This window comes from Nostoc sp. LPT, assembly GCF_017115165.1.
GTDB lineage: Bacteria > Cyanobacteriota > Cyanobacteriia > Cyanobacteriales > Nostocaceae > Nostoc.
In genome coordinates this window covers 173015-230685 of the sequence record NZ_JABXKF010000032.1, presented here as the reverse complement: position 1 = coordinate 230685, position 57671 = coordinate 173015, and the positions used below count along the sequence as shown (strand labels likewise).

Genomic DNA, 57671 nt, shown 5'->3' with positions numbered 1-57671 from the left:
TTTGAATTGTCAGGTTAAATGCGTCGGCTACGGCTCCCAGTACATCGGCTGTCACTTCCGCTTGGACTGTTAAATCGCCTCTAGCAGCTCCTTCCACATCATCCAAGAGCCGAATCACCTGACGTTGCAGATTTTCTTTGGCTTCCTCTTGTTCATCGGCTTTGCGTTGGGCTTCACCTGTGGTTGTGAAAATTACCCGCGCCATTTCATTAAAGCCAGTGGCTAAATGCCCCAATTCATCTTCGGAAAACACTGTGGCTTGAGCATTCAAATTTCCTTGACGTACAGCCTCAAACTGAGCTTGCAGATCATCAGTTGTGCGCCGAATTTGTTTAAGCGCCAGATTTCCCATGAAGCCTGCGGTGGCAAAACCTGCAATTCCAGCGGCTAGTGACATTGCCCAACCTGTGTTTCTTACTGATTCTCGTTGTTGGGGTGGCGAAAATGTGGTGGCGACAAAGCTAACTGTGGCTACAACCAGCGCTGAGACTATGCCCACACTTCCAGCAATTAGCCATTGTTTTCGTTCGATGGAAGCATTTTCTAATGGTGCTAACCATCCTTGCTCAATGCTGACATTGGGTTCTAATTTCGAGATATCTGTTTGGCTAAAGACTGGAACGGCTTCATGGGAACCAGTCATTGAGAACAGTTCCTCTTCGCGATCGCTAGGAGGTGCATTACTTAAAAAAGCCTCTGCGCTTTGAAGGCGTCCAGTGTCACTAGTTTCTGCTGGAGCAGAATGCATTGCTGCATCACCGAAGTTAGAATCTCCTTCGATCAGGTCAAACCCTGGAATATTGCCTAAATCGTCAAATTCCTCAAAGTCATCTAAAAACTCGATATTGCTCTTAGAATTTTCTCCATTCAGTATATTGCTTGAATCTTCATAAGAGTTTAAACCATCTGAGCCAAAAGCAGACTCAAATGCTTCCATATCAAAATTCTCATCGTCATCAAACTTATTTTGACTGATGAATTCACCTGACTTCAACTGCTTTTCTTTTCGAGGTAAATTGCTATCAAAAGATGAATCCTTCTCCGGCAAATTCGACTGAAAAGCTGATTCTACTTCCAAATCTGTTGGTGCTAACCAACTATGTGCTTCGGTTTCAGATAAGTTATCTTTACTGCCGTATTCCAACTTATTTGTTGTTGGCGCATTTCTTAATTCTTCTGCAACAATCAGTAAAGTTTCGTCTCCAAAAGGAGATTTTTTATATTCTAAATTCCCAATCTTCTCCTCTGGAAACTTTGGCTCACTCAACAATAATTCAGGAGAGTTATTCTCGCTATTACCAGTTTGTAAATTAGAAGATAAATAGTTATTATTGTCAATAGTTGAATTTCCGTGAGGATAATTTATCTCATGATCTGAGAGTTGACTATTTGCTAATGATTCTTCTAGAATTTCTTCTGAGATACCTTCCTGCCAAAAAGCAGGCAACTCTAATTCTCTGTTATCCTCCCAGTTTTTATTTGACTCTTGTTCCTGTGATTCTTCATTGACGGCAAAAGGGTCATCACCAAAAGGTGTAGAATAATCTGATATTTTTTCTGTTCTAATACTATCTTCTGTGGGTATATCAAATGGGCTTTTTGAAGATATATCTTCAACGCCATTTACACTTTCTTGATACTCTCCAAAAAAGTTCAAATCAAGGTTATCGCTGTCAAACTCCTGGTTAGCACCCAAATCTTCTAATTCTGGTTCGCTATATGCCAGTACATCCGATATCTCTGAAGAATTTATTTCCTCTTGATTTTCTGATGGATCGATCTGCCCACCGAATGACTGTAAATATTGATTGATATTGTCAATTCCATTCTTGGCAAAACCAATAATTTCTTGATCGTTAGTCAAGCCTAATACTTGTTGATATTCTTCTTTTGCTACATCGTACTGCTGTAAAACATAGTAGATGTGACCCCGCAACAAATGGGTATTGGGGTCATCTGGTAAATTTTGCACCACTTGGTCAACTAAAGTGGCCGCAACCTCATAATTTCTTTGAACATAGGCGGTCATCGCCTGTTGATATGTTGGCTCGTAATTATCAATACTTGCTGCCATTTCCTCCTCCAATTTCATCCTGCCCACCTAGCACTCCGTACAATTGCCATTTGATCGAGCAGTCGTAGACACTGGTTATTTTTAGCACCTAATGGCCACTCTCCACATAAAAAGGGAGCCATAGTATCTGGAACACTAGTTGGTGGCATAAGATTCTGGACATCCAACCAGTCCATGCCACCGATTTCCTCTACTGCTAAACCGACTATTGTGTCTTGCTCTTCAATAGCAATCACCGAAATTTCAGCCCTATCCGTGTTTAACACACTTGCTTCCCCCAGAAATTGACCCAAATCGGCCACCCAAATAACTCGACCTCGTAAATTTAGAGTACCCAAAAGTAAAGGAGAAGCATTAGGAATCGGGGTGATTCTATCAGGACTTAGTTCTATTACCTCTCGGATGCCAGTTGCTTGTAGCGCAAACTCCTGATGCGAGGGAATGTAAAACCTCAAATGTAACTCACCTTCAGGACTTTCTACTTGTAATTCTGGTCGAAAGTGGTCTTGACCGCTGCCACTTAAAAAGTCCGGTTTGCTGACCATGTTGTTTTTATCCTTATCCTCGCAGCAGTTGTTTGACTGTTCCTACCAACTCGGTTGGTTGAAACGGTTTGGCTATGTAAGCGTCTGCACCCTGCTTCATGCCCCAGTAGCGATCAAATTCTTCACCTTTAGAAGAACACATAACCACTGGGACATTTTGGGTTTTTGGATCGGATTTTAACCGCCGACAAACTTCGTAGCCGTTCATTCGGGGCATGACAATATCTAATACCACTAAATCTGGAGGTGCTATTTGAATTGCCTCTAATGCTTCTAATCCATCACTAGCATGAGTAACTGTTAGGCCAGTAGCTTTCAGGAGGTCTGTAATCATCTCCCTTTGCGCTATACTGTCTTCCACAATCAGAACTGTGCTCATAAGTGTCTATTTGCCTCCTGATTTAGACGTTCCTAATTGGAACATTCCCTGATTCCTCCGCAAGTATTAACTGTATAAATTAATTTTATGTGCTCACTATTTTACCGGAGATTAACGTTTCACTCAGTTAACTGACTCTGTGATAACATCTTTTAACTCATCTTTTAGTAGATCAACAAATCTTTGATCTGTTTATATGCCCCATAGACTAGGGAGATAGGGGAGATGAGGGAGATGAGGGAGAAATAATTAATGCCCAATGCCCAATGCCCAATTTTCACTGGTTGTTGATATATTTCTCTACGAGCATGAGTAACTCAGTGTCTGTAAAGGGTTTTGTCAAATAATCTGTTGCTCCGACCATCCTAGCTTTGACTCTATCTATAAACCCATCTTTCCCAGTAAGCATGATAATCGGCGTGAGCCGAAATGCTGTTGAATGTCGCAGCATGGCGCAAACCTCGTATCCTTCCAATTCCGACATGGCAATATCGCATAAAATTAAATCCGGTTTGAGTTTAAAAACCAGACTCAGTGCCTCTAAGGGATTGGTAAGAGCGATCGCTTCATAACCTTCTGGTTGTAAGATGGAATTTATAGTCTCACCGATGGCGATCGCATCATCAATACATACTATCCGCTTCATCAGTTTTTTCTTCAATTCCCAGCTCTGTGTGTGTATATCTGGGTAGTTAGTATCTGAATATACTAAATGTAGCCAACTTTGTTGCACATAAGGGTATATTGCCTTAGCGACGGTCAAAATGTCTCGGTTGAGATAGCGAGCTAGTTGTCGCAAGGATGTTTTACCATCAGCCCAATGTTGTAGCTTATTCACGGTTGCTTCTGGTAATGAAGATTGTAGTTGAACTTTGTCAGATAGCACTGGCAATTGTTCTGGAGACTGAATGTGTGGATAGAGTTGCTTCCACTGTTGCAGTTGCTTGGTAATTTTTGTCACAAATGGAGCAATCTCAAAAGTGTTTAATTGCGGGGCAAGTGCCACACCCTGATGGAAAATGAAGTTACCTTGACGTAAACTCAGCAGATCAAAGAGAGTTTCATGCACTAAACCGTAAATGATACTACCAGCTATCTTTGGGTTGATGATATTCCGCTCCAAGAGTGCCCAAAGATAGGCATACTCTGGCGCGTCGGTTGGTGGTAGTGAGACAATTTGTTTGTCGGTAAGTCGTATCTCAACTCGATAATGACGTAAATAATCGCTAATTCTGGATAAACTACTCTCGCCTTCTTGGCAATAGATAATTTGACCATTAAGGAAAAAAACGAACCAAGACTGTTGTTTAGGGCGATAAATGTTTGCTCCATCTCCACCCAGTTTATTGTTCCGGTGAGAGCTATAAGCTTCCACCCATAGTTGCCCAGTTCGCTGTCCCAATTCAATCAATTGCAGAATACTGCAAATATCAATTTCATTTAAATTTCCCTGCATTTAGCTAAAAAGTACTCCTTAGTATTGCTGAATTCTAAATCGTGAATTATGACTTCTTCTTTAAGTACTGATTATGGAGTATTGAAAAGATTTTTACTCTGTTCTGATTTTCATTTGGGAATACATTAAACTATAAACCTTCATCTTTCGTAATACACTTTGACAAAGCTAGTGTTAACACGGAAGTCATCATCACTGTCATCAGTACAAAATATAAAGGCGCGACCAGATCGCTTCTATAAATATCAAGACGTAACATCTTGCGTCTATAGTTTTGTCTGTCTTGTTCTCCTAAACCCTCGTTCAGTAAGACAAGTTAACAGAATTATTAAAGGTATATCTCAAAACACGAACTTTAAGTGCATCAATAAAGGACTAACGGTGTGCTGTATTTAGCAGAAGTACAAAAACAGAAAGGTGGTTTACTTAGTGGCGGTGGCAAAACCGAACTGAAACTGCTAGCTTGTCAGCGAACTGACCAGAATTGGAGTACTGTGTCGGAAGAAGTGATTGCGGCTGAGGAGGCAAGCAAATTAAATGATGGTGCTTTGGTACTGGTTGAACTGAATCCGAATCGTCAAGTGCAGCGGATTCAAGAAGCAGGGCGTCCACTCGTCAACATTTTGCAGAATTTTTCCCGCCAGTTGGAGAAATTTAAGCTCAAGGAAGATGAGATCGATCAGTGGAAACAGTCACTAACGTTTCAGGCACAAGAGTTGAACCGCCGTGAAATGGACATGGAGGTACGCTTAGAACAGCTGCAACAATTGGAGGATGAGGTACAACACCTAGAGGAGCAAAAACAGGAAGTTGACACCTCCCGCCAGGAAATTGAACGATTACAAGCAGAAATTGAGCGCAACCGCCAAGAGTTGGAAGGCGCTTGGGAGCATTTACGGGGTGAGCAGCGTCGCCTAGAGGAACGCCAAGCGGATTTTCAACAAGGGACGGTTTTGGATGAGGAGCAAAGTCGAGTAATGAGTGAGTTACTCGATCGCTTGTCTAGTCGTGTTACTCCTACGGGAACAGTTAGAGAACACCTGCATCTAGCCTTTGAATTGGTCGAAAAGCAGCAAGCTACTCTTACCCCACACTGGCAAAAATTAGAGGAGCAGAAAAATGCGATCGCACAACAGCAAGAAGAAGTTGAGCGCTTATCACAAACCCTTAGCGATCGCCAAAATGCATTGCAACAAGGACAAAATTCTCTAGTTCAGCAAACAGCCCAATTACAAATAAATACAGCAGACCTTACCAGCAAGCAAGAGTATGCTCGGCTCGTCAAAGAGCAGTTACGAAACGCCGAAGAGTTATATCAACAGATGCACTCTTTAGCTGCAACATCTGGTGATGTAGTTCTTGGTAAGCAAGCTGATGTGGAGGCTTTGAATAAAATGCCTTTAGAAGAACTACAAAAGATAGTGCAAGACTTGCAGCATAAGTTAGAAATCGACGCTAGCTTTGTTCACGATCAAGAACAAGAACTGAAATATAAACAAGAAGCTATAGAAGAACTCCAAACTAAATTAAATCACGCATCTGACCATGACCATATCAATTTAGAACTGGAACTAACGGATGAAAAAGACCTTTATCAGATGCTAAATTCCAGTTTGGTGGGACAACGCCGCAATATGCTACAGCACCAGAAGTTTCTCAAGCAACATCAAGCTGTACTGCTACGGCGGCAGGGACGTGCTGTTACTGAAGAAGAAAGTAACAACAAAATTAATTTAGAACCGATTCTGTTACAAATTGAAACCCAGCGACAACAATATTCACAGGAAATTCAAAAGCTGGAACGTGAAATTGAGCAGATTCGTTCTGGTGTTGAGCTAAATCAGGGAATGATTGACAATCAAACTCACGATCTGGATGAAAAGCGCCAGGAACTGAAAGCGATCGAGGAAAATTTGCTATCCTTACGAAGAACAACTGCTGAATACTATGGTCGAGTGAATCTTTATCAAGAAGCACTACAACCAATTCAGGATTCTCTAGATGGATTACGGCAAAAGCTGCAAGGAATTGGAGAATCTTTGGATCAATTCCAGGAAACTGGTGATTATCAAGTCCAAGCGATCGCTCAGTTGCGTCATACTCTCCAGAGTTTAATGCCTCAGCCAGTATTACTAGCGTCTTAACAAGTACTTGGGCTTTAGTCTAGCTAACGTCCAAGTACGAACTATGAGCTTAGTTATTACTCTATAAATAAACTAGAGTCTACATTAAAAAACTCTCCCAACTTACGAGCTTGTTCTATATTTATCTTCTCTTGTCCATTTAAAATATTATCAACCAAATCTTCTGTCCCTAAAACTGATACTAAATCATCTCTACTTCTCTCCGATTCTTCTAAAATAAATAACAACATGGACGCAAGATTATTTTGCCGGCTTGGCTGATAATATTCTTGTTCAAACTTTTCAATCAAAGTAATTAATAACTGATAAAGTTTGTCTTCTTCTGGGGTGCGTTGCCGGTGCATTAAATCTTTCACTATCCCTAAAGCTTACTCATTTTCAGCTTTACTCTTTATAAGTTTGGGAAGATAAACTGTTAATAATTCTTTATATTTATCTGGATTAAAAGTAAGGGTCATTTTTCCAGTTCTCCTTATCATATTCTGCATGGTTGAGGATATATTTAATATAAATTAACTGCCCTTCATAATCTATACTAACAATCAAGGGATATTTATTTCCTTTAATATTGAAAACTGTAAAATTACCAACAGCTTCAGCTTTAGGAAAAACCTGCTGTACTTCAACTAAATTTGACCATTTCGCTTTAGTGGCAACTTTATACCAATTGCTTAATACTTCCTGACAATCTGAATGGGTTTCTGCATATTCTCTTAATATTCTGAGACTAATAATGTACATCGTTCCTGATCACAAAAAGCCTTTAAATAACTATTTCAAACAGATCCAGTCGCCTTCTACTTGAGCGATCGCACCACCAGGAAATGGATCGGTTTGCGATCGGTTGGGCGCTATAATTAAAGCCGTTAATTTTTCGATGTGTTCAAAACTGGGCGCATCAGTCAGTATTTGCTGCAATACCTGACGCATCACCCGACGTTGCAACGCCAATGGTGCTTTCTGCAATACCCGACGATTTAACCTCAAGGGAAGAAAAGAAGTAAGAGAATCTTCTTCATGCCCCATGCACCATGCCTCATCCCGCAATTCCTGGGCAGCTTTTTCTAAATATTCCACTTCTGCTTGTAGAAGTTCTGCTGTTTGGGCTAAGGCTGATTCTACTTGGGGATTGAAATTATTTCGCAAATATGGTAGTAATTCTTGGCGAATACGGTTGCGGGGATATTGCAAATCTTGATTGGTGGAATCTTCCCAAATTGGTAATTTAAATTCTTGACAAAATTGCTCTGTTTGTATTCGAGTAATTTCTAAAAGTGGACGTACTAATATAATGCCTGTAGTTAGAGAGCGTTGCCAAGTTAGGGCTTGTAAACCATTAGCACCAGTACCGCGGATTAAATTATAGAGGAGAGTTTCGGCGCGATCGCTGGCGGTGTGTCCTGTAGCTATATATTGATAATTATTTGCCTGAGCGATCGCACTTAAAGCTTGATAGCGCCAATCGCGTGCAGCAGCTTCACTATTTATCGGCTTGTTCGCTGTTTCTAAATAAAAAGATATATCCCAAGTTTTAGCTAAGTTTTCGACGTGGTTAGCGTTAGCTTCGGAGTCAGAACGCCAGCGATGATCGCAGTGAGCGATACCTAAATCCCATCCCCATTTGGATTGTAAATCTAAAAGTAATTTTATTAAACATAAAGAATCTTGTCCGCCGGAGACAGCGACTAATAGCCGTTGGTTGCGCTCAAATAAGTGGCGCGATCGAATTGTGCGATGTATTTTTGCATGTAGGGGAGTCCATACCATTTTGTTTTTTTTCAGCGCACACAGACACATATAATTTTATATTATATCTGTGTATATAAAATTGGGTATTAGTTTTTACCTTCCTTTAGTTGCTGCCGAAGGTCGTCAAGAGGAGAGTTTTCCTGTTTAATATCTAATCGATTATCTTCGATTTCAGGTTCATCAGGGCAAAATTCTAGACATACTCTAATTTTACCTGTTCGCCATTGTTGACCAGGTATTAAAACACAACATTCAAATCCTTCTCCAAATACTCTTGATCCTGACGAGTTACAGTGTTCTGTCCAAATTTTACTAATTTCCTTTAATAACTGAAAAACTATTTGAGTGCGGGGTAAATTTTCAAATGCTTCTTGATAAAAATGCACAACATCATCATCAGGATTTAGAGGCTCCCATTCATTATTCATAATCAATTTCCTGTAACTAAATTTATAGTTCCCAAGAGACTGGAATTAATTGTTTGGATTTGACTTACAGCCATAACTTATTTAACTATCACTGCTAGTTGAGGGAAAGTAATGAAGAGTCCTGAGTACCATTAGCGGTAGCGGTGCGTTGAGCCAGTACTGAGTAGCGATCATCAGCCTGAAGATGGGGCGATAGAGATAATTTACTTAAAATATATAGTGCTAATTAAAACTTAGTATTTATATTCTACTCAAGGGTAGGTTACATTATACATCATAATTTTTTATTGTAATTAGTGCAGAGTAGAGGTAGCGTAAAGTGGACAATTTGACAATCTTTAATACTCAAACTACTTGGCGTATAGTCATAATCTGTCCGCACGCAAGAAGAACGTAAGACACTTAATATATGGTTCAGAATCTCGAAAGAACACGCCAAAGTGCAAGGTTTCCAGAAACTGCACCGGCTGCTAATCCCGTATTTTTTAGAACTTATAGCCGCCGGACAAAGGCGGGACTAAGGGAAACATGGGATGAGGTATGCAATCGCACTATACTCGGCTTAGTCGAGTTGGGAAAGCTAACTCCAGAAGAAGCTCTCACACTGGATAAGATGCAGCGCAACTTGAAAGCTATGCCTAGTGGGCGCTGGCTCTGGGTTGGTGGTACAGACTGGATAACCAAGCCAAAGAACTTTTCCGGGGCATATAATTGCACCTCTACCAATCTCGAAGACTGGAGTGCCTTCGGGTTAATGATGGATCTGGCAATGATGGGCTGTGGTACTGGAGCCGTCCTAGAACCACAATTTATTAACCAGTTGCCCCTCATTCGCAATCAACTGAATGTCACTGTCCAAGGCGAAATTGGCAGCACTCCTGTCCAGCAGCGGCGTGAATATACTGAAACTCATATAGAAGGCAATAACGTCATTATTCACGTTGGAGATAGCCGTGAAGGTTGGGTTGAATCATATCAAGCCCTATTAGAACTCTCTACTGATGAACAATTTTCAGCAGAAGTTGAAGTATTAGTTGATATCAGCGATGTCCGCACATCAGGAGAAACTCTCAACGGCTTTGGAGGAGTTGCTAATCCTGTAAAATTGCCCGGACTTTATCAGCGTTGTGCATCTATTTTGAATAAAGCTGTAGGACGACAATTAAATTCAGTTGAATGCTGTCTATTAATAGATCAAGCTGCTGTCACAATTGTTGCCGGTAATATTAGGCGATCAGCTGGCATGAGGCAAGGTTCTAGCAAAGATAGTTTGTTCGCCGATGCCAAAGATAACTTATGGCAGCAAGATGAAAACGGCAACTGGCGAATTGATCCAGAGCGTGATGCTCTAAGAATGGCAAATCATACCAGAGTTTTTCACCGCAAGCCAACTTTAGAAGAATGTATTGGTGCTGTCGGCAAACAATATTATAGTGGCGAGGGAGCGATTCAGTGGGCTGGTGAAGCCGTAGCGCGATCAAACATTGATTTGCTGCCAACAGAGGCTGTGAAAGTTAACTTTTTGCAAGCTTATGAACAAGGAACAGCAAAACAATGGTTAAAAGAACGTTATCCAAATCTTGATGCTAATGAGCTAGAACATCGTTTAGCTCGTTACGGTTTAAATCCGTGTGGTAATTGATTTTGCCTCACGTTAAAAACCTCGCAAAAACGGGGAAAGCTGAGATGCTAATCCCGTGGTAATCAAAGGAACTAAAAAGCCTTTGACACCGTACAGCGTAGAGAGTGAAACTAGATGACATCGAAAATTGGTGTCTAGAATATAATCTCTCCAAGAGTGCGGGGGCAGATGTAACAAGTCAAAAGTCAAAAGTCAAAAGTCAAAAGCCAATTTGAACTTTGACTTACCCAAAGGGGATATCACATCTGCAAAATGTACGCGGAGCTACTGCAAATAATCAAGCAGTAGAACTAGGGGATAAAAAGCCTCTAGGGTAACAAAGAAAGGAAATCATCGGTAGTAACTTCCACTGCAATTTGTCTGAGGTTCACCTTAATCAAATTGACCCACATAACTACAAAGAACAAGAGGAGGCTTTCACTGCTGGGGCGCTATCTGTAGCAGCACTTTTAAATCACAAATTCTTGGAACCACGCTATCAATATAGCCGTGAATTAGACCCGATTGTGGGAGTTTCTTTTACGGGTTTATTTGATTTTTTTGTCCATGCTTTTGGTGTTGATTGGCTGCGCTGGTGGGAAGCAGGAAGACCTGCAACTGCACAAGGATTAGCTTTCAAGCGTGAGGAAGAGAAATACCTCAGTTATTGGAGAGATATTGTACATCGGGTGGTTTGGGATTACTGCGATCGCCACAATCTCAAGCGCCCAAATCGTTGCACCACAGTCCAACCCAGTGGTACTAAAGCTTTATTAACTAATGCTAGTTCAGGGTGGCATCCTCCCAAAGCCCAAAGATTCATTCGTCGGATTACCTTCGGCAAAAATGACCCAGTAGCCTTAGCTTGTATTGACTATGGTTACAACGTCATTCCCTCTCAATCAGACAAAGATGAACACGGCAATTTGCTTAACGATCCCTTTGATTCACGAGTGAGTGAATGGCTAGTGGAAATTCCTGTTTCTGTGACTTGGGCTGATTTACCAGGAGCTGATAAAATTGATGTTTCTAAGTTTTCAGTCTTAGCCCAATTTGATTTTGTCCTCCAGGTTCAACGTTGGTACGTTACTCACAACACATCAGCTACTTTGGAACTTCGCTCTGATGAAATCGAGACTTTGGGACAGCGCATTTACGAAACCATCCAGAATGATGAAGGATATATTTCAGCGGCTCTTTTAGCACGTTTTGACGATTTGCAATCATTCCCACGTTTGCCATTTGAACCAATCAATAAATCAACTTACGATCGCTTAACTCAAGAGGTGAAAGCGCGGCGCAAAACAGATGATTTCTGTGCAGTACTAAGCCGCTACGATTTAGGCGAAATGACAGAGGCTGGCCCTAGTGGCTGTGATTCTGATAAGTGTATGTTTCCCGATCAGCAACCAAGCTCATAACGCGAAATGATAAGGGAGTAGGGAGTGGGGGAGATGAAGAAGACAAGGGGGAATTATTGAATAAGTCTCTCCCTTGTCTCCCTCCTCTTCTTCGTCTAGCTTGTCTCTTCTCTATGCCCAATGCCCAATGCCCCATACTCAATCCTTTAACACGTTACGATCAATTAAGAAGTAATAATTTTTTACGGCAGTGCCAGGAGTCTTTTTATGTTCATTGATGAATTGTCACCTATATTCAAAGAATTTACTCAGCATCCAGTCTCATTTGTGGGTGGGTTTTTCTCTGGTGTGCTTCGGCTTAATCTTGCAGATGATCCGGTTAAAAGCTGGCTAGATAAACAGACTCGCTCAAATAGTTACACCAGCAGCACTATAACGGATGCACATAATGGTAAAGCCACTGGCCCTCAGCAGATTTCGATTGACTAAAGACTTCAACCATAGATAGTTGAATTTATTACAAAACAGGGAGTCAGTGCTGCCGTCGGTAGCGCTGACTCCTACTTTCTACAATAATTATTTTATTTTATTTTTTGGAAGTCACTTACTGGTTGATTGGTACCCAGAGCATGAGTGCACCCAGCTGGTCTAACGTGGGGCCGATCTTAAAATTGATATCGTACAGTGTACACTCCGCCCTGAAGTTGCTGAGAGGAATCGAGTGTCAATAGTACCGTTATTTGCCCAAAATAGGCGTGAGCAACACGAGCGGATATGCTGCTGTTGAGCGAACCTATAATCAAATTATTGTTTCAGCCATCGCCTTATGCGACAATTGGTGCTTTATAGCGATCAAGTTATCGCAGCAAATCAGCAGGTGGATTGGTATCTGCTTCAACTATTAGGCATGATCGCTGCACGCATTGGCTATATTTCCTCGTCAAGCGATCCAAAACGTCAGTACTTTACGGTAAAACAACAGTACTATCAACAGTATGATCTCGAACTCGCGTTCTACGTTGAACTCGATGTGGCATACAAATCTGACCTTCTCGATCAGTTGTTTGCCTGTGATGCGATTCATTTATCTGGCGGTAATACCTATTACTTCTTATACTGGCTCCAGCAACGCGGTTTAATGGAGCGGCTTCAGCACTATGCTCTCCATCAAGGCGTGTTAATTGGCATTTCGGCTGGGGCAATTATGATGACACCGGAGATAGCCTCGGCGCGGCTGTGTGGTGATCCGCCGTATGCACCGCTTACTACCCACCAGGGATTAGGTCTAGTAGATTTTGCGTTTGTGCCGCATGTGCAGGATACACGAGAGGACTATGCCCGTATGCAGGAATATGCCAACCACCAGCAACGAGTGCTATACGGCTGTCATGATGGGGATGGGATTGTAGTCGCTGGTAAAACGGTTACGTTGGTTGGCAATGTTGTAAGTATGACACCAAAAAATGCATGAGTTATGCTCCACCGGGTGCGTGTTCGGCGAATATCTGATTGATAGGTCGCCTCTACCGAATGTGTTGAATGATGTTGAGACTTTGATTTTGGCTTGAGGGGTTGAGAAGTTAGCCAGTAAACGTTTCATTAATTTAGAATGGGTGGTTTATGAAAAAAGCACTTGTTCAAAACCTTGCCCCTTGTGGGCAAAAAAAATCCTTATTTCCCAAGGCAGGTAGAAACCCCACCCGCAAGTGGCGTGGCTGTATAAAATGTTTGAATTTTGAATGCGTGAATTTTGAATTGATTCATTTCCGCCCTACTGTACTAGTTGGTTGTTCCCCTATTAAGAGATACTAAAGGCAGGTACATAGGCAAGGAAATATGGAATCCCTAACCTCTCGTATGCAGGCGGTACAGTCGCCAATTATTCCTGTGGTTGGGGAACTGATTAAAAACTCTCCTGGAACAATCTCTTTAGGACAAGGTGTTGTTTCTTACAACCCACCACCGGAAGCCAGAGAATTTTTAGGCAAATTCTTAGCCGAACCCGCTAATAATTTATACAAATCAGTTGAGGGAATTCCCCCTTTATTGAAAGCACTTGCAGGAAAATTGCAAGCCTTCAACAGCATTGAAATTAATGGGGAAAACTGCATCGTCGTGACAGCAGGGAGCAATATGGGATTCATGAATGCCATTCTTGCAATCACTAACCCAGGCGACGAAATTATTCTGAATACGCCCTACTATTTCAATCACGAAATGGCGATCGCAATGGCTGGTTGTCGTCCGGTATTAGTGGCGACGGATGAAAATTACCAACTGCACCCAGAAGCGATCGCTCAAGCAATTACTCCCAAAACACGGGCTGTGGTGACAATTTCACCAAATAATCCGACTGGAGTTGTCTATTCACAAGCCGCATTGCGCCAAGTAAATCAAATTTGTGCTACTCGCAGTATTTACCACATCAGCGATGAAGCTTATGAATACTTTACCTATAACGGGGTAAAACACGTTTCCCCTGGCTCATTTGGTAATAGTAGTGAGTACACCATTTCTCTCTATAGCCTTTCCAAAGCATACGGTTTTGCCAGTTGGCGCATTGGCTACATGGTGATTCCCAAACACTTACTTGTCGCTGTTAAAAAAGTCCAGGATACAATTTTGATTTGTCCGCCAGTCATTTCTCAATATGCAGCTTTAGGGGCATTACAGGCAAAAGATGAGTATTTGAAGAGTAATATAGGAGCCATTGCTCAAATACGCCAACTAGTATTAGACTCCCTTAATCGTCTACAAAGCTTATGTAGCATTATCCCCGCCAATGGCGCTTTCTATTTTTTCCTCAAAGTTCATACCCAGATGGATGCTTTTGAGTTAGTCAAAAGACTGATCAAAGAACATAAAGTAGCAGTTATTCCAGGTACAACCTTTGGCATGGATGACGGATGCTACCTACGCGTTGCTTATGGGGCGCTGCAAAAAGAGACCGTAAAAGAAGGTATAGAGAGATTAGTGCAAGGTTTGGAAACTATAGTCAAGATTTAATAGTCATCCAATTCCTGGCTCCTGCCTCCTTCAAAAAGGCGTTAAGCTGTGTTAGCGTACCTCGTCTGTAATCCCAAATATAAAATTCAACAGATGTCAATTATTAATAAGTTAATTGAAATTGAAACTGAGCCAAAAATTAATATTCATAATATTACCCCACAAATTCAAGATTTTATTGCCTCAACATCAATTAAAAATGGACAAGCTTTAGTATTTTCTCGACATACGACAACAGCATTAGCTATCAACGAAAATGAAGTCAGATTATTAGAAGATATAAAAGTGTTCTTGCAAAAATTAGCACCTGAGTCAGATAGCTATTTGCATAATGATTTGCATTTAAGAGATGTTCCAGAAGATGAGCCGATTAATGCTCATTCTCATTTGATGGCAATGATGCTGACCACGAGTGAGATAATTCCCATTGTGGATGGTAAATTAGCTCTGGGAACCTGGCAATCTGTGTTGTTTTTTGAGTTGGATGGCCCGCGAAAAAGAACAGTATTTGTCCAAATTTCTGGCGAATAAAGCAACTTCACACTCCTAGTTATCCCAAAATAACCTAAATCTGAGAAAATTACGAACACGATCAATAAATGTATCAGTTGAATTTATCTACAGTAATTTAAAACCTAAAAGAATGTTTTCTAACATCACCTTCCTTTCCACAAACCAGGACTTTCGTTTTGTCAAAGCCAGACACCATTAAGTTATGAAAAATAGCGATAATTTTGTATTACGTAATACTTGGTACTATGCTTTGCCCAACAATCAAATCAAGCCAGGTATGATGATCAGCCGCATTTTCTTAGGAGAACCGGTGCTGTTAGTTCGTAGCCAGGATGGCAAAGTATCTGCGATGACCGACATTTGTCCTCATCGTGGTGTGCCCTTGAGTTGTGGGAGATTCAATGGGCAGGAAGTTGAATGCTGTTATCACGGTTGGCGCTTTAACTCTGCTGGGCGCTGTACTGCGATACCTTCTCTTGTAGAGGAACAGCAAATGGATTTGAGTCGCTTTGATGTGCAGTCATATACTGTTCGCGAAGCCCAAGGGAATATCTGGATATATATGCCCGATCGCGATAACCCTCAACCAGCTTCTGAGATGGAAATTCCAGTAATTCCAGGGTTTGACGATCGCTCACACCAGTTTGTAGAAGTGGTAAAATTCCCTTGTTTTATAGATCATGCAGTGGTAGGTCTGATGGACCCGGCTCATTCACCTTATGTTCATCGCGCTTGGTGGTGGCGAAATGAACAATTGCATGAGGAAGTAAAGCAATTCGATGCTTCGCCCTACGGCTTTACGATGCGACGACACCGATTACCAGCAAATGGGGGTCGATTGTACTGGCTGATTGGCGGTGGTGTCCCGGAAACGGAGATTTCCTTTCGTTTACCTGGAGTCAGAATTGAAGAAACCACCATTGGTAATAATCGAGTCGTTAATTTGACAGCAGTTACACCGATTTCAGACACAGAAACGGAGGTAACTTTTGCTCTTTACTGGACACTTCCTTGGGTGGGATTTTTCAAGCCACTGCTACATGTGCTGGCGCGGACTTTCATTGGTCAAGACCGAACGGTAGTGGAAAAGCAGCAGATTGGTCTGAAATTTAATCCTGTGCTGCGGCTGATTAAGGATTCAGATATGCAAGCGCAGTGGTACTACCAGTTAAAGCGGGAGTATGCTCGGTCTGTGGCTGAAGGACGAGAATTTGTCAATCCTGTCAAGGGTCAAATACTCCGGTGGCGTGCTTAAAATTGAGATTTACAGCGTTGCTCCCTTTGCGGGATGATTTAGCAACTAAGGCTCATCTCTCCCCCTGCCTCAATACGCTTGAGTTAAGCCTTTTTTTCTCCCCCTGCTTAAGAACAGCCTGCCTTAACAGATAAATTTCCTTAACTGAACTGTATTGCCCCCTGCCTCAAGAGCTTGCCCAAATTAATCCCACTGTTCTGCAACGCCAAATTTACTTCTCTTGCCACGTCGTAGACATCGCCTAAAAACCAAAACTGAGAATTTAGCCTCAAATAGACATTTTAACCCAGTACAAAATATTTCGTTTTGTTAAGAAATACTGAGTGAACTATCGCTCTAGTCAATAGAGGTGGAACAAACAGCAATATTATGCTAAATCCACGGCTGAGAAGATGATCCAGCTATTTGGGAAAGCGTACTTTGTCTGATTTTTTCCTTATTTCCCCAGACTCTTACCTGCATCGACCTTAATTTATGTACACAATACTAAATAGCTATGTATATCCCTAAGTTCTCAGAATTACCGCATTATTCAATTTAGAAGTACGAATTATGGAAGACAAAAAAAGGGCAGAAATAACATTCCAACCCGGTTTTTTGGGACAAGTACTGACTGCTGCTGGAACGGCTATAGCCGCTCCCTCATTACTTAATCAGGCAACTATAGCAAAGGAGGCTAGCCAAAGTAACCCAGATGAGATAAACGTTAAACTTACTGTTAACGGTGAGCAGCAAACCCTCGACCTTGAGCCGCGTGTCACACTCTTAGATGCCCTGCGCGATCGCCTGGGGTTAGTGGGCAGCAAAAAGGGATGCGATCACGGACAATGTGGGGCTTGTACTGTTCTGATCGATGGTGAACGAGTTTATTCCTGCCTGACTCTGGCAGTGATGCAGGAAGACAAGGCGATCGTCACCATTGAAGGGCTGGCCAAGGGCGATACTCTCCATCCAGTGCAGGCAGCATTCATTGATAACGATGGCTTCCAGTGCGGCTATTGTACCCCAGGACAGATTTGTGCTTCTGTTGCCTTACTTGATGAAGTCAAACGCGGCTGTGCCAGCGTTGTCACGCCAGATTTGGCTAGTCCCCCACAGTTAGCTGAACTCTCTGAAGCTGAAATCAAGGAGCGACTGAGTGGTAATCTCTGTCGATGTAGCGCTTACAACGGCATTGTGGCAGCAGTCCAGCAGGTAATCGGACAAAAACCGCCCTCTCCTACTGCAACTGTGATGGTCAATGAACCCCAGGAGATGCTCAGATGAACAACTTCACTTACACCCGTGCTACCTCTGTGAAGGATGCGGTTCAACGGGCAACGAATGACCAAAATGCGATATTGATTGCGGGCGGTACGAATTTAGTTGACCGTCTCAAAGTTTTCCTAGATGAGCCATCGCAACTTATCGACATTTCTCGATTAGAGATGAAGCGCATTGAACGGACAAGTGAGGGTGGTCTGAGCCTTGGAGCGCTGGTAACTAACACAGCAGTGGCAGACCATCCTGATGTTCGCCGCGATTATCCAATCCTGTCCCGGGCGATTCTTTCTGGTGCGTCTCAGCAAATCCGCAATATGGCAACCGTAGGGGGCAACCTACTGCAACGCACTCGCTGTCCTTACTACTACGATACCGCCTTCCCTTGCAACAAACGGCAACCGGGAAGCGGCTGTCCGGCAGCAACGGGCATCAACCGGATGCACGCCATCCTTGGGGCCAGTGACCAATGTGTGGCAGTTCAACCCTCGGATATGTGTGTCCCTCTTGCGGCTCTGGATGCTATTGTTGTTGTGGAAGGCCCCAAGGGTAAGCGGCAGATACCATTGACAGACTTTCACCGACTACCAGGGAACACACCCCAGCGAGATACAAACCTAGAGCCAGGTGAGTTGATTACCTCTGTGGTTCTGCCCCCAGTACCGTTTGCTAAATCAGGGGTTTACCTAAAGTTACGCGATCGCACTTCCTATGCCTTTGCGTTAGTCTCTGTGGCAGCTGCGGTTGACTTAGCGGGTGAGCAGATTCAGAATGTGCGCTTGGCAATGGGTGGCGTAGCCCATAAACCTTGGCGCTCAAAGGAAGCAGAAAAGTTTTTGCTCGGCAAGAGTGCCAATACTGCAACGTTTCAACAGGCGGCAGAAATTGCACTTCAAGAAGCTAAACCATTAACTCATAACAGTTTCAAAGTTGACTTGGCAAAGCGGGCAATTCGTCGCGCACTCTCGGTGTCAGCTAAAGGAGGAGGCGTAGCATGAACAAAGTAATTGGGACTGCCATCAACCGCAAGGATGGACGGGCAAAGGTTACGGGCACGGCAACCTACGCCGCAGAACATCAAATTCCAGGTCTGGTTCACGGTTATCTTGTCACCGCCAGCATTGCCAATGGGCAAATTAAAAACATCGACACCAGTGTGGCAGAAAAGGCAGTAGGTGTGATAGATGTTTTCACGCATAAAAACTCGCCTAAAGTGTTTATGCCAGCCAACGACTTTAAGACCTCGAAAATCTACGAGGCTCGTCTGCCGTTGTCGGATGACAAAATTCACTATGCAGGCCAAATTATCGGTTTGGTAGTAGCAGACACCTTCGAGCGGGCGCGTGATGCAGCGCATTTGGTCAAGGTAGAATACACAAGCCAAAAGCCAGTCGTGGAAGCTGCGAAAGCCACCTTTAAGGAGGCTCCACCGCTGATGGGTCAAGAGCTAAAGTTTGAAAAGGGGAATTTTGCGGCAGGGGTGGCGAGTGCAACAACGAAACTTACAGCTACCTACAAGACAGCCATCGAACTGCACGCGCCGATGGAACCCCATGCGATCATTGCCCACTGGCAAGATGCAAACTCACTCACTGTTTACGAACCGTCCCAGTGGGTGTCGGCAACTGGGCGCACCTATGCAGAACTCTTTGGAGTGCCAACTGAACAGGTTCATGTCGTCACACCTTTTTTGGGTGGAGCTTTCGGCTCTAAAGCCTTTCCCTGGCCCCACGGTATTCTCTGTGCTGCGGCTGCCCGTGAACTTCAGCGTCCTCTGAGAGTCGTCCTCAGCCGACGGCAAATGACAGCGAACGCCGGACACCGCTCCGAAACCGAGCAAACTATGCACTTGGGAGCAACTGCTGATGGTAGTTTAACTGCGATCGCCCATGAGGTTAAATCCTGTACCTCACCAGTGGATGTCTTTACAGAACCCTGTACCTCAGTCACGCCAGTTATGTACACAGCGCCGAATTTGCAACTGAAGCAGGAACTAGCGGTGCTGAACATCGGTACACCAACATTTATGCGCGCGCCAGGAGAGAATCCTGGGATGTGGGCGATGGAGTCAGCGATGGACGAGTTGGCCTGGATGCTAAAGATTGACCCGGTAGAACTGCGCCTGAAAAATGAAACTAAAGAACACCAGCGCAATGGTCAGCCATTCTCAGCCAAACATTTTGCTGACTGTTTGCTCTTGGGTGCGGAACAATTTGGCTGGAAAGACAGACCAAAACAGCCTCGTTCTTTGACACGCGATGGTAAACTCGTTGGTTGGGGGATGGCGGCAGCAACCTACCCTGGCAGGCGAGGTGCAGCATCAGTCAAGGTACGGCTGCTACAAGATGGTACTGCCCATGTTCTCACGGCTGGGAATGACATGGGCACTGGCGCATATACCGTTGTTGCGGCCACAGCAGCAGATGCATTGGGGCTACCCGTCGAACAGATACAAGTAGAGTTGGGCGACTCCTTACTACCAGATGGAGGCATGGCGGGTGGTTCCATGATGACAGCATCTCTGGTGCCAGCGGTCATGTCAGCTTGTGAGCAAGTTCTGAAAACTGCTAATGCTAAGACCGCACAGGAGGCGTTTGCAACTCTGAGTCAGTCCGGCCAAGCAGCAATTGAAGTCACAGCATCCTCCGCTCCTGGCGATGAAACAAAGGAATGGGCGTTCCAATCTTGGGGCGCACATTTTTGCGAAGTCAGCGTTGATGAAGAAATCGGACGTTTGCGGGTGACGCGCTGGGTGTCAGTGATGGATATCGGACGAATCATCAACTCTAAAACAGTAGCGAGTCAAGTACGTGGTGGCGTGATCATGGGTATTGGGCAAGCCTTAATGGAGGATTGCCAAGTCGATCCAAACATCGGCTACCCCGTGGTTTATGACCTTGCTACCTATCACTTCCCAGCCCATGCAGATATTCCTCGCATTCAGGTGGCCTTCGTCGGCGAACCTGACTTCAACTTCAACCCAGCAGGTGTACGAGGTGTAGGTGAAATTGGAATCACAGGTGTTTCAGCTGCGATCGCCAATGCAGTTTACCATGCCACAGGTAAGCGCATCCGTGATTTACCCATTACACCTGACAAGTTGATCTAAAAGACATTGGGCATTGGACATTCGGCATTGGGCATGGGGCATTGAGAAGAAGCTTTTGGGGCACTAACCTAAACTAAATTCTGCAAATTCTCTTTGCCCAAACAGCATATTTCGGTCTACGGCTGACAATATTTTATTATTGGCGCGATCGCTATTTAAACTGCGACCAACTAACTGCGCGACATCTGCACGATTGATGCTACCAATAATGTGCGGATCTTCAGTCAAAACGCCATTACCCGTTGCTGGTTCTGATTTTAGTCCACCAGGACGGATGATTGTATAGGTGAGTCCACTGGCAATTAAGTGTTGTTCGGCTTTGTCTTTCTCAGCTAAAACTTTTCCCAATACCTCTAAAACTTGGGGTGAGGCAGCAACAACACTATTGCCAGCACCGATGGAAGATACAAGAATAAACTTTTGCACCCCAGCTTTAACTGCTGCATCGATCAGATTTCTATTACCAGGGTAATCGGGTCTTTCTACATCTGATGGTAAACCGCCAATTGTACTGATAACGGTGTGAATAGGTTCATCTGTTACCATTGCGCGTTCTATATCGCCAAGATTCAAGGCATCTCCCTGAACTACTTCAATACCGATTCCTTCTAGTTCACTAGCAACAGTTGCTGTTCTCAGGAGTGCTTTGACCTTTAGCTGTTGCGCTGTGAGATATTGAGCAATTTCTCGACCAATACCGCGACTTGCCCCAGCTAGAAAAATATAAGATGCACTTGTCATAATAAACTTAACTATTTACGCTCAAAGGATTTTATCAGAGGATTGACAGTATTTAATAATTGCTCAAGCAACTGAGATGCTTCTGGTTGGTGGCGAACATGAGTGTCAATAAACAAACTAATGATTTCACCCATCAGCAAACGCAAGTTTTCTTGGGATTGAGTAGCTTCTAAGTCGAGAGAGGGTCCAAGTGTAGTGGAGTCTGGCTGATCAACTATCGAAAAGTGATTTGCTCCTTCTAAAATTACTAGATAGGTGTCATTTCGTCCCCCAGTAATTGCTTCTTGAAATGTACGTATAACTGGGGTAGTAGCATCCCCAGGACTTAAACCATAGAGTTCGGTACTGTTAACCATGAATTCATCACGAGTTCCTCCCATCAGTAGCATTGGTAGAGAATCTGGTAAAGCTAAGATAGTTCCTGGTTCATACCCGATTCTTAAAAGTCCTCTGTTAGTTGCGCCATAAGAAAAAGATGCAGCAACTCCAGGGAAAAATCGAGGGTCAGCATTTTGGATAGATACTATACCACCTGCAGAGTGTCCACTGAGAATGATTCGTTGTAAATCCAGCATTCCTGCTAAAACTCCCTGATTTTGTAACTGTTCGAGTTTAGCTAGGAGTGCTGGCAAAGCCGAAGCTGTGGGAGCAGTACGATAAATTGTGGGTTTCATCTTTTCCAAATCAATCCCAGGTGTGAGGCTAATTACGCCTGGTAGACTTTCGGTAATCCAATTAAACAGAACCACTACCAATCCGCGTTCAGCGAGTTTAACCGCTAGCCATTGGTATTGTTGAGCATCACAGTTCAAGCCGTTGAATAAAATCACTACTGGAAAAGGTGCGTTTTCTGGATTAGCTGGCTTAATTTTGGTACTTTTTTCTAGCTGATCCGGTATCTGTGCTGGGTAGAGAATTTTCAGGTGAATGGTATCGTAAGGTGACTGGACACCCTCAACTTTGGCAGCTTCAAAAAAAGCACGAACTGTCATCTGTACCTTCTTGACTATGACTTTAAGGAAATCTTCCTCTCAGTGTACAACTGTTCCTTGCAAGTAAAATCTAATGATCTAAAATAACGAAGTAACTAAGTAGAAAGCAAAAGGCAGCAGTAAAGACGCGATTAATCGCGTCTGTATAGGAGTCAGGAAAATCATTTCACTGGTTGGCATTTTACGTTGAATTATGTTTACCTACTGGTAATTAAAAAATATTAGTAGAAGAATTATACTTAACCCAATTGTAGGAAGTATTTTAGTAAACGGTTGTGCCAATCTAGCAATAACTTTTCTTTGGATTTACTTATGGCTAAAAAATCTCAACCCAATCTAGAACAATATCAAGATGTCAGATTATCTGCCACCACAAGAATTTGGGTAATTACAGTAGCCATTCTCGGAGTTTGCGTCCCCCTGTCAGCCGTTACTAGAAGCGGTGCTATTCTTCCTTTAGTTGCTATTGGTGGCGCAGCTGTCGGTACAGTTGCTGTTTGGCGTTCTGATGAGCAAAAATCAAAAACTAACTATTTGCAACAGCAGCAAATAGAACTGCTAGAGCAAAGATTAGCGAATTTAGAAACAATTGTTAGCAGTGATGACTTGAACTTGCAAATGAAAATTAAACAGATCGAAGCAAGGGATACTTTTGGTGACTCCTCTAATGTCAGTAATATACCTAGACAACCAAAACGCAAAGGTTAAAATAATTCGTAATGGGCTACGCCCCGCTACGCTAACGTAATTCGTAATTCGTAATTATTATACCGCAAGGGTTTCATTGATTTTGGATGGGTGGTTTACTTTTGCCGTGCTGTACTACGTTATTTTTGTGTAGGGATTTTTTGACTTAAGGTTACGGCAACCTTTGAAATCCCTCTCACATTAAACTTTCCTTTGCGGCTATAACTGTTTTGAGGGAAACAGTATCTTGCTCTCTATCTCCGTTAGAATTGACTGACATCATTTAATTCTATATACTGCAACTGCATCAGTTCATGAAATGTGTAAGTACTATCCATCTGTCTTCCCGGAAACATTTGTCAATGGCTGTGTTTTATTAGACTGTTAATATTACTGAATTTTTAATTAACTAAGGTTATAAACTTGAGTAATTGCATTTGTATAGCTTATCTTAGGTATGCAATAGTTTGCCGCAGGAATGCAGATGGATTGGATTAGCTTACTCAAAGCTCAACAAACTGACTTCCTTCAACGTGTGAAAAAACCTAAAACTTATGACTTATCTTTGCTAGAAAGTCAAGTTAAAGGTTGTCACACTGAAGTTATGGTTTTTTGGGGGGAGCCTTTGGCTAAACTCCAAGAACTTTCTCGCCAACAAGCAGAAGTTCTCGCTAAAAATCCGCCGCCGACCCCGCCGGAATATCCTGAGCCTCCTGACTGGACGATACCTTTTCCCAAATACTTCCAACAACAAGCCCAAGATTATCTTTTACGGGAGCATATTGTTGACAGAGTAATAACTGAACGCTTGGGCAAGTTAGTAAAAAAGGTGTCACAGGATACTTTGCAAAATATGATTTTAGATGATGAGGGAAATTTGGGTGGCGAAAGTAAGTTTCCTTATATACTCAAAGATCGTCCTCAGCTAAGTGTTCAAGTTTACGTTGCTGATGGAGAAAGTTTTAATGGTATTAAGAAAGACAAAATTAGGTGGTCGGTTACTCAAGAAGATTTAAAAAATCACCAAGTATTAATTTTTCTGTGTTTGTTTTATCCATCTACAGGTAATTTAGGTTACGAGAAGCAAAGCATAATAACGGGATTTTTACCTACAAATCAACTTGAATTTAGCGAACCAAAATTGTATGTCACTCCGAGTAATTTGTTATATGCAGGGGGGTTGAGTTGGTATTTAGAATCACTTATGGGTAAAAAAGACACGTCGCCAGTAATAAATGAGAGAGCGATCGCACATACAATACAGACTCTACCATCAGAACATTGTCTCAAGGATATAGTCGGTGACTGGGAATACTGGCAGACTTTGCAAGGACATACCAGAGGCATTAATTGCCTAGCTTTCAGTTCTGGGTACAACAATAGTAAAGCCTTACCCATATTGGCCAGTGGTAGTCGTGGAGAGACGAAACTCTGGGATTTAAGCAAGGGTGAATTAATAGAGACATTATCAGAGTATCCTTGGGTAATATCTGGGCTGGTGGATGAAGTGAATTCCCTAGCTTTTAGTTCAGATGGACAGACTTTAGTGAGTTGTGGTGCAGATTCGACAATTAAGCTTTGGCACGTAGGGGCTTTAGACTTGATAGATATTTTGCACAAACATAATGGGGTAGTGCGGTGTGCTGCCTTTACTCCAGATGGCAGAATGTTAGCGACAGGCGGAGATGACAGAAAAATTCTCTTTTGGGATTTGATGCAACGTCAGGTAGCGATCGCCCTTTCTTTAGATGATACAGCTGCTCATTCCCTAGTTTTAAGTCGAGACGGGGAAACTCTGGTTACAGGTAGCTACCGCAAAATCAAAGTTTGGCGCACCTCACCCCAGACGGGAATCAAAAGTTTAAAAGATACACAACCACTGCATACCCTCATGGGTCATTCTCACATCGTTTGTTCTTTAGCAATCAGTGCAGATGGTAAACTGCTCGTGAGTGGTAGCTGGGATCAAACGATTAAAGTTTGGCAATTGGAGACTGGGGAATTACTTCATACTCTTAAAGGACATCGAGATAGGGTATACGCGATCGCATTAAGTCCCGATGGACAAATTATCGCTAGCGGTAGTGCTGATAAAGCTATCAAATTATGGCATTTACAAACCGGGGAATTGTTGGGTACGTTTACAGGTCATACTCATATAGTTACAGCATTAGCTTTCACAGCTTCCGGTGAGATGTTAGTTAGCGGGAGTTTGGATAAGACGATTAAAATTTGGCAACGAAGTTAATGATAATTCGTAATTCGTAATTATCCAGTCTTTGAATTCTGTTGACGAGTCTTTAATACTCGCGGGAGAGTCTTTGATACTCGCGGGAGAGTCTTTAAGACTCGCGGGAGAGTCTTTGATACTCGTGCAAGAGTCTTTGACACTCGCGGGAGAGTCTTTGATACTCGTGCAAGAGTCTTTGATACTCGCGGGAGAGTCTTTAATACTCGCGGGAGAGTCTTTAATACTCGTGCGAGAGTCTTTGATACTCGCGGGAGAGTCTTTAATACTCGTGCGAGAGTCTTTAATACTCGTGAACAACAAAATTTAAAAACTCTCTGCGCCTCTGCGCCTCTGTGTGAAACTTAAAACTCTGCTAACAGCGTTTCCAAGCAGCGAGTGACATTATATACAATAGCTTATCAGTTGTCTACATTCACAGATACCGAGTTAAAGCTGACAGTTAAACAAGTTTTTAGCTGGTTGACTATAAATTAAGTAATATAGCGGTTATTGGTTAACTTTAATGCAGACCTAACCCCCAACCCCTTCCCTACTAGCGTTGGGGAGTAAATTTCAAAGCCTCTCTCCTTTTAGGAGAGAGGTTTGGAGAGAGGTCAAAATCTATTGCATACAAACGAGAAGCTTTATACAACTACCTTTTTACCAAATTGATGCTGTTGGAGAATAGTCTATGGCGATGACGAAACTCTGGAAGTTTTTGCAAAACATTCAGGATTTGAACTGGGGACAAGGCGTAGAGGCAACAAAGACTGGAGCCGAAGCTGCGAAAGCCGTGCTTGATTTGGCAAAAGCAATTAAAGAGCAAAAACCCAATGTTCAAAACTTCAAACCTTATGTAGAACAGATTTCGTCGCTATTAGATGTATTTAATTCTCCTCTGGGTCAAATTACCAAGGAAGTGATTCCCTTTGCACCTGTCGCTATTACCATCCTGAAGTTCATTGTTGATGCAACCCACAAAGAGCCAAGTTTAGAAAACTGTGTGCTACTAGTCAGTCAGGCTGCCTACATAGACAGCTTTCAGGATATTCTCAAACAAGATTCAGAATTACTTCAGAAAATTGATCAAAACCGTGAAGCTTCTGAGACTTTAGCTTTCCAGATTCATAAATTAGGTGAGCAAGAATTTGATGCGCGGGAAGTGAAAAAAGCTATTCTCTATTTTCACGAATCTCAACTAGCAGAATCATTTAATCAGATTTTACAGCAACGCTTGCAAGAAGCCGGATTATCCGAGGCAGAAGCAAAAACTTTCACTGAAAGGGTGGCGCGTCACACCGATGAAAATATGCAAGACGCATTGGTAGAAGTCGGAGATAAAGCGGACAAACTTTGGAAGTGGTATAGCGCCGGAGGAAAAGAAAAGCTAGAGAAAAATCTAAATATCGAAGATTATTTAGAACAAGTAATTAAACCAAAGCCAGAAGAAAACATTTTTGATGAAACCCATATTACATTTCGGGATTTGTATGTACCTTTGCAAGTCAAAGAACTGGATGCCAAAGACAATGCAAATGTTGAATTGGAAGAGTGGGTTAAGGGAATACTGAATGACCCAGATACAAAACCCAAACAAGTTTTGTTTATTCAGGGCGAAGCCGGACGGGGTAAGAGTGTCTTTTGTCGGATGTTTGCCGATTGGGTACGACGAGAATTACATCCTAGCTTTACCCCAATTTTGATTCGGTTGCGAGATTTGCGCGTACTAAAAGATAACTTAACTGATACTTTAGAGAACGATTTAAAACTCGTTGATTTTGTCACCAGTGATTCAGGCTGGCTGACAGATAAAAGTACTCGCTTTTTGTTTTTACTAGATGGGTTTGACGAGTTATTACTAGAAGGACGAGCCAGTGGCGGCTTAAAAGAATTTCTGGAACAGGTGGAACAGTTTCAGAAAAACCCCCTTTGCCGTCATCAGTTTTTGATTACTGGTCGTCCCCTAGCGCTACAAGGAATTGAGCGGCTACTTTCACAAACCAAAAGCTTGAAGCGCGTCGAACTTCAGCCAATGGATGACTCAATTCAGCAAAAATGGCTGGAAAAATGGGCAATTGCGGCTCAAGTTAACAAGAGTGAGTTTGAAGAATTTTTGCAGGCTTGCCCTGATGAAGTCAAAAATAAACTAGCACGAGAACCTTTACTGCTTTATTTACTGGCACAGATGCACCGAGAGAACCGTCTCAATGTCCAAATATTTGCAGGCGCAGACGCTATTAAGGCAAAAATCCGCATTTATGACGAATCGGTGAAGTGGGTACTAGAAAAACAGCGTGACAGTGAAAATCAGAATGATAACTCCCGCTTGACTGGATTAGAGAGTGAGGATTTACGGCAGTTTCTCACGGAAGCCGCTTTGTGTGTGGTGCAGTCTGGGAATGAATCTGCGAGAGTGACGATGTTAGAAGCACGGCTCAAAGACAGCAACAACCCAGCTGCAAAGTTAATTCAGGATGCCAGACAGGAGAATGCCTCCCAAAAAAATCAACAAGATAAGCTACTCAATAATTTGTTGACGGCATTTTATATTAAACCAGCTTCCGGTGATAAAGGCGGTTCAGTAGAGTTTGTTCACAAGAGTTTTAGCGAGTTTTTATTCGCGGAACGGTTACTCAAAAGCTTTGTGGATTGGACAACGAAGTTAAGCAAGCGTGACTTTATTACCACGGAGGTAATGGATAAGCAGATTTACGATTTATTCGGGTATGGGAATTTAACGCCTGAGATTGTGGAATATTTGATGGGGTTGTTGGCTGAGAGTTCAGAATTTCACGATGTAGAACGCTTGTGTCAACTTTTCCGAAGATTAGAGGATTTCTACTTTCGTTGGTGCGATGGGGAATTTATTGATGCAGACGATGTAAACCTGCCTCAGATGAAAAAAAAACAATTGCGGGAGCAGTTACCAGAGCGAGAAAATCACTTGGGATTGCGACAAGTGGATGTATGTACAGGGCTGAATGTGATGATTTTGCTTTTTGAGTTATATCGCTATGCCCAAACAAAAGACGACCTCAAAGACAAAATAAGTTTTCAACCCTGCGGTAAACCTGACACCGATCAGTTTGACTTAGAACGCTTGCTCCGTATTATCGGCTATAGTCACTGCCTGAGTGTCTTTGCCTTTAATAGCAACTTAAGATTATTTCTCAGGGGTACCGACCTCAGCCGTGCCGACCTCAGTAATGCCGACCTCAGCAGTACTGACCTCATCAGTACCAACCTTAGCCGTGCTAACCTCTGGGGTGCCAACCTCATCGATGCCGACCTCAGTAATGCCGACCTCAGCTATGCTGACCTTAACTTTGTCAACCTCATCGATGCCAACCTCAGCGATGCCGACCTCAGTAATGCCGACCTCATCAGTGCTAACCTCGTCAGTGCTAACCTTAGCCGTGCTAACCTCAGTGGTGCCAACCTCAGTGGTGCCAACCTCGGCCGTGCCAACCTTAGCGGCACTAACCTCAGTGGTGCCAACCTCAGCGGTGCCAATCTCAGTAGTGTCAACCTTAGCAACGCCAACCTCAGCAGTGTCAACCTCAAAGTAATTGTATGGAACAGCAACACAAAATGGCTTATTGCTAGGGAATTGCATAAAGCAGTAGGCGTATCTCCAAAGTTGGCGCAAGACTCAGCTTTTGCGGCTGCGTTTGCTTTGAGTCAGGGCATCAGTTGGGTGAGAGAAGGCAAAATTAAAGAAGCACAGGAAGCTTTCAAGCAAGCCCAAATATCTGACCCTAGTTTGAGAAACTCTACTGAATTTCAAAATAGCATTTGCTGGGTTGGCTGTTTACACGGTTATGCTCAAGGTGTTTTCAAAATCTGTGAAAAAGCCGTTACCTTAGACCCTGATAATAAAGCCAGCCAAGACAGTCGAGGGCTGGCTAGAGTTTTGACTGGCGACTTGGCAGGGGCATTAGAAGACTTTCAAGCTGCTGTAGACAGTGGCGCACTTGATTTTTCAAATGATGTGAAGCAGCGACGGCTACGCTGGATAGAAGCACTGAAGTCCGGAAATAATCCCCTCACACCAGAGGAGTTGGAGGAGTTGCGGCAGGTTGAGGGTTGATGTATCCGTTCAAGAGACGTTGCATTGCAACGTCTCTACATCTGGTGCAATTGGGCTGACTTTATAGGCGATCATCGCTAACGCACATAATTAAAATATTGCCCTCTATGCTATTTACTTATGACTATTGCAAGGAAACCCCAACTAACTTTAGACGAGTTTCTCAAACTGCCGGAAACCGAACCAGCATCAGATTTTATTAACGGAGAAATCATTCAAAAACCCATGCCTCAAGGCGAACATGGTCTGATTCAGACAAATTTTTGTGAAGTTATTAACGGCTTAGTGAGAAATCAGAAAACTGCTATAGCTATTCCAGAACTGCGCTGCACCTTTGGCGGTGCATCAATCGTCCCTGATGTGTCTGTGTTTCGCTGGGATAGAATTCCTAAAACTCCATCTGGCAGAATTGTTAATCGCTTTGAAATTAATCCCGACTGGGCAATTGAGATTGTTTCCCCAGACCAAAGATTAAAAAAAGTGTTGAGTAAGTTATTGCATTGTTCGCGCAATGGTACTGAAGGCTGGTTAATCAACCCTGAAGATGAAAGCGTGCTGGGAGTGTTTAGTGGACAGCGAGTGGAATTATACGAAGATACTGATAAATTACCCATTCTTGAAGGTATCGAATTAGAAATTACCGTGGAACAAGTTTTTGGTTGGCTGAGTTTGACATGAAGATATCTTCTGATTATCGCTAATGCACATAATTGAAGATATTCCCCTCTATGGTATTTACTTATGGCGATCGCAACTCAACCCCAACTAACTTTAGAAGAGTTCCTGAAACTGCCAGAAACTGAGCCAGCATCAGATTTTATCAACGGGGAAATCATTCAAAAACCAATGCCTCAAGGTGAACATAGCCGACTACAGGCTAAATTTTGCAATGTCATTAATAACGTAACTGAAAGCCAAAAAATTGCTTACGCTTTCTCAGAACTGCTTTGTACTTTTGGCGGTGCTTCTATTGTCCCCCTAGTTTTTCCTGATGTATCAGTCCAAGTTAATCGCCTCATAGGTTTCCCAAAAATATAATTTTAATTTCTAGCACCTGTCAGAAACGAAGAATGCAAGGCGTAGCAAGCTTTAAGAGTAGGCGATCGCTATTATTAATGGTGCGTTACGCTAAAACAATAATACACCTACTGGCTAACAGCATTTCTTACATAGCAACCAGAGCAGCGATCGCTCTTGGGTACTGCAAGTAAAGATGGATTGAGTTTATCAAAAAATATGAGACTTCAAAATATATTATTTAAATTCATTGCTTTTGTACTGTCAACGATAGTAATTATTAGACTAAATCTTATCTTGCTTAGGTCAAGTGTAGATTTACATTTCTATTTAATAAGCAACAGCCTGGCATTACATTATGATTATTCTTTATTTCAAATAGCTAGACATATTTTGAAAGTTTTTGGAGCAACTATAATTGAAGTTGCTTTCGTATGGTTAGTAGTTATTTTAAATCCTCTATCTATACGATCCGGTTTAATCATTACTTTGGTTCAGCTTATCTTAAGTGGAATTTATATTTTAGTACCATTTAGTTAAACTATATTCTGCCTCCAGCGGGCGCTTTGCGAGTTCGCCCATAATTAAACCATCCCCTCTATTTCACTCAGTTATGACTATTGCCAGTCAACCCCAACTAACTTTAGACGATTTCCTCAAACTGCCAGAAACTGAACCAGCATCAGACTTTATCAACGGGGAAATAATTCAAAAAACAATGCCTCAAGGTGAACATAGCTTACTCCAAACTACTGTTTGCAAAACAATTAACGGCATAGCTAAAAGCCAAAAAATTGCTTACGCTTTCCCAGAACTACGTTGCACTTTTGGCGGCGCTGCGATCGTCCCTGATGTCTCTGTGTTTCGCTGGGATAGAATTCCTAAAACTCCATCTGGCAGAATTGTTAATCGCTTTGAAATTCATCCCGACTGGGCAATTGAAATTCTTTCCCCAGAGCAAAGGTTAAAAAAAGTATTGAGTAAATTATTGCATTGTTCACGCAATGGTACTAAACTAAGCTGGTTAATCAACCCAGAAGACGAAAGTGTGCTGGGGATTTTTCCTGGACTGCGATTGGAATTATACGAAGGTGCTGATAAATTACCAATTCTTGAGGGTATCCAATTGGAACTGACTGTTGAACAAGTTTTTGGCTGGTTGAGTTTGACGTAAAAAAGCGTTTTGTAAAGTTGCTGGATTCTGACTTTTCAGGCTTAACGCCGTAACGCATCCTACTGGTTTGTGTTTACCAGCAAAGCCAGACTAACAGTAAGTATGCTACCAGCGATCGCGCTAGTTTCTGGCAATGATTTCAATATCAAGTTAATCAATGTAATAAAAATCTATTTTTTACATTCAATTTTAGAGTTGGATGAATATAAAATTCGATATCTGTGTTGTTTATTAGTTGTTTATTGCTGTATATATTTATTTTTATAAAGGTAAATAACTAGGTATGTTTATACAAATTTAAATAAAACTTAGACTAGATTTTATGAACACTTTATATAAAGTTTAAGCTGGGCTGATATTATTAAATATCTCTACTTTAGTGTTTAATTTATAACTTGGCTAGATAAATCAAGCTTAGATACTGTTAATTAATAAAAACAATGGTTATTTCACAACGTGGCATTATCACTTATGCTTATGGAGCATCTTACTATCTCGAAATGGCAAAGTCCTTAGCGCGTTCTCTGCGTCTTCATTCACCAAATGTTCCGCGTGCTATTGTTACTGACAATCAAAACGATCAAGAGTTACTCGAACTTTATGATTATGTTATAGACCTTAGAAAAGAATATGGTTCTAACGTCAAACAAAAGCTTCATGTTTATGATTATTCCCTATTTGAATATACACTTTGCATTGATAGTGATTGCATAGCAGTAAGGGATATTAACTTGATTTTTGATGATTTTCAAGGTAGAAGTTTTAGTGTGGCAGGTAATGTATATCTTCAAGCAGGCGATAAAGATAAGTTTATTGATGTAGATGATACACTCAAACGATTTAATATCACAAAACTACCTAGATTTAATGGAGGTCTCTATTATTTTGAAAAAAACGATACTGCTAAGGCATTTTTTGAAACGGCACTAGAATTTTCAAGAGATTGGAGAAATCTAGGTATTAGTGAATTTCGTGGTGATGGCCCTAATGATGAACGTATTTTTAGCCTAGCGATGATGCTACACAATCAAAGTATGTTTGAAGATAATGGTCAGATGATGCGAACACCTATTGGTCTTCGTGGTTCTTTTAATATAGATGTGATTAAAGGTCAATCTACTTTTAAAAAATACAATCAGATGGTGTCACCTGCTCTTGTACACTTTGCCTGCGTTTGGGGAGAGCATCCTGTATATCATCGTGAAGTATCAAAGTTAAAAAACCTAGACAAAGGTTTAGATAACCAAGTCAAGTCTAATATATTTTCTGCAATTAAATATAAGTTTGGTTATCAGATTGCTTTCTTAAGATATATAGCTAAACGTGTACCTAAAAATCATAAATATATTCAAGTAAGAGTGAAAAATTTTTTGATATAATTGCCTGAGTTGATCAAAGCTAAATATAGAATTGAGCTAGTTCGGAGTAAATAAAGTTTGCTAGAACTCTGCATTTATTTGTGCTTAATTGAAATTACTGAAAGTCTGCTTTGATTACTTTCTGTATAGCTCTAATAGTGTATAATATGCTGTCTGTGGTTCAGACAGCATTTACAAAGTTCATTAGCGATCGCGCCTCACATCCTTCGCTTCTGACAGGTACTCGAAATTATATTTTTGTGAAACCTACAAGGATTGTATCTGTGGGTTTATTGTAGAAACTAGACGGTACAGCGCAAATTTGTGCCTACCACAAAAATCTGTATTGCCATATTTTTATGGAAAATCAACTAGGATTAATTCTAAAACTGCTTTTACTCTCAGCTTTGTTATCAGTATTGATTAAGTATGCAGGGCCAAGTCTACCAATTCCGGCGACAGCAAGCAACGCGTTGATTATAGTATTGTTGCCGATTGCGCTCGTAGCGATCGCTCTACTGTGGCGATTTCAAGCACAAAAACAAAATTAACTCAAACCATTTACGCACAAGTTCCTAAAATCAGCTAACCTAGCTTAATTACAATAAAATTGCATCTCGCCAACCGTTGGGAGTTAGCCTGTGAACCTGGGTCAATGGATCGGCTTAATCGCCATAGTTCTTTCTTTATACATCTTGTGGCAAATTCGAGAAGTGCTTTTGCTAATGTTTGCCGCAGTTGTGTTAGCCACCACCTTAAATCGGCTAGCGAAACGCTTCCAAAGGTTTGGGATGAGGCGTGGATTCGCCGTCCTCTTAGCAGTAGCTATCTTTTTCGCAGGTGTCGTGGGTTTTTTCTGGCTAATTGTGCCGCCATTTGCCCAGCAGTTTCAAGAACTAACCTATCAAGTTCCTAAAGGGTTTGGACGCTTTAATAGTTGGCTTGATGCCCTGAGAACTCGTATTCCTGACCAGTTAGTTCCTTACATCCCAGATATCAATAGCCTCATTCAACAAGTACAACCCTTCGTTAATCGGCTACTGGGAAACTCCTTTGCTTTTGTATCTGGTTCTTTAGAAGTCGTCCTCAAGATTTTGCTAGTGTTGGTTTTAACAGGAATGATGTTAGCCGACCCCGTGGCTTACCGCAAAGTATTTGTGCGGCTTTTCCCTTCATTTTATCGGCGGCGGGTAGATGGAATTTTAGATAAATGTGAAGTCTCTTTGGAGGGATGGATTACAGGCGCTTTCATTGCCATCTTTGTAGTGGGGGTGATGAGTCTGATTGGCTTATCAATTTTGCATGTTAAGGCAGCACTTGCTTTAGCGGTTTTGGCGGGATTTTTTAACTTGATTCCCAATCTGGGGCCAACGATGAGTGTAATCCCAGCAATGGCGATCGCCTTCTTGGATGAACCTTGGAAAGCGATCGCTGTTTTGATTCTCTACTTTATCATTCAACAGGTTGAGAGTAATTTTATCACGCCCGTTGTCATGGCGCATCAAGTATCATTGCTGCCAGCCATAACCTTAATTGCCCAGCTATTTTTCGTGACTTTCTTTGGCTTTTTAGGATTATTTCTAGCACTACCTCTAACTGTTGTCGCTAAAATTTGGTTGCAAGAAGTGTTAATTAAAGATGTTTTGGATGAATGGGGGAATAACAATAGAAAAGAGACTGAGTTTGTGATAGTTTCTGAATCTCCTGGAACAGATGATAATTGGACGCCAGAAAATCCAGATATAAATGAGAATCCCTCGATTGATGATGATATCTTGAAAAAATAAGATTAGTCGCTCGATTTTCAATACGGTTCTAGTTATGGTTCTCTGATGAAAATTCTAGATCGTATCTCTTACCTTAACTAAATAGTATTACTGTACAGTGCCAAATTATATGGCATTAAGACAAATTGTGTCCTGCTCGCAAGTCTGGTCGCTACACACTTCCAGTGGTTAGGTTGATGCAAATGTGTTCATCCCCTGTACGTACTCGAAGCTAAAAGTTAAAACAGACACGCTTTGTACTCTTATGACATTAGTTTGGCACCACGACAAATAAAAAAAGTCACTGTACAGTTTTCTTCGGGTAAACACTGTATTGCTTGACTCTAAATCACTGTCCTATCTATCGACCCAACAGCGAACGTGCTTTAGGCTGGTTTTGCCCAATCGCGATCGCGCAAATAGGATTCAAAGTCGGTCGGTGCTGGAAAATCGTGTTTTAACTGCACTAGATTCGCCCCGTAGCCGACATTTTCAAGCCAGCGATACATGAGGGTGATTTCCTCCCCAGCTTGCTGCTCAAATGCTTCAAACGGAATCTGTTGATACTCGACGGGTTTTCCTAAAACGTGGCTGAACGCAGCAGCGATGTCCGACATGGTCATCTCTACACTGGCAACTTCGATTTCGCGCCTCAAGAACTCAGTGGGACGATCAAACACCTCAGCGACCATTGCTCCGTAATCTTCTTCAGAAAGTTGCTGCAATTTTGTTTCGGGACTGAGTGGCAGGGGCAGCGTTCCCTGCTCAACCATTGAGCGCATCGACGAGGCGTAGTTGTAAAAGAAGAAAACTGGACGCAAAATCGTGAAGGGCAACCTGATGGCTCGAATATACTCTTCGACTTGAAACTTGCTGTCGAAATGCGGAATGCCTGTGTTGCGTTCAGCACTGCCTACCGAACTGTAGACGAAATGCTGGACACCCGCCGATGAAGCTGCGTCTGCGACGGTTTTGCCATCTCGGATCTCGGCTGATAATCCGCCTTTAAGAAAAGTCTGCAATGAAAAAACGCCATAGACATCTTGCAAAGCGTGGTCAAGGGAAGCGCGATCGCTGAAATCCCCGACTACGAGTTCTGCACCCACTTGTTGAAGGGCTTGAGCAGCAGGCTTGTTGGGGTCACGCACGAAAGCGCGCACCGTGAAATTACCGCGTTGTAACAGATGACGTGCCACTGCGCCGCCCTGATTACCTGTGGCCCCAGTGACTAAGATGAGCCGCTCTGCTGTTGGCTGTGTCATGCTTTTTTTAGTGCTGTTTGTGTCTTGAAAGTTTTATTTTGTCCTAACAGTAGCTTGTATAGAAAAAAAGAAAAAGTAGTTAAAATTCAAAACAGTTATGCAAAAAATTCAAAAGTGCGATTGCGAGAATGGGCAAGCTCAAAAACCTGATGATTTTTATGCGCTCTGCTCAATCTGGCAGCTTTTCGGAGGCAGCTATCTGAGATTCAATAATTCAGAAGTCATTTTAGAGGCAGTCATTGGAGGAGCAGGTGTCGTTCAGTTGCCTAAGTTTATTGCCGCGAAAGCGATCGCACGGCGAGATCTGCAACCGATTTTGCAATTTTACCCACCCCAAACTGGATTAGCGATCGCCGTGTTGTACCCGCAAAAACGCTATCTCTCAGCTAAAGTTCGCGTCTTTGTTAAGTTTATGGCAGAATTGACTGCTACATTAAAGCGAGTTGATATTGTGGACTGAAGACTCGAATAAGTCAGTGTATCTATTTGTGGTAAATGTGCAATTTATTACATTTACTTTTAGGCTTTTACACTATACACAACTTTCTTTCTGACACAAGGGATGCCAAAAACGATCGCCTGTTTAGATACTCTCCCTTATTTCAATCTATTTCACCAAACTCATCCTTGATTGCGCGAACGGTGAGGTATTAACTCCACTTTAGATTAATAAAAAAATTACAGAAAGAAGCCATTCAAAGAGCCATTAGATGGCAACAATAATAACTGGAAAGCCAAAAACTCAATGACATAAGTTATGTGAAGTCTTGCAAATTTTGAAGCGATTGGGATAATGATTGCTGGAGTTAAAAAACAATAATATCCCCAACTTTTTTAAGAAGTTGGGGATCTCATACTTTTGAGTAAGTCTGAATAAATCCTATTTGAAAGAATAACCATGAGCATAGACACAATTAGCTAATCAGATGTTGTTTGTTCTGGTTTGTTACCTCTGCTTTGTTTGACTCATTTACGATGAAGTAAATTCTGTCTTCTGTGATTGCGTCTCACTAGTTTGTTGCAATTGCTTGAGATGAATATTGTTCACTTGAACAATAAAATATTCTAATGCCTGACTTGCCTTTTGGTCAAATGTAGCAATAAAATCAGATGCGATTAATCGCGTCTCTGCCCATTCCCCACTCACCAGGAAGCGTAAGCACTGATAAGATGCGAACAATTGCAGAAATTAACGAGAAAATTAAGCGCCAACGTGCAGTGGTGTTGACAACTGAAGAATTAAAAGCACGAGTTGTAGAAATCGGTGTTACTAAAGCTGCTAAAGAAGTTGACGTAATTACCACTGGTACTTTTGAGCCGATGGAATCAAGTGGTGCAATTATCAATCTAGGACATACTGACCCCCCGATAAAAATTCGCCGTTGTTGGTTAGATGGCGTGCCAGCATACTCTGGTTTTGGGGCAGTAGATTTATATTTGGGTGCGAGTTGTGCTGTGGAGACGACAGATGGGGAAGAAGTGCGAGAACGTGGTGGCGGTCATGTAATCGAAGATTTAATCGCTGGTAAATCTATACACGTGAAAGCGCAAGGACAAGTAACAGATTGTTACCCCAGAGCAAATTTTGAAACTACAATTACTAGTGACACAATTAATCAGTTTTATTTATTCAATCCGCGCAATCTTTATCAAAATTTTATTGTTGGTGTAAATGGTGGCGATCGCCCCCTCTTCACCTATCTCGGCCCTTTACAACCGCGTCTGGGGAATGCTGTTTATTCTAACCCAGGTGCTATTTCTCCTTTACTCAACGACCCCGATTTGCAACTTGTTGGTATAGGTACTCGAATTTTTTTAGGCGGTGGTGTTGGATATGTCGCCTGGGAAGGCACTCAGCACTTCCCCTTACAAAAGCGTTTAGCTAATCGTACACCGATTGGGCCTTCTGCCACTTTAGCTTTAATTGGTGATGCCAAGCAAATGGATGCTCATTGGGTGCGGGGGTGTTACTTCAAAAGTTATGGTCCCTCATTAATGTTAGGGGTTGGTGTACCGCTACCTGTATTAAATGAACAAGTAATTGAACACTGTGCCGTCCAAGATCAAGACTTAGTAGCCCCAATAGTAGATTTTTCCATTCCCCGGCGCGTCCGTCCCACCTTTGGTTTAGTGAGTTACGCCCAACTCAAATCTGGGCGGATCACCATAGAGGGCAAAGCAGTACGCTCTGCCCCCTTAGCGAGTTTGTTTTTTTCTAGAGAAGTCGCTCTAGAGTTGAAAAAGTGGATCGAAGCAGGTACGTTTACCCTTACAGAACCAGTTTCTCCAATTCCGATGGAGCGATCTTTTCTACCCCAAGACCGTCGGACGGATTTTTGAGGGGATGAGGAGGATGAGGAGGACAAGATAAATTTTCTTCCTCATCTCCCCCTGCTCCCCATTCCCTACTCTTGAGTCGGTTTCGGTCGCTTGATGGGTTTAGGAGCGGGCGTTCTTGGTATAGGTTTTGACACCACTGAGGGGTCGCCGCCTGTACTTGTTTTCTTGATGGGGCGAGGAGTTTCGCCAGTGCGTCTGGGGGGGAATGGTTTTCTACCACCAGCACCACCTCCACTGCCAGCACGAGGCCCACCTTTAAATGGTGGTTTGCGTTTTTTGGGCAAATCAGCGATTGCCTCAGCTTTTTCTACTACCAAAACGTCAGCTTCTCGCTTGGCTTGGAAGTCCCAGAATTTGCCCACTGCTTTGGTAGTTAGCACACCCCTCAATTTCAACTTAAAATACTTTGGTTTGTCAGTTGATTTGCGTGGAGCCTGCCTAATTTTGACTACCAAGCTTTTAGCATCAAAAGATTGGTATACTACTTCACCACGAACAGAAAAACCACCATCTGCAACTTCTGATGAAGGTTTGGGGGCAGTTGTACTTAGTTCAGAGTTCTCGGATAAGCCATCATCGAGTGTCTGTAACTCTTGCAACTCAAAATCCGATTCGTCCTCATCTGTTGAGTTTTTAGCGAGATTTTCTGGCTCCCAAACTCCGACGATTTGGATGTGCAAGGTATCATTTTCTTGTCTGGTACGTGGATATACTACCCACAAGTGTTCTTTTTTTAAGTCTAGATGATTCTTGACTAAGCTCATAATCCGCCCTAGGAGGACGGCATTGAGTTCTACACCATCTGCGGTCAGCAGCGTACCTTGAGTAAATTGTTCGCTGCTAGCATGATAGCGACCCCGGACTAACCCGATCGCTCGATACTGCATCGGTTCGCTGGGAGGCGGAATCGGTTGCTGGCGATTAATCAAGTTCCCATTTGAGTCAGTCTCACTGGAGTTGACAGGCAAATTTTCAACTTTTTTAGAGGACTGGGCTGCTATGTGAACATTAGCGGCTGCCTCTACGTTAGTTGGGCCCTGGTTAGAGGCAGAAGAATTGGAAGATTCAGGCAACGGCATCAGGTCGGAATTCATAAAAACTCCTTGCGGCACAGACACATCCCATTGTGGGATTTTACAAAGGCAGCTGAAAAGAGCATTTGTGCGACTGATGAAAGTATATTGGCTTTTCACAAAATCACACTAGGGTACTCTATACAATCCTAAAGGCGCTAAATTTAATGTATAAACACTAAATGTCTAATTTAGCGGCTTTACACTAGTTTCGGAAGCATATCATAGGTACAATTCTGACGGCTCCTCCTAAAGTCATCACTTACTTTAGCAGTGTGGATAGTTAATTGTTATAAAATTCACAGGCAATTGGCGGTATTCCGCAAAGTTTTGGAAATTTTTAACTTTACGATTTGTGTAAATGATAATGTCATTAGAGTTCAGGAGAAAGACAAAACTGTGTCTCAACCGCGCAATCGTTGGATAGTTCAAGTAGTCTTAGCAGTGGCAATTCTTGCTTTTGTGGGTGTTTCGGTGATTCCCATAATTGGAGCATTTAATAATACGCCACCCTCAAGTCAGAATACCGCTAATACCAGAGGTAGTTTGCCCTCTGCTGACCAAAAATCAAAACTGGAAGACGAAGTACGGGGTTATGAACAGGTTTTGCAAAGGGAACCAGAAAATCAGACTGCGCTTAAGGGCTTATTACAGGCACGGCTGCAATTACTGAGTCAAAAAGATAAAAGTGAGGTTAAACCAGCTGATATCCAAGTTGTCATTGAACCCCTAGAAAAGCTAGCAAAGCTGAATCCCGAACAGTCAGAATATTCAGTGTTACTAGCTCAAGCCAAACAGCAAATTGGCGATCGCGAAGGAGCCGCTCAAGCTTATCGCTCGATTTTGTCGACGAAACCAGGCGATTTGAAGGCTTTGCAAGGAATGGTGGCTCTATTGATTAGTCAACAACGCCCCGAAGCAGCCATTGGTTTGTTGCAAGAAACCCTCTCTAACGCAGCCCAAGCAAATACAATTCAGCCTGGAAGTGTAGATACAGTCGCCGTGCAGGTGTTGTTAGGTTCTGTTCATGCTTCCCAGAAACGTTACGCTCAAGCTAGCTCTGTTTATGACCAGGCAATTAAGAAAGATCCCAAGGATTTTCGCCCCGTCGTGGCAAAAGCGATGCTCCTGAAACAACAGGGCAAAGACGCAGATGCAAAACCTTTATTTGAGAGTGCCACAGCTTTAGCACCTGCTAAGTATAAAGACGGAATTAAAAAGGCAGCAACGGCTTCCCCGACACCTAATCCTGTTGCATCTCCCGTGCCTTCATTGGGAAATACTTCTAAGTAATGGGGAGCGGGGAGTAGGGAGCAGGGGAGCAGGGGGAGCAGGGGGAGATGAGGGAGATCAGGGAGTAAAGGAAGCAAACAAACAATTATTATTCTTGCTCATCCCCCTCATCCGCTCACGCTCCCTCAATGGCTGCAACTACACCAAAGACTAAAAACAAGCATCCGCCAATAAAGGTGAGTTGACGCTCAGAAATGCGTCCGGCAATCATTTTGCCGCCGATAACTGCGATCGCAGCACATAAGGAATGTCCTAAAATTGCACCTATTGTGACTCCAATGGGGTTATTGCCTGCTGCTAGGGCAATAGTGGCAATTTGGGTGCGATCGCCCCACTCTGCCATAAATGTCAACACAAAGGCTTCTACGACAATTGCTAAGGAAGTCTTTTGCTTTGGTAACTGCAAATCTGCTTGTTTTACCGCAGCCTCAGCTTCTTCTACAACTTCTGTATCACAAGCAGCAGTGGACATCTTACTAGCGTCATACAACAGCTTGATACCGAAGGCAATAAATAAAGCTATTTCGGCGTAATGAATATAAACTTTTGGCAACAAAGATACCGCTTGTCCAAATATCACCGAAAGGATTGTCATCGCGGCTAGAGCAGCTGTCACACCTATAAATACCAGCCGCCGCGGGTGGTGCATTGCCAAAATCACAGCAATAAAAAATGTTTTATCGCCTAATTCGGAAACTGTAATTAGTAATAAACCTGCGGTAAAAGCTGTTAACACTCTCTCAAGCTCCTGAAGAATCGTTTACCGATGTGAAGCTTGATGAGAGCCAAAAGACCTCACCAAGTTTACACTTTTCGGTGTGAACTTAGTGAAGGTCTCGCTTTCAAATATTGATTATTTGCCACCTGAACCAGGCTGATCGCCAGTATGTTGATTCAGATGTACTGGCTTTTATATTTTTTGCCAGCAGCTACTCCCCTTCTGTTTGATCGCGATTATACATATTTCCCATGTATAAGTCAAGGTGGTAGGGAATGGAGAGGTATAACTTTAGAGTGAACTACCCAACACCCATCTGAGTATTATTGGGTGTGGGCTTCCCAATTCACGGGGGATTGCCTCGGACTTCATGGATTTTTTACGTCCTGATGACTTTGGTCTTACATCCCCTCCAAGGGCAGAAGCACTAGTTCCTAACGCCCATAATCGCAAACCTTCATTTCTAATATTTATTGCAGCGTTAATATCTCTATCATGCTGCTTTTGGCAGTGGGGACAGTCTACAAACCTTACACCCAATGAATCATAACCTTTTTGCAACATTGGGATTGGCAAGTAGAGTCTCGCTACAAAGTTGAGAATATGGGAAGAAACGACCAATTTCTTGATAGGTGTGTCCAAATTTCTCAGCTTTGTATTTGAGCATGGTTTGGAACATTCCCCATCCTTGATCACTTATCGATTTTGCCAAGTTAGGATTTTTAACCATATTCTTAACTGCCAAATCTTCTACACAAACAACTTGGTTTTCGTATGCTATTTTGCGAGATAGCTTGTGTAGAAAGTCAACTCTTACTCTAGCGATTTTGCTAGAGACTTTGGCTACTATTCGTTTAGCTTTCCGACGCTTGTTAGAAGTTTTATCTGTCTTCTTAGCTAGTTTACGCTGTTTACCCTTTTTATTCTGTTCTAGTTTTGCTAATTGTTTTTTAGGTAGGTCATATTTGGAACCCTCAGAAGTGATAGCAAACGTTTTTAACCCTAGGTCAACACCAATAGCGTCTCTAATTGAAGACAAAATATTTTGCTCGTCTCGTCGTCGTAGTCTTTCCGGTTTTTGCTACGCTCAAATATGGTCAGACTACACTCCTCACCTCACGCGCAATTCATCTCAACACGCTCCCTGAGTACAGGTGAGCGTGTAAGCCTTCTTGCTGTTTCAGGTAAACTACCCACACTGTACCTAGCGGCCAGTGTAGGTAGTTCAGATCATGTCAGGTTAATTAAAACAAGTCCAAATCTGTCACAGCACCAACACTGCTAGAAGATACTAATTTGGCATATTTTGCCAACACGCCTTTAGTGTAACGTGGAGCCGGAGGTTGCCAGTTGGCACGACGACGGGCCAATTCTTCTTCGGATACGTTCAACTGCAATAAACGAGCGGGTGCATCAATAGTAATACTATCGCCTTCTTCTACAAGCGCGATCGTACCACCAACTGCGGCTTCTGGTGCAACATGACCAACCACCATGCCGTAAGTACCGCCAGAAAAGCGTCCGTCGGTAATTAATCCTACAGCATCACCCAAACCAGCACCGATAATTGCTGAGGTGGGAGCCAACATTTCTCGCATTCCAGGACCGCCTTTAGGCCCTTCGTAGCGGATGATGAGAATATCGCCAGCTTGAATTTTACCCGCCAAAATTGCATCCAAAGAAGCTTCTTCCGATTCAAACACCCGTGCAGGCCCGGTAATTACTGGCTTTTTCACCCCAGTAATTTTGGCGACAGCCCCTTCTGTTGCCAGATTACCTCTGAGGATGGCTAAATGTCCTTGAGGATACATCGGGTTATTCCAAGTCCGAATCACATCTTGATTGGCAGATGGTTCTTCTGGTATGTCTGCTAATATCTCTGCAATGGTTTGACCGCTGATGGTGAGGCTATCACCATGTAATAAATCATGCACAAGTAACATCTTCATTACTTGCGGAATACCACCAGCTTTGTGCAAATCTGTAGCGACATATTTACCACTTGGTTTCAAATCACACAAAACGGGAACGCGGGCGCGGATAGTTTCAAAGTCGTCTATAGTTAACTCTACATCAGCAGCGCGGGCGATCGCTAAAAAGTGCAGTACTGCATTGGTCGAACCACCGACTGCCATAATCACAGAGATGGCATTCTCTATAGATTTACGGGTGATAATTTGGCGGGGTAAGATTTGTTTGCGAATGGCTTCGACCAACACATAAGCTGATTTTTCCGTGCTGTCGCCTTTTTCGGCATCTTCTGCCGCCATTGTCGAGGAATAGGGTAAACTCATCCCCAGCGCTTCAAATGCTGAAGACATGGTGTTAGCTGTGAACATTCCTCCGCAAGAACCCGCACCAGGACAAGCTCGACCTTCAACTTCTAATAATTCTTTTTCGTCAATTTTTCCAGCACTGTATTGACCAACAGCTTCAAAAGAACTGACAACAGTTAAATCGCGTCCGTTGTAGTGACCGGGTTTAATTGTGCCACCGTAAACAAAGATAGCAGGGATATTCATCCGGGCGATCGCCAGCATTGCCCCTGGCATATTTTTATCACAACCGCCAATGGTTAGCACACCATCCATACTTTGTCCAGTACAGGCGGTTTCAATGGAATCAGCGATGACTTCCCGCGACACTAGGGAATATTTCATCCCTTCAGTTCCCATCGAAATTCCATCGCTAATGGTAATTGTGCCAAACACTTGCGGCATTGCCCCAGCGGTTTTAATCCCAACCTCTGCTATGAGCGCCAGTTGATTTATCCCCATATTACAGGGAGTGATCGTGCTGTAACCATTGGCAATGCCCACAATGGCTTTATTGAAATCTTCATCTTTAAAACCAACTGCACGCAGCATAGCTCGATTTGGCGATCGCTGCACCCCTTGCGTCACAATTTGGCTTCTTAAATTCTCTGACATCTTTTTTCCTTCCGTGCCTCATGACTTGTATTGCGATTGTATTACCTGATTTTCTCATGCCTAGGCGATGCGATCGAATATGAGTAATTCTCTATGTTTCACCGTGTCTTTTGGTCAGTCCTAATTTAGAATAAATCTTTATCTAAGCGTTTGTATAAAATAGGGATGATTCTTGTGTGTTAGGTATCTAGAGTGCCGGAAATACTAGGGATAGCAATACGAATTTAAATATGAAAAAAAGCCATTGCCGCAAATTAAGGCTCTGACTTTCTACGTTTATAGCTCAGTATATTGATATTGATTCCGGTGCAAAGCTGGAGACACTCTAACTTTGTACCAGAGTTTTTCTTCAAAATTATATCTGCCTTGAAAATAGTGACTAGAACTGAGGGCTGTAAAGAAATATTTTCATTCTCTAGTGCCTTCTACCTTCTGCCTCCTACCTTACTTTCAAGGCAGGAATATTAAATTAAAGAATGAGGTCACTTGACACTAATTGTGGTGCTCCTATAAGCCGAATTTCAAAATTAGCCGACAGATTACCATCAGTGTTACCTTGCAGAATACCTCCAGAATAACGGATTTGACCAGGTGCGGAGAATTGACCACTCCCAATGAAACTGAAAGCTTGGTTGCCCCCAATAGTGGAGTTGGCATCGATAGTAGATAGATCGATTCGATCGCCTGGTAAACTACCGTTTCCACGAAAGTCAGTGATTAAGTCACGTGACGAAAGTAGACTCTCAGAAATTGAGTTGTACTTGAAAATATCATTACCCGATCCTCCAGTGAGAATATCAGTCCCACTACCGCCAGTGAGTATATCGTTGCCACGACCGCCGTTAATAGTATCGTTGCCACTACCGCCGTCAATAGTATCGTTGCCACTACCGCCACCGTTAATAGTATCGTTGCCACTACCGGATTTAATAATATAGTTGATATTGTTGTTAACACTACTAGTAAAGATTGTGCCGTTTTCATTACTGCTCGCACTAAAAGAGCCAGTTGGAGAACGTCCGTCACTTGTGCCACTTTGCCCTATGCTGAAACTGTTATTGTCAGTAGCAGAAAAGATAATGTCGCTTACCACTAATTGTGGCGCTCCTACGAGCTGAATCTCAAAGTCAGCCGACAGATTCCGATCAATGTTAGCTTGGAGAATACCTCCTGAATAACGAACCTGACCGGGTACAGAGAATGCGCTAGCCCCAATGAAAGTGAAGGCTTGGTTGCCCGCTATAGTGGAGTTGCCGTCGATGCTAGATAGATTGATTCTGTCACCTCCAAGGAAGTCAGTGATAACATCCCGTAAAACACCGGGTTTACTCTCAGAAACTGAGTTGAACTTGAAAACATCGTTGCCATCGCCTCCAGTAAGGCTATCGGTTCCAGTACCGCCAATGAGGATATCGTTGCCCGCTCTGCCGTTTATCGTATCGTTGCCCGCTCCGCCGTCAATCGTATCGTTATTAATGAATGTGTCTCCGCCGTTAATCGTATCGTTGCCATCAAATCCGTTGATGATATCACCGAAACTAAAAAAATCATCTCCACCGGACAGATTGTCAGGGCGATTAGTACCGTTAATGGTTGCCATAGTGAGTTTCTCCTAAACTTAGAGGGTAAAAAAATTACCTCGTCACTTCACCATTAGAAAACAGCATTGCTAATTAAGAGTATGAATTTGGTTTTCTCCAAAAGCCCAAAGAAAACAGTTTCAAACATGGAATTTTTGAATTTCACACTTTTATTGAGCAACGCCGAGAATATAAATGGATAAATAACGAGTGGAAGACATAACTGAACGACACCTGATTAGAACAGGTGTTTGCTGTTAAGCCTGAAAACTTGAGAAGATTTTATAAGCACTGGATGCATTAATGATGTTGGCATCAAAATTGTGCCAATAGTTACAGCGTATTTCAGGTAAATGAAGTAAGTACACGGCTAGGGGCACAACACGTTGTGCCCCTACGATTATCTGTACCTCACGCCTGTTGCAATCTGCTGTATGTTATATCCTTGTGTCTTATATCTTCATAGGTTCCAGTAGTAGGCTGCTAGGTAATAAGTAGATTCTCTCCTACGAAATTGCATAGATTGTAGGACATTTTTGCTGTATTCAGAATAACAAGAGTATGATACTACCTTCAGGGATAGATTTTTATATCTATAAGAAATAATAAGGAAATTTCTTTTATAACTCTCGGCAAAACCTATGTGAAACTATTAAGATTTGTTTGGTTGTTTTTATAGTTATTAAGACTTAAGCAAAAATAGCGAAAAAGGTTAATTTATCGAACCGCCTTCTCAAGTAAATAAGTTGAAAGCGTTGTTGATCAATGCGATCGCTGCACCCCTTGCGTTACAATTTGGCTTCTCAAATTCTTCGACATCTTATTTTCCTTCCGTGCCATCATCGCAACAGTTGCGATTGTATTACCTGATTTTCTCATGCCTGGGCGATGCGATAGAATATGAGTAATTCTCTATGTTTTACCGTGTCTTTTGGTCAGTCCTAATTAGAATAAATCTTCATCTAAGCGTTTGGATAAAATAGGGATGATTCTTGTGTGTTATACCAATTCTGTATAAAGATACGCCAAATTATATAAGGAACGAACCGCATAGACGCAAAGCGGCTGACAGCAGGGTAGGGCGCATACTCCTACCGAGAAGCAAGCTACGCGCAGCGTCTCGTAAGAGTTGGACACAAAAGAAGAAAGAAAATTTGGTGCAGCCTCACAAAGAAATGGTATTAGGTATCTAAAGTGCCGGAAATACTAGGATAGCAATACGAATTTAAATATGAAAAAAAGTCATTGCCGCAAGTTGAAGCTCTGACTTTCTACGTTTATAGCTCAGTATATTGATATTGATTCCGGTGCAAAGCTGGAGACACTCTAACTTTGTACCAGAGTTTTTCTTCAAAATTATATCTGCCTTGAAAATAGTGACTAGAACTGAGGGCTGTAAAGAAATATTTTCATTCTCTAGTGCCTTCTACCTTCTGCCTCCTACCTTACTTTCAAGGCAGGAATATTAAATTAAAGAATGAGGTCACTTGACACTAATTGTGGTGCTCCTATAAGCCGAATTTCAAAATTAGCCGACAGATTACCATCAGTGTTACCTTGCAGAATACCTCCAGAATAACGGATTTGACCAGGTGCGGAGAATTGACCACTCCCAATGAAACTGAAAGCTTGGTTGCCCCCAATAGTGGAGTTGGCATCGATAGTAGATAGATCGATTCGATCGCCTGGTAAACTACCGTTTCCACGAAAGTCAGTGATTAAGTCACGTGACGAAAGTAGACTCTCAGAAATTGAGTTGTACTTGAAAATATCATTACCCGATCCTCCAGTGAGAATATCATTCCCACTACCGCCAGTCAGGACATCATCCCCATCACCGCCGATGAGAGTGTCTTTGCCAGTACCACCACTGAGAATATCTTTGCCAGTACCGCCATTTAGCCTATCGTTGCCAGCACCACCGTTAAGAGTATCGTTGCCAGCATTACCAAAGAGGCTATCGTTGCCACTACCAGCGTTAAGGAGACTGTTGCCACTACCACCTATAAGGGTACTGTTACCACCACTAGCGTTAATGACATCGCTCTGACCATTATTGCTACTACTGCTATGACTACTAGAACTGGCACTAACACTGCCGCTACCGGAGGAAATTGATATTGAAGTTGCCATTGATGAGTTTCTCCTAAACTTAGAGGAAAAAAAATTACGTCTTTACTTCCCCATTATAAAACGGCATTGCTGAATTAAGAGTATAAATTTGGTTTCCTTTAAAGGCATAAAATAAACAATTTTAAACATAGAATTTGGGAATTTCACACTTTCATTTAGTAATGTCGATAAAACAAGGTCAAAAGCTTGCGAGTAGCAATATATTCTTGAACCAAACCTGATTGCAACAGGTCTTGACTATTAAGTTTGAATATTTGAGAATATTTGAGAATATTTAAGAAGTACTGGATGTATTTGATGATGTTTACATCAAAATTGTACTAAAACTCCTTTAATGTCCTAATAACTTATGTTTTCAGTCGTTCCATCTGGAAAATACTAATGAATAAGTAGATTTTGTCCTACGTAATTATATAGATTTGAGAAAAATATTCTTGTATTCATAATAACAACACTATTGTATTATTTTCCAGCAGAATTTTTTCTCTTTATAAAAAATAATAATTAACTTTCTTTTATCCTTTCGCTATAATAAAATCAGAAATCTTTGTTCAGATAGGGTTGGTTTTGCATATTGATATTTGCTTAGTGGTTGCTGTAGTCATATATAACAAATAATTGCCAATCAGTTAAAAGCTTTGTTAGATGCATAACACTAAGAAAAGCCTAAAGATTTGTGTAACTTGAATTCGTTCCTAGTCTTAAGACTAGAAATGTATTTCCAGAGGGCTGCTGCCTATGGTAAAGTCACTGGAGGTGAAGCCTCCCAGGATCGGGGCTGTATTTTAACTTAGTGCTATTCCCTTGTTAGACCAGTGCGATCGCTACACCCCTGGCGTTACAATTTGGCTATTATGTATGGCATCATCGCAACTGTTGCGATTGTAAACCGCGTCTACCTTGAAAACCATAGTTTTTTGGAATTAGAGTAAAGCTCAGAACTCAAGCCACAACCGAATAATACACTCTCCTTAAAAACTCCAGGTTTCAAAATGAACGGGGTTTATTAACTGATTTTCTCATGCATACGCAGCACGATCAAACCCTGGCAAGCATTGGTAATTTATGGCTTTTGTGTTCACATTGCTGCCAAAATTGCTTCTCACACACTAGGTTTATTGCTTCGTCGTTTTGGTATTAATATTCATATTCTCACTTTCCAGTCTTAACTTATTTACAGCTATTTTCAGTTAAATAGACCACGTAGTAGGGGCGCAAGGACTTGCGCTCCTACGACAGGTGTGGTTCAAATACATAAAAACTGCTGTAATTCACATTAGGTGTAAATACATAAATAAGAACTCCACCCCTAAGCGCTTGCTCTTAGAAGTAGGGTGTGAAGCGCTTTTGCAAGAGGTATATTAGATTAGAGGATGATGTCGCTTGCCACTAATGGTGGTGCTCCTGTCAGTCCAATCTCAAACTCAGCCGACAGATCCCCATCAATGCTAGCTTGAAGAATACCTCCTGAATAACGAACCTGACGGGCTGCTGAGAATGCGCTAGCCCCGATGAAAGTGAAGGCTTGGTTGCCCGCTACACTTGAATTAGCATCAATGGTAGATAGATTGATTTGATCGCCTGTAAAGATACCGTTTCCAACGAAGTCAGTGATAACATCCCGTAACAAACCAGTAGGACTATCTGAAACAGAGTTGAAATCGAAAACATCGTTGCCAGCACCGCCAGTAAAGGTTTTGATTCTATTCATAATCACAAGACCATAGTATTACTTTCAAGCCTAATTTTTTCTATCTATAAGAAAGAGTAATTAAGCTGATTTTATTCCTCTCGCTAAAACAAAATCTAAAACCTTTGTTCAGATAGGGTTGGTTTTGCTTTTTGAGATTTATTGGATGATTTATCTAGTTATGTATAATGAAATAATTACCAATAACTTAAAAGCCTTGTTAACCAGTGCGATCGCTACATTGCTTGCGTCCTAACTTGCGTTCTCAAATTCTCTGACATGACATTTTTTTCATTAAGTGGCATCATCGTAACTGTTGCGATTGTATTACCTGATTTTCTGATGTATATGCGGCGCAATTTAATAACTATAAACTAATCGTATCGTTGTTAAATCTGGCGTCAATCTGATCGTCACCAGATCCGCCATCAATCCGGTCGTTGCCAGATACGCCGTTAATTGTATCGTTGCCAGCTCCACCTTGAATCTGATCGTCGCCAGATCCGCCGTTAATCTTATCGTTACCGTCAAATCCGCTGTCAATCGTATTGTTGCCCCTTCCACTGTCAATCGTATTGTTGCCCCTTCCGGTGTCAATCGTATCGCTGGCAAATCCGCCAAGAAGGCTATCATTACCCTTTGCGCCGTTAATTGTATCGTCGCCACATCCGCCGTTAATCGTATCGTTCCCCTCAAATGCGTTGATGATATTAGGGAGAACAGAAAAAGAATTACCAAGATTGTCAGGGCGATTAGTACCATCAATGGTTGGCATAGCGAATTTATCCTGAATTTAAAGGTTCATTAGGGGTGTAAGGGTTTAAGGGTGTAAGGTGAAGTCCTTTGGATTGACACCAAAGGACTTCACGGTTGCCCTTCTTATTGCTGGGCTAAAGACTCATGCGGGTAGGTTGGGGCTAGTTCTTCCCCACACCCCTACACCCCACACCCCCACACCTGCCCCAACTGGGCTTGGTAAAAAATTACCTCGTCACTTCTCCATTAGAAAATTACGTTGCTGATTAAGAGGATAAATTTGCTTTTTGCTAAAGGCAGAAAGAAAACTATTTTAAATATGAAATTTTAGAACTTCACACTTTCATTCAACAATGCCGAAAAAACAAAGTGGAGAAATAACGAGTTGAAAGATATAACAAATTAGACCTGATTAAAACAAGTCTTTGCTGTTAAGTCTAAAGATTTGAGAAACACTGAATTTATTGATAATATTGGCATCAAAATTGATTTTGCCAAGAATCATGTACGTTATGTCGTTGTGCCTGATGAATTCACAAATTTTAGTAGCAATCTGCTAGCAAATAAGCAGATTACCTTCTACAGAATTGCATATATTTTAGAACATTTTTACTGTATTCAGAATAACAAGATTTATGATACTACCTCAAGCAGGCTTTTTTCTATGTTTAAGAAATAATAAGTAACTCTGTTTTATTACTCTGGCCATAACGAAATATGAAATCTTTGTTCAATGAGGTTTTTTAATAAATATCGGAATAAGAAGGTCATGGTAGTATAGACGATAGTACTTGTTTTCATAAATAAAAAAAGTGGCATTCATTTATAAAGACTGAATACCACTTTGTATTTCTCTAAATTCCTGATGATGAAGATATTTTACCCAGGTAAAGTTATCCCAGTCACAGCGATCGCACCTGCGATCGCACTGGCGCAAAGGGAAGTAATCGCTGTCCAAAATATCCACCACGCAGCATTGGCAACGGTTTTCTTGGTTTCTTCAGCTTGCTTTTTAGTTTGTTTTTGAATCGCTTTCAGGCGTTTTTGGGTTTCTTTTTGGATGCGTTCGGCTCGTTGCAATACACCATCTCGCGCCGCTTCTATTTGGTTAATTATCCGGTTAGCATCCGCCTCGGAAATATCTTCACGAGAACTCAATACAGCAACTAAAGTGTCACGATCGAATTCACTGAGGCGATCGCGCAATGCTTCAAATCCAGCTTGGGGATCGTCGAACACTTTCGCAAAGTCTTGCTTAATCCCTTCATAGTTGAGTTCGGAACGATCCAGGGAGTTGAGATAGTTGCGAACTTTCGCAAAAACTCCATCTAACACTGATTGCACTCTTTGCTGAATCTGCTGGAATTGTTCCACAATCGAGCTGCGAACAGAATCAATTTGATCCACAATTCGGTTAGCTTCTTCTTCTGAGATATCCTCACGTTGGGATAATAGCGCCACAATTGTCGAACGGTCAAATTTTGAGGCGCGATCGGTTAAATTGCCAATTCCAGCACGGGGAGAAGACAGCAGCAATTGTAAATCGCGTTTGATTCCTTCGGGGTTGAGTTCTTCTTTGTTGGTATTACGCAGATATTCTTCGAGATTGGCTTCAAAATCTAAAGCTTGTTGAGTGGTACGCTTGGCTAAACGTCGTGGCGCTCTCAGGATATCACCAATGGCATCTTGAGCGCGATCGATGATCTGATTAACCTGCTCTTGGCTCAAGTCTCCGCGTTGACTAACAAGTTTTACCAAGGTTTCTCGATCGACATTAGACAAGCGATCGCGCAGTGCTAAGGCTCCGGCTTTGGGATCGTCGAGTAATTTTTCCAAATCGGCTTTAATACCTTCTGGATTAAGTTCTTCCAAGTTGGTATTGCGGAGATATTCGGCGATCGCTTTTGTAGTTTTTTCGTACTGTTCCTTTGCTTGTTGCGGTACTTGTAAAATACTATCTCGGACTGCTTCAAGTTGATCGAGAGTTTGGTTTACCTGTTCTTCGCTCAAATCTTGACGCTGACTGAGCAATTGTACCAGTGTATCGCGGTCAAATTGCGATAGGCGCGATCGTAAAAGGCTAATTCCGGCTTGGGGATCGTCTAATAAAACTTTAAACTCGCGTTTGATAGCTTCGGGATTGAGTTCGTCTTTATTAGTATTTTGCAGATATTCTTCAACTCTTTGGCGCAGTTCATCGGCTTTTGCTTTTGCTTGTTCTTGCAATTCTCTAGCACGATTCAAGAGATTATCGCGGTTGCGTTCGAGTTGACTAACAATATTATTAGCTTCCTCTTCGCTGATATCTTGACGCTGACTGAGCAATTGTACCAGTGTATCGCGGTCAAATTGCTCGAAGCGGCTACTTAAATCTTCAAAACCAGCTTGTGGATCGTCTAGCAACTTGCCAAAGTCTCGTTCAATACCTTCAGGATTGAGTTCGTCTTTACCTGTCGAACGTAGATAATCTTCGATGCGGCTGCGGAAATCTTGCCCTTTTTCTCGTGTTTGGGCCTGTTTGACAGTTTCTAAAACTTCCAGGCGATCGCTTTCCATTTGTTCAGAAATTTCTTTCACCCTAGCTTCGCTAATATCACCACGTTGCTTTAGTAAGTTGGTGAAATATTCTTGATTGATTTCTTCTAACTCCCGTCTCACAGTTGTTGGATCTGCATTTACGTCATAGATGACTTCTTTAAATTCATCTACTAGGGTAATTCGATTGAAGTGCCAAGCAAACGAATGCAATATATAGTCTTCTACATCTGTTTCAATCGTGTTTTCTAATGATATTGGCAATTTTGCAGATACTTGCTCAGATGCTTGCTTTTTAAACTTTTGAAGTTGTTCTGTGATTTGATCGACATCGACATCTTGAACTTTTTCTTTCAGTTTTTGCAACTGAGTTGTAATTTTATCTACATCGATATTAGAAAGGTTTACTCGTTCCAGAACCGCTGGTGCAGCGGCGCTCAACCCATATCGAATAGCTTGCTTGATTACACCACTGCCATTACCGCCTCCGATTGTAACCAGTTGTTGAAGCCGTTCGCCTAATTGCTCAGAATTAAGTTCTTCAGGAGTAGCAGACTTGAGTAAATTAATTACTTGTTCTGTGGGATTTTTGCGATTTAAAGCTTGTTGCCATGCACCTTCAAATTGGTCAGCAATGCTATTGATATCTTCTTTAGATAAATCGCCACGGCTGCTGATTAAATCAACAAATGTTTGGCGATCAATATTTTGTAACAGGTCGCTGTTAGCAACAGATTGCAAATCTGTCTCCTTAAGAAGCTGGTCAAATTGACTCCGAATTTCTTTAATATCTAGCTTTGGTAATTGCAGAGAGCTTAAAGAACTTTGAAGGGTATTTTTAATACCTTCAGAATCAAAACCTGAAGTTAGTTCCCGTCGGACCGCGGCTGTAATATCTTCAGCAGTAGAAACTAACTGTTTTTTAGCACTATTAGCACCGATGCCAGCAGTTGCCGTGCCCATCAGAGTTTGAAAACCAGAAGTGACAGTGTTAGATATAGAACCAATTAAAGAGCCTACCGCCGACGAACCTAACCAAATGACTAGTGAAAAATAGGTAGACCAAATGACTACACCAATAATTGCTCCTAAAAATGCGCTTTCGATTAGGCTCAGTTTTACTGCTAAAAAACAAGCAATAAATAATGCGATGCTAACGGTTATTAACGCCCAAGTACCAACTTTAGCTTGACCTTTACGAATTGTCTTACCCAAACTTTCAGACTCATCATCAGAATCTGAATCAATTTCCCAAGATGAAATTCCGACAGCAACTGAAAAGTTTGTCAATAACAATTGAAAAGCAAATGCCATCAAAACCCCAGCTAGCAGTGCCACTAACAATTTAGGCCCAGAAAAAACAACCGATGCTTCTTCTGGAGTTAGTACTTCCTGAGCTAAAGTTATTGGCGCTAATCCTAAAGATAGCCAATTCCATCCCCAAATAGTTAAAACACTTTGAAACATAGGATTTTCTCACTTTTACTCAATTAGAGGATGTTTGAAAAGGGTCGGCTTGAGCCTCAAGTGCAACTCAGGGGTGTGATCTTAAATGCCAAAACTCCGATTTCCTAGTAGCAGTTTCTCGGTAGCTAGGGTAGTAAAACACACCCTGGAGGACTTTTAAAACAACCCTTTAAATACCCATTTATAAAATGGCTTATTTATCAGCTTAATTATAATTTATCTAAGCTGGCACTTTCTTAGGTAATAGGTTAGTTGTCCAAAAGTCATATTTAAAAATATAAATATTTTCTTATATATTCTCAAATAAAATTTATAATCTATTTAATATTTTACCAAAGAAAATTTATTAGGCAAAAGTAAATTTAATAAAACTGTATCTATCGATATAGCAGGTTGTGAGTGGGTGAGTTACAGTAGCAAACGCTAGAAAATAATGCTTCTTGGTATCAATTTTATTGAGTGAATTGAAAACATAGAGTAATTGTTATATAAACTTCATAAAATAAAATATATTTTCTAGTTGAGATTTAGTTAATAACTTTCTTTAGATAAAATCACCTATATCTAATGATAGAGATAAAAGTTCTTCCAAGCGATTGATGAAAAATAAATAGAAACATGTATTAATGAGGGCTACTAGGAGCTATAAATTAGTAAATAATTGATTTTGGCTGAGGAGCAAGAATAATGGTTGTAGGTGTACATAAACGTGCTGTAGGTGTCTTTTCTCATCGTCGAGATGTTGAACATGCCCTACATGAATTAAAAAAAGTTGGCTTTGACATGGACAGAGTTTCTGTCATCACCCAAGATGGAGACAGAGATGATATTGCTGGCGCGGATGTGAGCGATCGCGTTAGCGATAAATCTGACGACGGTGCTAAAGTCGGAGCAGCTACGGGCGGTGCTTTGGGCGGATTGGCTGGCTTATTAGTTGGTCTTGGCACTTTAGCAATTCCTGGAATTGGGCCAATTATGTTGGCTGGAGCCGCAGCAACTACCCTAGCTACAACTCTCGCTGGCGCTGGTATTGGTGCAGTGGCTGGTAGTTTGCTTGGTGCGTTAATTGGTCTAGGAATTCCTGAAGAACGAGCTAGAGTTTATGACGAACGTGTTAGACGAGGACACTATTTAGTCATTATTGATGGTACAGATTCAGAAATACTTAGAGCAGAAGCAATTTTGAATCAGCAGGGTGTGGAAGAGTTTGGCATTTACGACCACCCAGATGCGACAAATGCAACCACTGGTTATGTGACTCCAACTCCGGCTGCGGGTTATAGTGGTGTTGCGAAACGTGCGATCGGGGTATTTTCTCATCGTCGAGATGCTGAAGTAGCAATTACAGAATTGCGAGATGCAGGTTTTTCTTTGAATCAAGTCTCCATCATTGCCAAAGACGCAAACGGTCATGGGATCGGTGGTGTAGATGTAGATAGAAATGTTGGTACTGGTAATAAAGCAGATGATGGTGCAAAAGCTGGAGCCGCTACAGGTGGTGTTCTAGGCGGCTTGACTGGCTTATTAGTTGGACTTGGGACTTTAGCGATTCCGGGAATTGGGCCAGTAATTGCAGGTGGCGCAGTTGCAACAGCTTTGGCGACAACATTAACTGGTGGTGCGATCGGTGCAGCAGCAGGGAGTATTGTCGGCGCACTCGTTGGCTTAGGAATTCCCGAAGACAGAGCACGAGTATATGGCGATCGCTTCCAAAGAGGCGACTACTTAGTAATTCTTGATGGTACGGAAGCTGAAATCCACCAAGCTGAAGCGATTCTCAAACATCGAGGTATTGAAGAATTTGCAATCTATGATGCCACAGAGATTAGTGAATATCGCCCAGCTTCCGACCGAGTAAGCGATCGAAATGCAGGAGTAGTCGATCCCATTCGTCCCAATTACTCAACAGAGACTAATAGAAACGATCCTTCTGTAGTTATTGTCGATCGTCGTGATGAAGTACTTTAACCAAAAGTAGTTTTCACTTACACTAATTAGACAAAATTGCAAGAGCAATAATTTGAAAACTTTGCTCCTGAATAAAAAAACTTGCTCCTCACTTTTGCTGTAAATATCAACAGATTTCACTTTTTGATTCAGAATTAAACCAATGAAAAAGCTAACCCCTTTCGTAATTAGTTGCCTTTTAGTGTTTGGTGTTGCTGCTTGTGATAACGCTTCTAAAACAAGTGAATCTGCACCCAATAATCCTAATGAAGCTCCCCAAACACCGAATGCAAAAACAACAGAAGCTTCTCAACAAGACGCACAAAGTGAAGTTCGCAGAAACCAAGCTAATTCTGATATCCGCGCCCGTGAACAGCGCAATAATACTACGGGTGGCGATACACAACGAGCCAAAGGTGACTTAGCAAGTGAAGTTCGCTCTAAGTTGGAGGTTAACATACCTAAGAGCCAACTAACAGTTAATGCCGCAGATGGTGGGATTGTGACTGTCTCAGGAACTGTCACCAATCAGCAGGAGTTGGCTAAAATTGAAAAATTAGCTAAAGAAATCAAAGGTGTCACTAGTGTAGTTGTGAAAGCAACAGTTGCCGCACCAAAACAATAGAGCAGCTAATAACAAAGCGAGCAGGTAGGCATAAACAGATTTAAATATTCCTGCTAAGTCTGAGTGGTCAGTTAAACTTATTACTGGCCACTAATAATTGACAACTGACAACCTTAATAACTATATTTATTGATGCTCAGTTCAGTTATACAAAGTCTTGTAGTTACCGAACATAAAAACTATGGAAACCGAACAACAGCAACGTGAATCGATTGATGCTTCCTTATCAGAAGCTACGCTAGCACTTGAAGGTACTGATACTGCAAACTTGCCAAAGTTACCGCCAGCACCTGAACCTGAATCTCAATGGCAGCAAATTAGCAGACAAATTTCTCAATTTTTAGAGCAACTGCCCCAATACTTAAGT

The 57671-nt window shown here is 42.0% G+C and carries 44 protein-coding genes and 4 pseudogenes (2 of these 48 running past the window's edge); 27 read left to right on the top strand and 21 right to left on the bottom strand.

The window, feature by feature from the left end:
* From HWQ58_RS07810 to HWQ58_RS07795, 4 genes are all read right to left on the bottom strand, one after another.
* On the bottom strand, positions 1 to 2074 hold the 5' portion of the coding sequence (locus HWQ58_RS07810) for a methyl-accepting chemotaxis protein (RefSeq protein WP_292859926.1). Its footprint begins 872 nt before the window's first position; the window shows 2074 of its 2946 coding nt (coding positions 1–2074); its start codon is at positions 2072 to 2074; its stop codon lies beyond the left edge, outside the window.
* A 14-nt stretch (positions 2075 to 2088) separates the two neighbouring features.
* The gene (locus tag HWQ58_RS07805) at positions 2089 to 2619 is read right to left on the bottom strand and encodes a chemotaxis protein CheW (RefSeq protein ID WP_292859923.1); all 531 of its coding nucleotides are present in this window, start codon (positions 2617 to 2619) and stop codon (positions 2089 to 2091) included.
* A 13-nt stretch (positions 2620 to 2632) separates the two neighbouring features.
* The gene (locus HWQ58_RS07800; protein WP_069073698.1) at positions 2633 to 2998 is read right to left on the bottom strand and encodes a response regulator; all 366 of its coding nucleotides are present in this window, start codon (positions 2996 to 2998) and stop codon (positions 2633 to 2635) included.
* 277 nt (positions 2999 to 3275) lie between these two features.
* Positions 3276 to 4454: a response regulator gene (locus tag HWQ58_RS07795; RefSeq protein ID WP_292859920.1), complete on the bottom strand. Its 1179-nt coding sequence runs from the start codon at positions 4452 to 4454 to the stop codon at positions 3276 to 3278.
* Positions 4455 to 4837: 383 nt separating this feature from the next.
* On the opposite strand from HWQ58_RS07795, the gene hmpF reads away from it, so the two are divergent.
* Positions 4838 to 6598: a pilus motility taxis protein HmpF gene (gene hmpF / locus HWQ58_RS07790; RefSeq protein WP_292859918.1), complete on the top strand. Its 1761-nt coding sequence runs from the start codon at positions 4838 to 4840 to the stop codon at positions 6596 to 6598.
* A 56-nt stretch (positions 6599 to 6654) separates the two neighbouring features.
* On the opposite strand, the gene HWQ58_RS07785 is transcribed toward hmpF, so the two are convergent.
* The 4 genes from HWQ58_RS07785 to HWQ58_RS07770 form a co-directional block, all read right to left on the bottom strand.
* Entirely contained in the window at positions 6655 to 6954 is a 300-nt protein-coding gene (locus tag HWQ58_RS07785) for a hypothetical protein (RefSeq protein WP_292859916.1), read from the bottom strand.
* An 85-nt stretch (positions 6955 to 7039) separates the two neighbouring features.
* Complete coding sequence (locus HWQ58_RS07780; RefSeq protein ID WP_292859913.1) at positions 7040 to 7339, bottom strand: type II toxin-antitoxin system HigB family toxin; 300 nt, start codon at positions 7337 to 7339, stop codon at positions 7040 to 7042.
* A 30-nt stretch (positions 7340 to 7369) separates the two neighbouring features.
* Positions 7370 to 8365: a tRNA lysidine(34) synthetase TilS gene (gene tilS, locus HWQ58_RS07775; RefSeq protein ID WP_292859910.1), complete on the bottom strand. Its 996-nt coding sequence runs from the start codon at positions 8363 to 8365 to the stop codon at positions 7370 to 7372.
* A 68-nt stretch (positions 8366 to 8433) separates the two neighbouring features.
* A complete protein-coding gene (locus tag HWQ58_RS07770) occupies positions 8434 to 8775 on the bottom strand; it encodes a KGK domain-containing protein (protein WP_292859907.1) in 342 nt (113 codons plus the stop codon).
* Between the two features lie 409 nt (positions 8776 to 9184).
* On the opposite strand from HWQ58_RS07770, the pseudogene nrdJ (HWQ58_RS07765) reads away from it, so the two are divergent.
* From nrdJ (HWQ58_RS07765) to HWQ58_RS07720, 10 genes and pseudogenes are all read left to right on the top strand, one after another.
* Positions 9185 to 10411 (top strand): annotated as a pseudogene (gene nrdJ, locus HWQ58_RS07765) (ribonucleoside-triphosphate reductase, adenosylcobalamin-dependent); the annotation flags it as partial.
* A gap of 332 nt (positions 10412 to 10743) precedes the next feature.
* Positions 10744 to 11817: pseudogene (gene nrdJ, locus HWQ58_RS07760) on the top strand (ribonucleoside-triphosphate reductase, adenosylcobalamin-dependent); the annotation flags it as partial.
* A gap of 207 nt (positions 11818 to 12024) precedes the next feature.
* Positions 12025 to 12246, top strand: coding sequence for a hypothetical protein (locus HWQ58_RS07755; RefSeq protein ID WP_292859904.1), 222 nt, complete (start codon positions 12025 to 12027; stop codon positions 12244 to 12246).
* A 337-nt stretch (positions 12247 to 12583) separates the two neighbouring features.
* The gene (locus HWQ58_RS07750) at positions 12584 to 13228 is read left to right on the top strand and encodes a Type 1 glutamine amidotransferase-like domain-containing protein (protein ID WP_292859901.1); all 645 of its coding nucleotides are present in this window, start codon (positions 12584 to 12586) and stop codon (positions 13226 to 13228) included.
* A gap of 365 nt (positions 13229 to 13593) precedes the next feature.
* A complete protein-coding gene (locus HWQ58_RS07745) occupies positions 13594 to 14763 on the top strand; it encodes a pyridoxal phosphate-dependent aminotransferase (protein ID WP_292859898.1) in 1170 nt (389 codons plus the stop codon).
* Positions 14764 to 14856: 93 nt separating this feature from the next.
* Positions 14857 to 15294 (top strand): secondary thiamine-phosphate synthase enzyme YjbQ, encoded by a 438-nt coding sequence (locus HWQ58_RS07740; RefSeq protein ID WP_292859895.1) that lies wholly within the window; start codon positions 14857 to 14859, stop codon positions 15292 to 15294.
* A 184-nt stretch (positions 15295 to 15478) separates the two neighbouring features.
* Complete coding sequence (locus tag HWQ58_RS07735; protein ID WP_292859892.1) at positions 15479 to 16531, top strand: aromatic ring-hydroxylating dioxygenase subunit alpha; 1053 nt, start codon at positions 15479 to 15481, stop codon at positions 16529 to 16531.
* Positions 16532 to 17083: 552 nt separating this feature from the next.
* Positions 17084 to 17797 (top strand): 2Fe-2S iron-sulfur cluster-binding protein, encoded by a 714-nt coding sequence (locus HWQ58_RS07730; RefSeq protein ID WP_292859889.1) that lies wholly within the window; start codon positions 17084 to 17086, stop codon positions 17795 to 17797.
* Positions 17794 to 18789: a xanthine dehydrogenase family protein subunit M gene (locus HWQ58_RS07725; RefSeq protein WP_292859887.1), complete on the top strand. Its 996-nt coding sequence runs from the start codon at positions 17794 to 17796 to the stop codon at positions 18787 to 18789. Before HWQ58_RS07730 ends, HWQ58_RS07725 begins: the two co-directional genes overlap by 4 nt.
* Positions 18786 to 20900: a xanthine dehydrogenase family protein molybdopterin-binding subunit gene (locus tag HWQ58_RS07720; RefSeq protein ID WP_292859884.1), complete on the top strand. Its 2115-nt coding sequence runs from the start codon at positions 18786 to 18788 to the stop codon at positions 20898 to 20900. Before HWQ58_RS07725 ends, HWQ58_RS07720 begins: the two co-directional genes overlap by 4 nt.
* Before the next feature lie 63 nt (positions 20901 to 20963).
* On the opposite strand, the gene HWQ58_RS07715 is transcribed toward HWQ58_RS07720, so the two are convergent.
* Complete coding sequence (locus HWQ58_RS07715; RefSeq protein WP_292859881.1) at positions 20964 to 21641, bottom strand: SDR family oxidoreductase; 678 nt, start codon at positions 21639 to 21641, stop codon at positions 20964 to 20966.
* A gap of 11 nt (positions 21642 to 21652) precedes the next feature.
* Positions 21653 to 22633: a dienelactone hydrolase gene (locus HWQ58_RS07710; RefSeq protein ID WP_292859878.1), complete on the bottom strand. Its 981-nt coding sequence runs from the start codon at positions 22631 to 22633 to the stop codon at positions 21653 to 21655.
* A gap of 312 nt (positions 22634 to 22945) precedes the next feature.
* On the opposite strand from HWQ58_RS07710, the gene HWQ58_RS07705 reads away from it, so the two are divergent.
* The 10 genes and pseudogenes from HWQ58_RS07705 (at position 22946) to HWQ58_RS07660 (ending at position 34976) form a co-directional block, all read left to right on the top strand.
* Positions 22946 to 23341: a hypothetical protein gene (locus HWQ58_RS07705; protein WP_292859875.1), complete on the top strand. Its 396-nt coding sequence runs from the start codon at positions 22946 to 22948 to the stop codon at positions 23339 to 23341.
* A 457-nt stretch (positions 23342 to 23798) separates the two neighbouring features.
* Complete coding sequence (locus HWQ58_RS07700) at positions 23799 to 25568, top strand: WD40 repeat domain-containing protein (protein WP_292859872.1); 1770 nt, start codon at positions 23799 to 23801, stop codon at positions 25566 to 25568.
* 673 nt (positions 25569 to 26241) lie between these two features.
* Entirely contained in the window at positions 26242 to 29640 is a 3399-nt protein-coding gene (locus HWQ58_RS07695) for a pentapeptide repeat-containing protein (RefSeq protein WP_292859869.1), read from the top strand.
* A 120-nt stretch (positions 29641 to 29760) separates the two neighbouring features.
* The gene (locus tag HWQ58_RS07690) at positions 29761 to 30318 is read left to right on the top strand and encodes a Uma2 family endonuclease (protein WP_292859866.1); all 558 of its coding nucleotides are present in this window, start codon (positions 29761 to 29763) and stop codon (positions 30316 to 30318) included.
* A gap of 63 nt (positions 30319 to 30381) precedes the next feature.
* A pseudogene (locus tag HWQ58_RS07685) lies at positions 30382 to 30642 on the top strand (Uma2 family endonuclease); the annotation flags it as partial.
* 68 nt (positions 30643 to 30710) lie between these two features.
* Positions 30711 to 30851 (top strand): hypothetical protein, encoded by a 141-nt coding sequence (locus HWQ58_RS07680; protein WP_292859863.1) that lies wholly within the window; start codon positions 30711 to 30713, stop codon positions 30849 to 30851.
* A 419-nt stretch (positions 30852 to 31270) separates the two neighbouring features.
* Positions 31271 to 31831 carry a Uma2 family endonuclease gene (locus HWQ58_RS07675; protein WP_292859860.1) on the top strand — a complete coding sequence of 187 codons (561 nt, stop codon included), beginning with the start codon at positions 31271 to 31273 and terminating at the stop codon, positions 31829 to 31831.
* A gap of 440 nt (positions 31832 to 32271) precedes the next feature.
* Positions 32272 to 33210, top strand: a complete 939-nt coding sequence (locus HWQ58_RS07670; RefSeq protein ID WP_292859857.1) for a hypothetical protein — start codon at positions 32272 to 32274, stop codon at positions 33208 to 33210.
* Between the two features lie 338 nt (positions 33211 to 33548).
* The gene (locus HWQ58_RS07665) at positions 33549 to 33740 is read left to right on the top strand and encodes a hypothetical protein (RefSeq protein WP_292859854.1); all 192 of its coding nucleotides are present in this window, start codon (positions 33549 to 33551) and stop codon (positions 33738 to 33740) included.
* A 90-nt stretch (positions 33741 to 33830) separates the two neighbouring features.
* Positions 33831 to 34976: an AI-2E family transporter gene (locus HWQ58_RS07660; protein WP_292859851.1), complete on the top strand. Its 1146-nt coding sequence runs from the start codon at positions 33831 to 33833 to the stop codon at positions 34974 to 34976.
* Between the two features lie 365 nt (positions 34977 to 35341).
* On the opposite strand, the gene HWQ58_RS07655 is transcribed toward HWQ58_RS07660, so the two are convergent.
* Positions 35342 to 36217 carry an NmrA/HSCARG family protein gene (locus HWQ58_RS07655; RefSeq protein ID WP_292859848.1) on the bottom strand — a complete coding sequence of 292 codons (876 nt, stop codon included), beginning with the start codon at positions 36215 to 36217 and terminating at the stop codon, positions 35342 to 35344.
* Between the two features lie 97 nt (positions 36218 to 36314).
* Between HWQ58_RS07655 and HWQ58_RS07650 the strand changes: the two genes are divergently transcribed.
* Positions 36315 to 36677, top strand: coding sequence for a LysR substrate-binding domain-containing protein (locus tag HWQ58_RS07650; RefSeq protein WP_292859845.1), 363 nt, complete (start codon positions 36315 to 36317; stop codon positions 36675 to 36677).
* A 510-nt stretch (positions 36678 to 37187) separates the two neighbouring features.
* Here HWQ58_RS07650 and HWQ58_RS38375 read toward each other — a convergent pair.
* Positions 37188 to 37397, bottom strand: coding sequence for a hypothetical protein (locus tag HWQ58_RS38375; protein WP_366837530.1), 210 nt, complete (start codon positions 37395 to 37397; stop codon positions 37188 to 37190).
* Here HWQ58_RS38375 and HWQ58_RS07640 point away from each other — a divergent pair.
* Entirely contained in the window at positions 37388 to 38557 is a 1170-nt protein-coding gene (locus HWQ58_RS07640; protein WP_292859842.1) for a homocysteine biosynthesis protein, read from the top strand. The two genes, HWQ58_RS38375 and HWQ58_RS07640, sit on opposite strands and share 10 nt — an antisense overlap.
* Before the next feature lie 65 nt (positions 38558 to 38622).
* Here HWQ58_RS07640 and HWQ58_RS07635 read toward each other — a convergent pair whose 3' ends face one another.
* Positions 38623 to 39651: a hypothetical protein gene (locus tag HWQ58_RS07635; protein WP_292859839.1), complete on the bottom strand. Its 1029-nt coding sequence runs from the start codon at positions 39649 to 39651 to the stop codon at positions 38623 to 38625.
* 378 nt (positions 39652 to 40029) lie between these two features.
* Between HWQ58_RS07635 and HWQ58_RS07630 the strand changes: the two genes are divergently transcribed.
* On the top strand, positions 40030 to 40923 hold the full coding sequence (locus HWQ58_RS07630; protein WP_292859836.1) for a tetratricopeptide repeat protein: 894 nt from the start codon (positions 40030 to 40032) through the stop codon (positions 40921 to 40923).
* Positions 40924 to 41038: 115 nt separating this feature from the next.
* Here HWQ58_RS07630 and HWQ58_RS07625 read toward each other — a convergent pair whose 3' ends face one another.
* The 8 genes and pseudogenes from HWQ58_RS07625 to HWQ58_RS07590 form a co-directional block, all read right to left on the bottom strand.
* On the bottom strand, positions 41039 to 41659 hold the full coding sequence (locus HWQ58_RS07625) for a TMEM165/GDT1 family protein (protein ID WP_292859833.1): 621 nt from the start codon (positions 41657 to 41659) through the stop codon (positions 41039 to 41041).
* Positions 41660 to 41932: 273 nt separating this feature from the next.
* A pseudogene (locus HWQ58_RS07620) lies at positions 41933 to 42674 on the bottom strand (transposase); the annotation flags it as partial.
* A gap of 211 nt (positions 42675 to 42885) precedes the next feature.
* Positions 42886 to 44571, bottom strand: coding sequence for a dihydroxy-acid dehydratase (ilvD, locus tag HWQ58_RS07615; protein WP_292859830.1), 1686 nt, complete (start codon positions 44569 to 44571; stop codon positions 42886 to 42888).
* 469 nt (positions 44572 to 45040) lie between these two features.
* Complete coding sequence (locus tag HWQ58_RS07610) at positions 45041 to 46171, bottom strand: calcium-binding protein (RefSeq protein WP_292859827.1); 1131 nt, start codon at positions 46169 to 46171, stop codon at positions 45041 to 45043.
* Positions 46172 to 47621: 1450 nt separating this feature from the next.
* Positions 47622 to 48284, bottom strand: a complete 663-nt coding sequence (locus tag HWQ58_RS07605) for a hypothetical protein (protein ID WP_292859824.1) — start codon at positions 48282 to 48284, stop codon at positions 47622 to 47624.
* Positions 48285 to 49650: 1366 nt separating this feature from the next.
* A complete protein-coding gene (locus HWQ58_RS07600) occupies positions 49651 to 49995 on the bottom strand; it encodes a hypothetical protein (protein WP_292859822.1) in 345 nt (114 codons plus the stop codon).
* A gap of 346 nt (positions 49996 to 50341) precedes the next feature.
* Positions 50342 to 50749 carry a calcium-binding protein gene (locus HWQ58_RS07595; RefSeq protein ID WP_292859820.1) on the bottom strand — a complete coding sequence of 136 codons (408 nt, stop codon included), beginning with the start codon at positions 50747 to 50749 and terminating at the stop codon, positions 50342 to 50344.
* An 860-nt stretch (positions 50750 to 51609) separates the two neighbouring features.
* Complete coding sequence (locus HWQ58_RS07590; protein ID WP_292859817.1) at positions 51610 to 54732, bottom strand: MFS transporter; 3123 nt, start codon at positions 54730 to 54732, stop codon at positions 51610 to 51612.
* A gap of 687 nt (positions 54733 to 55419) precedes the next feature.
* On the opposite strand from HWQ58_RS07590, the gene HWQ58_RS07585 reads away from it, so the two are divergent.
* The 3 genes from HWQ58_RS07585 to HWQ58_RS07575 all read left to right on the top strand — a co-directional run.
* Positions 55420 to 56700, top strand: a complete 1281-nt coding sequence (locus tag HWQ58_RS07585) for a histidine kinase (protein ID WP_292859814.1) — start codon at positions 55420 to 55422, stop codon at positions 56698 to 56700.
* Positions 56701 to 56842: 142 nt separating this feature from the next.
* Positions 56843 to 57304 (top strand): BON domain-containing protein, encoded by a 462-nt coding sequence (locus tag HWQ58_RS07580; protein ID WP_292859811.1) that lies wholly within the window; start codon positions 56843 to 56845, stop codon positions 57302 to 57304.
* A 181-nt stretch (positions 57305 to 57485) separates the two neighbouring features.
* Positions 57486 to 57671 carry the beginning of a CAAD domain-containing protein gene (locus tag HWQ58_RS07575; RefSeq protein ID WP_292859808.1) on the top strand. Its footprint extends 249 nt past the window's final position, so only the first 186 of its 435 coding nucleotides appear in the window; it begins with the start codon at positions 57486 to 57488; its stop codon lies off the right edge, out of view.

What these genes read in the sequence shown, in the direction of transcription:
- HWQ58_RS07655 (WP_292859848.1), bottom strand. Translation starts at nt 36,217, where the DNA reads ATGACACAGCCAACAGCAGAGCGGCTCATCTTAGTCACTGGGGCCACA.
- tilS (WP_292859910.1), bottom strand. Translation starts at nt 8,365, where the DNA reads ATGGTATGGACTCCCCTACATGCAAAAATACATCGCACAATTCGATCG.
- HWQ58_RS07745 (WP_292859898.1), top strand. Translation starts at nt 13,594, where the DNA reads ATGGAATCCCTAACCTCTCGTATGCAGGCGGTACAGTCGCCAATTATT.
- HWQ58_RS07610 (WP_292859827.1), bottom strand. Translation starts at nt 46,171, where the DNA reads ATGGCAACCATTAACGGTACTAATCGCCCTGACAATCTGTCCGGTGGA.
- HWQ58_RS07585 (WP_292859814.1), top strand. Translation starts at nt 55,420, where the DNA reads ATGGTTGTAGGTGTACATAAACGTGCTGTAGGTGTCTTTTCTCATCGT.
- HWQ58_RS07590 (WP_292859817.1), bottom strand. Translation starts at nt 54,732, where the DNA reads ATGTTTCAAAGTGTTTTAACTATTTGGGGATGGAATTGGCTATCTTTA.
- HWQ58_RS07700 (WP_292859872.1), top strand. Translation starts at nt 23,799, where the DNA reads ATGCAGATGGATTGGATTAGCTTACTCAAAGCTCAACAAACTGACTTC.
- HWQ58_RS07680 (WP_292859863.1), top strand. Translation starts at nt 30,711, where the DNA reads ATGCAAGGCGTAGCAAGCTTTAAGAGTAGGCGATCGCTATTATTAATG.
- HWQ58_RS07650 (WP_292859845.1), top strand. Translation starts at nt 36,315, where the DNA reads ATGCAAAAAATTCAAAAGTGCGATTGCGAGAATGGGCAAGCTCAAAAA.
- HWQ58_RS07665 (WP_292859854.1), top strand. Translation starts at nt 33,549, where the DNA reads ATGGAAAATCAACTAGGATTAATTCTAAAACTGCTTTTACTCTCAGCT.
- HWQ58_RS07750 (WP_292859901.1), top strand. Translation starts at nt 12,584, where the DNA reads ATGCGACAATTGGTGCTTTATAGCGATCAAGTTATCGCAGCAAATCAG.
- HWQ58_RS07715 (WP_292859881.1), bottom strand. Translation starts at nt 21,641, where the DNA reads ATGACAAGTGCATCTTATATTTTTCTAGCTGGGGCAAGTCGCGGTATT.
- HWQ58_RS07705 (WP_292859875.1), top strand. Translation starts at nt 22,946, where the DNA reads ATGGCTAAAAAATCTCAACCCAATCTAGAACAATATCAAGATGTCAGA.
- HWQ58_RS07675 (WP_292859860.1), top strand. Translation starts at nt 31,271, where the DNA reads ATGACTATTGCCAGTCAACCCCAACTAACTTTAGACGATTTCCTCAAA.
- HWQ58_RS07725 (WP_292859887.1), top strand. Translation starts at nt 17,794, where the DNA reads ATGAACAACTTCACTTACACCCGTGCTACCTCTGTGAAGGATGCGGTT.
- HWQ58_RS07730 (WP_292859889.1), top strand. Translation starts at nt 17,084, where the DNA reads ATGGAAGACAAAAAAAGGGCAGAAATAACATTCCAACCCGGTTTTTTG.
- HWQ58_RS07605 (WP_292859824.1), bottom strand. Translation starts at nt 48,284, where the DNA reads ATGGCAACTTCAATATCAATTTCCTCCGGTAGCGGCAGTGTTAGTGCC.
- HWQ58_RS07770 (WP_292859907.1), bottom strand. Translation starts at nt 8,775, where the DNA reads ATGAATAATGAATGGGAGCCTCTAAATCCTGATGATGATGTTGTGCAT.
- HWQ58_RS07600 (WP_292859822.1), bottom strand. Translation starts at nt 49,995, where the DNA reads ATGAATAGAATCAAAACCTTTACTGGCGGTGCTGGCAACGATGTTTTC.
- HWQ58_RS07780 (WP_292859913.1), bottom strand. Translation starts at nt 7,339, where the DNA reads ATGTACATTATTAGTCTCAGAATATTAAGAGAATATGCAGAAACCCAT.
- HWQ58_RS07670 (WP_292859857.1), top strand. Translation starts at nt 32,272, where the DNA reads ATGGTTATTTCACAACGTGGCATTATCACTTATGCTTATGGAGCATCT.
- HWQ58_RS07735 (WP_292859892.1), top strand. Translation starts at nt 15,479, where the DNA reads ATGAAAAATAGCGATAATTTTGTATTACGTAATACTTGGTACTATGCT.
- HWQ58_RS07595 (WP_292859820.1), bottom strand. Translation starts at nt 50,749, where the DNA reads ATGCCAACCATTGATGGTACTAATCGCCCTGACAATCTTGGTAATTCT.
- HWQ58_RS07640 (WP_292859842.1), top strand. Translation starts at nt 37,388, where the DNA reads ATGCGAACAATTGCAGAAATTAACGAGAAAATTAAGCGCCAACGTGCA.
- HWQ58_RS07695 (WP_292859869.1), top strand. Translation starts at nt 26,242, where the DNA reads ATGGCGATGACGAAACTCTGGAAGTTTTTGCAAAACATTCAGGATTTG.
- HWQ58_RS07805 (WP_292859923.1), bottom strand. Translation starts at nt 2,619, where the DNA reads ATGGTCAGCAAACCGGACTTTTTAAGTGGCAGCGGTCAAGACCACTTT.
- HWQ58_RS07690 (WP_292859866.1), top strand. Translation starts at nt 29,761, where the DNA reads ATGACTATTGCAAGGAAACCCCAACTAACTTTAGACGAGTTTCTCAAA.
- HWQ58_RS07710 (WP_292859878.1), bottom strand. Translation starts at nt 22,633, where the DNA reads ATGACAGTTCGTGCTTTTTTTGAAGCTGCCAAAGTTGAGGGTGTCCAG.
- HWQ58_RS07755 (WP_292859904.1), top strand. Translation starts at nt 12,025, where the DNA reads ATGTTCATTGATGAATTGTCACCTATATTCAAAGAATTTACTCAGCAT.
- HWQ58_RS07635 (WP_292859839.1), bottom strand. Translation starts at nt 39,651, where the DNA reads ATGAATTCCGACCTGATGCCGTTGCCTGAATCTTCCAATTCTTCTGCC.
- HWQ58_RS07720 (WP_292859884.1), top strand. Translation starts at nt 18,786, where the DNA reads ATGAACAAAGTAATTGGGACTGCCATCAACCGCAAGGATGGACGGGCA.
- HWQ58_RS07580 (WP_292859811.1), top strand. Translation starts at nt 56,843, where the DNA reads ATGAAAAAGCTAACCCCTTTCGTAATTAGTTGCCTTTTAGTGTTTGGT.
- HWQ58_RS07795 (WP_292859920.1), bottom strand. Translation starts at nt 4,454, where the DNA reads ATGCAGGGAAATTTAAATGAAATTGATATTTGCAGTATTCTGCAATTG.
- ilvD (WP_292859830.1), bottom strand. Translation starts at nt 44,571, where the DNA reads ATGTCAGAGAATTTAAGAAGCCAAATTGTGACGCAAGGGGTGCAGCGA.
- HWQ58_RS07800 (WP_069073698.1), bottom strand. Translation starts at nt 2,998, where the DNA reads ATGAGCACAGTTCTGATTGTGGAAGACAGTATAGCGCAAAGGGAGATG.
- HWQ58_RS07740 (WP_292859895.1), top strand. Translation starts at nt 14,857, where the DNA reads ATGTCAATTATTAATAAGTTAATTGAAATTGAAACTGAGCCAAAAATT.